Origin of the sequence: Sphingobium lactosutens DS20 (genome assembly GCF_000445105.1) — a bacterium.
Lineage (GTDB): Bacteria > Pseudomonadota > Alphaproteobacteria > Sphingomonadales > Sphingomonadaceae > Sphingobium > Sphingobium lactosutens.
Window position 1 is genome coordinate 1 of sequence record NZ_ATDP01000091.1, and the last position, 57,671, is coordinate 57,671.

General features: G+C 62.6%; 38 protein-coding genes and 3 pseudogenes (1 of these 41 running past the window's edge). 23 read left to right on the top strand and 18 right to left on the bottom strand.

Annotation, left to right across the window (positions count from 1 at the left end):
• The first annotated feature begins 112 nt into the window (after nucleotides 1-112).
• The 3 genes and pseudogenes from istA to RLDS_RS41310 all read left to right on the top strand — a co-directional run.
• On the top strand, nucleotides 113-1,636 hold the full coding sequence (gene istA / locus RLDS_RS41300; RefSeq protein WP_009823850.1) for an IS21 family transposase: 1,524 nt from the start codon (nucleotides 113-115) through the stop codon (nucleotides 1,634-1,636).
• Nucleotides 1,626-2,432: an IS21-like element helper ATPase IstB gene (istB, locus tag RLDS_RS41305; protein ID WP_009821099.1), complete on the top strand. Its 807-nt coding sequence runs from the start codon at nucleotides 1,626-1,628 to the stop codon at nucleotides 2,430-2,432. Before istA ends, istB begins: the two co-directional genes overlap by 11 nt.
• Before the next feature lie 62 nt (nucleotides 2,433-2,494).
• Nucleotides 2,495-2,773: pseudogene (locus RLDS_RS41310) on the top strand (CorA family divalent cation transporter); the annotation flags it as partial.
• Between the two features lie 62 nt (nucleotides 2,774-2,835).
• Here RLDS_RS41310 and RLDS_RS41315 read toward each other — a convergent pair.
• The 3 genes and pseudogenes from RLDS_RS41315 to RLDS_RS55980 form a co-directional block, all read right to left on the bottom strand.
• Entirely contained in the window at nucleotides 2,836-3,243 is a 408-nt protein-coding gene (locus tag RLDS_RS41315; protein WP_007683354.1) for a response regulator, read from the bottom strand.
• A gap of 81 nt (nucleotides 3,244-3,324) precedes the next feature.
• The gene (locus RLDS_RS41320; RefSeq protein WP_007683357.1) at nucleotides 3,325-3,948 is read right to left on the bottom strand and encodes a response regulator transcription factor; all 624 of its coding nucleotides are present in this window, start codon (nucleotides 3,946-3,948) and stop codon (nucleotides 3,325-3,327) included.
• A pseudogene (locus RLDS_RS55980) lies at nucleotides 3,938-4,609 on the bottom strand (sensor histidine kinase); the annotation flags it as partial. The gene RLDS_RS41320 and the pseudogene RLDS_RS55980, both read right to left, overlap by 11 nt.
• 56 nt (nucleotides 4,610-4,665) lie before the next feature.
• Between RLDS_RS55980 and RLDS_RS55990 the strand changes: the two are divergent.
• The 5 genes from RLDS_RS55990 (at nucleotide 4,666) to RLDS_RS41350 (ending at nucleotide 8,665) form a co-directional block, all read left to right on the top strand.
• The gene (locus tag RLDS_RS55990) at nucleotides 4,666-5,430 is read left to right on the top strand and encodes an IS6-like element IS6100 family transposase (protein ID WP_001389365.1); all 765 of its coding nucleotides are present in this window, start codon (nucleotides 4,666-4,668) and stop codon (nucleotides 5,428-5,430) included.
• 213 nt (nucleotides 5,431-5,643) lie between these two features.
• Entirely contained in the window at nucleotides 5,644-6,303 is a 660-nt protein-coding gene (locus RLDS_RS41335; protein WP_031298234.1) for a PepSY-associated TM helix domain-containing protein, read from the top strand.
• A gap of 17 nt (nucleotides 6,304-6,320) precedes the next feature.
• Nucleotides 6,321-6,851 carry a DUF2271 domain-containing protein gene (locus tag RLDS_RS41340; protein ID WP_021226292.1) on the top strand — a complete coding sequence of 177 codons (531 nt, stop codon included), beginning with the start codon at nucleotides 6,321-6,323 and terminating at the stop codon, nucleotides 6,849-6,851.
• A gap of 6 nt (nucleotides 6,852-6,857) precedes the next feature.
• Nucleotides 6,858-7,691: a DUF4198 domain-containing protein gene (locus RLDS_RS41345; RefSeq protein ID WP_031298236.1), complete on the top strand. Its 834-nt coding sequence runs from the start codon at nucleotides 6,858-6,860 to the stop codon at nucleotides 7,689-7,691.
• A gap of 110 nt (nucleotides 7,692-7,801) precedes the next feature.
• On the top strand, nucleotides 7,802-8,665 hold the full coding sequence (locus RLDS_RS41350; protein WP_031298238.1) for an FAD:protein FMN transferase: 864 nt from the start codon (nucleotides 7,802-7,804) through the stop codon (nucleotides 8,663-8,665).
• Between the two features lie 11 nt (nucleotides 8,666-8,676).
• Here the strand turns inward: RLDS_RS41350 and RLDS_RS41355 are convergent.
• Nucleotides 8,677-10,656: pseudogene (locus RLDS_RS41355) on the bottom strand (alpha/beta hydrolase family protein).
• Nucleotides 10,657-10,789: 133 nt separating this feature from the next.
• Between RLDS_RS41355 and RLDS_RS41360 the strand changes: the two are divergent.
• Entirely contained in the window at nucleotides 10,790-12,472 is a 1,683-nt protein-coding gene (locus RLDS_RS41360; RefSeq protein ID WP_021226297.1) for a M28 family metallopeptidase, read from the top strand.
• A 15-nt stretch (nucleotides 12,473-12,487) separates the two neighbouring features.
• Here RLDS_RS41360 and RLDS_RS41365 read toward each other — a convergent pair whose 3' ends face one another.
• The gene (locus RLDS_RS41365) at nucleotides 12,488-12,949 is read right to left on the bottom strand and encodes a DUF6265 family protein (protein WP_021226298.1); all 462 of its coding nucleotides are present in this window, start codon (nucleotides 12,947-12,949) and stop codon (nucleotides 12,488-12,490) included.
• A 100-nt stretch (nucleotides 12,950-13,049) separates the two neighbouring features.
• On the opposite strand from RLDS_RS41365, the gene RLDS_RS41370 reads away from it, so the two are divergent.
• Both RLDS_RS41370 and aguB read left to right on the top strand, forming a co-directional pair.
• Nucleotides 13,050-14,036: an agmatine deiminase family protein gene (locus RLDS_RS41370; protein ID WP_021226299.1), complete on the top strand. Its 987-nt coding sequence runs from the start codon at nucleotides 13,050-13,052 to the stop codon at nucleotides 14,034-14,036.
• Between the two features lie 106 nt (nucleotides 14,037-14,142).
• The gene (aguB, locus tag RLDS_RS41375) at nucleotides 14,143-14,991 is read left to right on the top strand and encodes an N-carbamoylputrescine amidase (protein ID WP_021226300.1); all 849 of its coding nucleotides are present in this window, start codon (nucleotides 14,143-14,145) and stop codon (nucleotides 14,989-14,991) included.
• 13 nt (nucleotides 14,992-15,004) lie between these two features.
• On the opposite strand, the gene RLDS_RS41380 is transcribed toward aguB, so the two are convergent.
• The 8 genes from RLDS_RS41380 to RLDS_RS41415 form a co-directional block, all read right to left on the bottom strand.
• Complete coding sequence (locus RLDS_RS41380) at nucleotides 15,005-15,688, bottom strand: Fe2+-dependent dioxygenase (RefSeq protein ID WP_021226301.1); 684 nt, start codon at nucleotides 15,686-15,688, stop codon at nucleotides 15,005-15,007.
• Nucleotides 15,689-15,750: 62 nt separating this feature from the next.
• On the bottom strand, nucleotides 15,751-18,120 hold the full coding sequence (locus RLDS_RS41385; protein WP_021226302.1) for a TonB-dependent receptor: 2,370 nt from the start codon (nucleotides 18,118-18,120) through the stop codon (nucleotides 15,751-15,753).
• A 61-nt stretch (nucleotides 18,121-18,181) separates the two neighbouring features.
• Nucleotides 18,182-18,466: a ribbon-helix-helix domain-containing protein gene (locus RLDS_RS41390; protein WP_021226303.1), complete on the bottom strand. Its 285-nt coding sequence runs from the start codon at nucleotides 18,464-18,466 to the stop codon at nucleotides 18,182-18,184.
• Nucleotides 18,466-19,188 (bottom strand): acetoacetyl-CoA reductase, encoded by a 723-nt coding sequence (gene phbB / locus RLDS_RS41395; protein ID WP_031298240.1) that lies wholly within the window; start codon nucleotides 19,186-19,188, stop codon nucleotides 18,466-18,468. The genes RLDS_RS41390 and phbB overlap by 1 nt, the downstream gene beginning before the upstream one ends.
• Before the next feature lie 25 nt (nucleotides 19,189-19,213).
• A complete protein-coding gene (hemH, locus tag RLDS_RS41400; RefSeq protein ID WP_021226305.1) occupies nucleotides 19,214-20,215 on the bottom strand; it encodes a ferrochelatase in 1,002 nt (333 codons plus the stop codon).
• On the bottom strand, nucleotides 20,212-22,479 hold the full coding sequence (locus RLDS_RS41405; RefSeq protein ID WP_021226306.1) for a molybdopterin cofactor-binding domain-containing protein: 2,268 nt from the start codon (nucleotides 22,477-22,479) through the stop codon (nucleotides 20,212-20,214). Before RLDS_RS41405 ends, hemH begins: the two co-directional genes overlap by 4 nt.
• A 38-nt stretch (nucleotides 22,480-22,517) precedes the next feature.
• Entirely contained in the window at nucleotides 22,518-22,952 is a 435-nt protein-coding gene (locus tag RLDS_RS41410; protein ID WP_021226307.1) for a CoA-binding protein, read from the bottom strand.
• A gap of 68 nt (nucleotides 22,953-23,020) precedes the next feature.
• A complete protein-coding gene (locus tag RLDS_RS41415; protein ID WP_408021113.1) occupies nucleotides 23,021-23,794 on the bottom strand; it encodes an Mrp/NBP35 family ATP-binding protein in 774 nt (257 codons plus the stop codon).
• Between the two features lie 271 nt (nucleotides 23,795-24,065).
• On the opposite strand from RLDS_RS41415, the gene hflK reads away from it, so the two are divergent.
• From hflK to RLDS_RS41435, 4 genes are all read left to right on the top strand, one after another.
• Nucleotides 24,066-25,193 (top strand): FtsH protease activity modulator HflK, encoded by a 1,128-nt coding sequence (gene hflK, locus RLDS_RS41420; RefSeq protein ID WP_201767492.1) that lies wholly within the window; start codon nucleotides 24,066-24,068, stop codon nucleotides 25,191-25,193.
• On the top strand, nucleotides 25,193-26,041 hold the full coding sequence (gene hflC / locus RLDS_RS41425; RefSeq protein WP_021226310.1) for a protease modulator HflC: 849 nt from the start codon (nucleotides 25,193-25,195) through the stop codon (nucleotides 26,039-26,041). The genes hflK and hflC overlap by 1 nt, the downstream gene beginning before the upstream one ends.
• A 136-nt stretch (nucleotides 26,042-26,177) precedes the next feature.
• Nucleotides 26,178-27,677, top strand: coding sequence for a Do family serine endopeptidase (locus RLDS_RS41430; RefSeq protein WP_021226311.1), 1,500 nt, complete (start codon nucleotides 26,178-26,180; stop codon nucleotides 27,675-27,677).
• 99 nt (nucleotides 27,678-27,776) lie between these two features.
• Nucleotides 27,777-29,387, top strand: coding sequence for a helicase HerA-like domain-containing protein (locus tag RLDS_RS41435; RefSeq protein WP_021226312.1), 1,611 nt, complete (start codon nucleotides 27,777-27,779; stop codon nucleotides 29,385-29,387).
• Nucleotides 29,388-29,536: 149 nt separating this feature from the next.
• On the opposite strand, the gene RLDS_RS41440 is transcribed toward RLDS_RS41435, so the two are convergent.
• Nucleotides 29,537-31,672 (bottom strand): TonB-dependent siderophore receptor, encoded by a 2,136-nt coding sequence (locus RLDS_RS41440; protein ID WP_031298243.1) that lies wholly within the window; start codon nucleotides 31,670-31,672, stop codon nucleotides 29,537-29,539.
• A gap of 212 nt (nucleotides 31,673-31,884) precedes the next feature.
• Here RLDS_RS41440 and RLDS_RS41445 point away from each other — a divergent pair, with 212 nt between their 5' ends.
• The 7 genes from RLDS_RS41445 to rpoC all read left to right on the top strand — a co-directional run bounded on the left by RLDS_RS41445 (nucleotide 31,885) and on the right by rpoC (nucleotide 47,318).
• On the top strand, nucleotides 31,885-33,249 hold the full coding sequence (locus RLDS_RS41445; RefSeq protein WP_013039168.1) for a transposase: 1,365 nt from the start codon (nucleotides 31,885-31,887) through the stop codon (nucleotides 33,247-33,249).
• 119 nt (nucleotides 33,250-33,368) lie between these two features.
• Complete coding sequence (locus RLDS_RS41450) at nucleotides 33,369-34,676, top strand: MFS transporter (RefSeq protein ID WP_021226315.1); 1,308 nt, start codon at nucleotides 33,369-33,371, stop codon at nucleotides 34,674-34,676.
• Entirely contained in the window at nucleotides 34,673-35,590 is a 918-nt protein-coding gene (gene cysK / locus RLDS_RS41455; protein WP_021226316.1) for a cysteine synthase A, read from the top strand. The genes RLDS_RS41450 and cysK overlap by 4 nt, the downstream gene beginning before the upstream one ends.
• Before the next feature lie 10 nt (nucleotides 35,591-35,600).
• Complete coding sequence (locus RLDS_RS41460) at nucleotides 35,601-36,941, top strand: cell wall hydrolase (protein WP_021226317.1); 1,341 nt, start codon at nucleotides 35,601-35,603, stop codon at nucleotides 36,939-36,941.
• A gap of 71 nt (nucleotides 36,942-37,012) precedes the next feature.
• The gene (locus RLDS_RS41465; protein ID WP_021226318.1) at nucleotides 37,013-38,341 is read left to right on the top strand and encodes an aminotransferase class V-fold PLP-dependent enzyme; all 1,329 of its coding nucleotides are present in this window, start codon (nucleotides 37,013-37,015) and stop codon (nucleotides 38,339-38,341) included.
• 342 nt (nucleotides 38,342-38,683) lie between these two features.
• Complete coding sequence (gene rpoB / locus RLDS_RS41470; protein ID WP_021226319.1) at nucleotides 38,684-42,847, top strand: DNA-directed RNA polymerase subunit beta; 4,164 nt, start codon at nucleotides 38,684-38,686, stop codon at nucleotides 42,845-42,847.
• A 184-nt stretch (nucleotides 42,848-43,031) separates the two neighbouring features.
• On the top strand, nucleotides 43,032-47,318 hold the full coding sequence (gene rpoC / locus RLDS_RS41475; RefSeq protein ID WP_021226320.1) for a DNA-directed RNA polymerase subunit beta': 4,287 nt from the start codon (nucleotides 43,032-43,034) through the stop codon (nucleotides 47,316-47,318).
• Nucleotides 47,319-47,502: 184 nt separating this feature from the next.
• On the opposite strand, the gene RLDS_RS56295 is transcribed toward rpoC, so the two are convergent.
• Nucleotides 47,503-48,405, bottom strand: coding sequence for a hypothetical protein (locus RLDS_RS56295; RefSeq protein WP_161626731.1), 903 nt, complete (start codon nucleotides 48,403-48,405; stop codon nucleotides 47,503-47,505).
• A gap of 104 nt (nucleotides 48,406-48,509) precedes the next feature.
• Between RLDS_RS56295 and RLDS_RS55355 the strand changes: the two genes are divergently transcribed.
• On the top strand, nucleotides 48,510-49,601 hold the full coding sequence (locus tag RLDS_RS55355; RefSeq protein ID WP_161626732.1) for a glycosyltransferase 61 family protein: 1,092 nt from the start codon (nucleotides 48,510-48,512) through the stop codon (nucleotides 49,599-49,601).
• Here RLDS_RS55355 and RLDS_RS56000 read toward each other — a convergent pair whose 3' ends face one another.
• From RLDS_RS56000 to RLDS_RS54570, 3 genes are all read right to left on the bottom strand, one after another.
• Nucleotides 49,602-50,525, bottom strand: a complete 924-nt coding sequence (locus RLDS_RS56000) for a hypothetical protein (RefSeq protein WP_152528053.1) — start codon at nucleotides 50,523-50,525, stop codon at nucleotides 49,602-49,604.
• 36 nt (nucleotides 50,526-50,561) lie between these two features.
• A complete protein-coding gene (locus RLDS_RS0128275; RefSeq protein WP_031298245.1) occupies nucleotides 50,562-53,882 on the bottom strand; it encodes a glycosyltransferase in 3,321 nt (1,106 codons plus the stop codon).
• A 444-nt stretch (nucleotides 53,883-54,326) separates the two neighbouring features.
• Nucleotides 54,327-57,671, bottom strand: partial view of a glycoside hydrolase family 99-like domain-containing protein gene (locus RLDS_RS54570; RefSeq protein ID WP_021226322.1) — the 3' portion only. Its footprint extends 933 nt past the window's final position; the window shows 3,345 of its 4,278 coding nt (coding positions 934-4,278); its start codon lies off the right edge, out of view; the stop codon is at nucleotides 54,327-54,329.

Here is a 57,671-nt window from a genome sequence, read left to right on the forward strand (position 1 = left end):
TGTTGATTTCCACTGAGAAGTGACCCGGGTAGGGCGTAAATTTCCACTGAGAATTGACCCATGTTGAACTCGTCCCTGGCTTTGACAAGCGAGGGTATATGGAGTGTTGGACATGGCGTTATTGAGCGTTATCCGGCGCTGGCATTTTCGCGATCATCTACCGATCCGGGAGATAGCGCGGCGCACCGGACTATCACGCAACACGATCCGCAAATATTTGCGGTCCGAGACGATCGATCCGCGGTTCAAGGTGCCTGATCGACCAAGCAAACTGGACCCATTTGCTGAGCATCTGGCGGCCTGGCTGCGGCGCGATATGGGCCGATCGCGCAAGCAGAAGCGCACGATCAAGCAGTTTCACGCCGATTTGGTGAGCCTGGGTTATGAAGGATCCTACAACCGGGTTGCCGCTTTTGCTCGGGACTGGCGCGAAGATTATCGGCGCCAGCAACAGATTGGCGGGCGTGGGACATTCGTGCCCCTGTCGTTCGCGCCGGGGGAAGCTTTCCAGTTTGATTGGAGTGAGGACTGGGCAATCATCGCCGGGGTTCGGACCAAGCTGCAGGTCGCGCATTTCAAGCTCAGTTACAGCCGGGCATTCATCGTGCGCGCCTACCTGCTGCAAACCCATGAGATGCTGTTCGACGCCCATAATCACGCCTTCCGCGTGCTGGGCGGCGTGCCGCGCCGGGGTATCTATGACAATATGCGCACGGCCGTCGACAAGGTCGGGCGTGGCAAGGAACGCACCGTCAACGCACGCTTCCTGACGATGGTCAGCCACTATCTGTTCGAAGCTGAGTTCTGTAACCCGGCTGCGGGATGGGAAAAGGGGCAGGTCGAGAAGAATGTCCAGGATGCGCGGCACCGTCTGTGGCAACCCACGCCGCAGGTCGAAAGCCTTGATGCGCTGAACCTGTGGCTGGAGGAGCGCTGCAAGGCGTTATGGGAGGACATCCCTCACGGGATCGAACCCGGATCGGTTGCCAATGCCTGGGCCGATGAATCTGAGTGTCTGATGGTTGCGGGCAGGCCCTTCGATGGTTTTGTGGAATATCGCAAACGGGTATCGCCGACGTGCCTCATCCACTTTGAGCGCAATCGCTACAGCGTACCGGCCTCTTTCGCCAATCGCACTGTCAGCCTGCGCGTCTATCCTGATCGCTTCCAGGTCGTCGCCGAGGGGCAGCCAATCTGCGCACATCAGCGCATCATCAACCGCTCTCACGACGGTCCAGGTCATACGGTTTATGACTGGCGCCATTATCTGGCGGTCGTGCAGCGCAAGCCCGGCGCCCTGCGCAACGGTGCGCCCTTCCTTGAGCTACCCGATGCGTTCCAGCGTCTGCAGCGACATCTGTTGCGCAATCCCGGCGGCGACAGGGAAATGGTCGAAATACTGGCGCTGGTTCTTCATCATGATGAGCAACTGGTGCTGACGGCGGTCACCATGGCGCTGGAGGCTGGCGTTCCGACCAAGACCCATATCCTCAATCTGCTCTATAGGCTGGTCGACGGAAAACCGATCTCCACGCCGCCGGTGACGGCGCCCCAGGCGCTCAAGCTGGTCAGCGAACCGATGGCCAATGTCGAACGCTATGATGATCTGCGCAAGGAGAAGCGTCATGCGTCATGACCCTGCCAGCGGCGCCATCGTCGTCATGCTCCGCAGCCTCAAGATGCATGGCATGGCGCAGGCCGTCACCGATCTCATGGAACAGGGATCTCCAGCGTTCGAAGCCGCCATCCCGATCCTCTCCCAGTTACTCAAAGCCGAGACAGCAGAACGGGAGGTTCGGTCTGTGGCCTATCAGCTCAAGATCGCGCGCTTCCCTGTCTATCGCGATCTGGCCGGCTTCGACTTTACCAGTAGCGAGGTCAATGAAGCTCTGGTGCGTCAGTTGCATCGCTGCGACTTCATCGACATCGCCGACAATATCGTGCTGGTCGGCGGTCCTGGCACCGGCAAGAGCCATGTGGCAACGGCGCTGGGCATCCAGGCCATCGAACATCATCGAAAGCGCGTCCGCTTCTTCTCGACGGTCGAACTGGTCAATGCGCTCGAGCAGGAAAAAGCACAGGGCAAGGCCGGTCAGATCGCCAATCGCCTCCTGCACTCCGATCTCGTTATCCTGGATGAGCTTGGATATCTGCCGTTCAGTGCTTCAGGTGGCGCGCTGCTCTTCCACCTGCTGAGCAAACTCTACGAGCGCACCAGCGTCATCATCACCACAAACCTGAGCTTCAGCGAATGGGCCACCGTGTTCGGCGACGCCAAAATGACCACGGCGCTCCTCGATCGGCTTACCCATCACTGCCACATCCTGGAGACCGGCAACGATAGCTTCCGCTTCAAAAACAGCTCTGCCAAGCAGGCCAGAACCCAAAAGAGAAAACCACGGGTTGACCCACCCGTGACACCCGAAACATAATCCGCAGACGGGTCACTTCTCGATGGAAAACCCGGGTCACTTCTCAGTGGAAATCAACACTCAGGGTTGAGAGCGCCATCACCGGCATCCGCGACATCCTGATCTCGGTGTTCGAGGCGAGTCACCTGCTCGAACAGCAGCGCCAGGGTGCGATCACGCGTCAGCTTGCCGCCTGGGCCGCGATCCTCGCGGTGCCTACCGCGATTGCCGGAATCTACGGCATGAATTTCGAGAATATGCCCGAACTGAAGACGCAATGGGGATATTTCGTCATCCTCGGCGTCATCGCTGCGGTCTGCATTGGGCTCTACATCCGGTTCAAACGTAGCCACTGGCTTTGACGGCGCAGATCGGCTTTCCACATCGCGCCGGGCTGAGGCTGCCGGGGGCCGGCCGCCATAACTCAATGCTTTCGCAGAACCTCGGCGCGGTGCCGGTCCAACGCATCGAGCAAAGCCCTGCCGATCAAAGGCTTTGCGAGAACGTGATCGAAGCCCGCCTCGGCGGCCCGCCAGGCCAGCAGCGTGTCGTGAAAGCCTGAGATCATGATGGCGCGTCCCGACCATCCGATCTCGCGAAGGTGACGCAGCATCGCGAATCCGTCGATGTCGGGCATGCGATAGTCGAGGATGACGCAGTCTGCCTCCTTCGCGCGGGGGTCGGCCAACAGCGCGTGGCCGGTCGTATATCCCCACACGGCATAGCCGCGCGATCTCAGCAGCAGCTGGAGGCCACGCCGCACGCCGGGATCGTCGTCGGAGACGAGGATGGTGTATCTGCCATCATGCTGAGTGGAACGGACCGATGGCATTGCGAGAAGCGGACACCCGTGTGACGATTGCACCATCGATCGCATATCGCGCCTCGTCCCGTCGCTACGTAGAGGTCGCAGTCACTTCGGCTTGCGGCCCATGCCCGCGGCAAAGGCGATCCGCAGGGCTTCGGACAAATTGCGGACCTCGAGCTTGGCCATCAGGCTCGCGCGATGGACCTCGACCGTTCGCGATGAACAGCCCAGGTCATAGGCGATCGTCTTATTGGGCAGGCCGTTCGCCAGCCCTTCCAGCACTTCACGCTCCCGGGGCGTCAGTGCAGCGACCCGCACGCCGGCTTCAGAGGTTTCCAGAGTGCGAAAGTCGACATCGTCGAGACGCGCGAACGCGCGGCTGACGGCGCCGAGCAGGGCCGCTTTCTCGAAGGGCTTCTCGAGAAAGTCGACCGCGCCGCCTTTCATGGCCTGCACCGCAACCGACACGTCGCCATGGCCGGTCAGGACGATGACCGGCATGTTGACCCCGCGTGCTGCCATGGCGGCCTGAACCTCGAGACCGTCCATCTCGGGCATGCGCACGTCAAGGATGACGCAGCCGACGGCCGCCGACTTCGCCTCCTTGAGAAACTCCACGCCCGAGGCATAGGTCACGACGTCGTAGCCCGCGGTCTTGAGCGCAAAGCTCGCCGCCTTGCGGATGCTCTCCTCGTCGTCGACCAGATGGATGACGCGTCTATCCCCCATGTTCCTCCTCCGCCCGCGCATGGATCAAGGTAAAATGAAAGCGGGTGCCGCCGCGGTCGGGGCGCTCCATCCAGATACGGCCGCCATGCGCTTCGATGATGGTCCGGCAGATCGAGAGGCCGAGGCCCATGCCGTCGGCCTTTGTCGAGTTGAACGCCGTGAAGAGCTGCTCGCGGATTCCGTCCGCGATGCCGGGACCGGTATCCTCCACGGTCACCTCGATCAGCCCGTCAGGGCGCAACCTGGTCGCCACCTTGAGGTCGCGAACCGGACACTCCGCCATCGCCTCGATGGCATTGCGCATCAGGTTGACCAGCACCTGCTGGATCTGCACCCTGTCGACGAGGACCAGCGTCGCGGCGGGATCGACCGCAAAGAAGCTGCGGATGCCGCGCTCGCGTGCACCGACCAGCGCGAGCAGGCTCGCCTCGGCGATGACCTGCGGCAGCTCGTGGAGGCTCTTGTCGACCTCGCCGCGGGCGACGAAATCGCGCAGGCGCCGGACGATATGGCCGGCCCGCAGCGTTTCCTGTGCCGCATCATCCATCACCGACCGTAGCGACACGAAGGGTTCGTCGTCCCGCTCGTCGAGCATGTCGCGGATCGTCTCGAGATAGAGCGCGACCGCGGCAAGCGGCTGGTTGAGCTCATGCGCGGGCTCTGTTGCAAAAATCGTGAAGCTTGAGCATGCTTGGCGGAGATTGGACGGACGGAACGATGACGGATTTCAAGTGGCGCCATTTCCAGGGTGATGTGATCCTGTGGGCGGTGCGCTGGTATTGTCGCTATCCGATCAGCTATCGCGACCTTGAGGAAATGCTGGCGGAACGCGGCATTTCGGTCGACCATACGACGATCTATCGCTGGGTCCAGTGCTACGCCCCGGAGATGGAGAAGCGGCTGCGCTGGTTCTGGCGGCGTGGCTTTGATCCGAGCTGGCGCCTGGATGAAACCTACGTCAAGGTGCGGGGCAAGTGGACCTACCTGTACCGGGCAGTCGACAAGCGGGGCGACACGATCGATTTCTACCTGTCGCCGACCCGCAGCGCCAAGGCAGCGAAGCGGTTCCTGGGCAAGGCCCTGCGAGGCCTGAAGCACTGGGAAAAGCCTGCCACGCTCAATACCGACAAAGCGCCGAGCTATGGTGCAGCGATCACCGAATTGAAGCGCGAAGGAAAGCTGGACCGGGAGACGGCCCACCGGCAGGTGAAGTATCTCAATAACGTGATCGAGGCCGATCACGGAAAGCTCAAGATACTGATCAAGCCGGTGCGCGGTTTCAAATCGATCCCCACGGCCTATGCCACGATCAAGGGATTCGAAGTCATGCGAGCCCTGCGCAAAGGACAGGCTCGCCCCTGGTGCCTGCAGCCCGGCATCAGGGGCGAGGTGCGCCTTGTGGAGAGAGCTTTTGGCATTGGGCCCTCGGCGCTGACGGAGGCCATGGGCATGCTCAACCACCATTTCGCAGCAGCCGCCTGATCGGCGCAGAGCGACAGCCTACCTCTGACTGCCGCCAATCTTTGCAACAGAGCCCGTCAAGAAAACGACCTCAGGCAAATCGCCCAACCTCTCGCATCGTGCGACGTAAAGAATGGCGTGGCGCAAATTGACGCCGCCAATGACCAGATTCCGTTGCAACTGCGAGTCGTTCGCGTTACTGCGATGGCGTTGAGCCGGGGACGATCTATTGCAATGCACGCTACCGCACACACGCCTGGCATAGGCAAGTCGAAAACACCCAGACGGGGTGCCAAGGCTTTCTGGATGAAGCAGCTGCATAGCTGGCACTGGATGAGTTCCGCGATCAGCCTCATTGGCCTCCTGCTGTTCGCCTTTACCGGCATCACGCTCAACCATGCCGCCGATGTCGAAGGCGCATCCACGACGGTGGAACAAAGCGGTACGCTCCCCGCGCCGCTGCTGGCACAGATTGCCGCCGATGACGCGCCCGACGCCAAAAAGCCGCTCCCCAAAGCCATCCGCCGCTGGCTGGACGATCAATTCGGCCAGACCAGCGCGCAAGCGGCCGAATGGTCAGCGGACGAGATTTACCTCGCTTTGCCCCGCCCCGGAGGCGACGGCTGGATCGCCATCGACCGCCACAGCGGCAAGGTGACGGGCGAAAGCACCAGCCGCGGCTGGATCAGCTACCTCAATGATTTGCACAAGGGCCGCAATGCCGGTGCCGCATGGAAATATTTTATCGACGTCTTCGCTGTCGCCTGTTTCCTGTTCGCGCTCACCGGCCTGCTGCTGCTGCACCTTCACGCCCGCCGACGCCCCAGCACCTGGCCGCTGGTAGCCGCCGGCCTCGCCATCCCGGCCATCGTCGCCGTCATTTTCATCCATTGAGAGGGGGATCATCACCCATGCAGCTTCGTCATTCGCTGATGATGACAGGGGCCGCGGCCGGCGCTGCCAGTGCCGCCACCGCGCCAGCCAGCGCCCAGACCCTGGCCTTGTCCATCACCATTCCGCGTCTGAGTGTCGCTGAATATCACCGGCCTTATGTCGCGGTCTGGATCGAGAAGGAAGGCGCAACGCCCCGCACCCTGTCGGTCTGGTATGATTATGACATGCGCAATGGCGAAGGGACCAAGTGGCTGCGCGACGTGCGGCAATGGTGGCGCACGTCGGGTCGAACCATGACATTCCCCGCCGATGGCGTCACCGGCGCCACCCGCGCGCCGGGTGAGCAGAAGCTGACCTTCACTCCAGGCAAGGGGCCGCTCGGGTCCTTGACGGCGGGCAACTACACGATCGTCATCGAGGCTGCGCGCGAAGTGGGCGGACGCGAGGTGCTGCGACTGCCCTTTGCCTGGCCACCCAAGCCCGGCGCGACCGTGCGGGCAAAGGGCGCGAGCGAACTGGGCGCTGTGACACTGACATTCGGCAGATAAGGGGACATGAGGATGAAAAGGACATTTTTGGCTGTTGCCACCGCCGCGCTGCTGCTGACGCCGAGCCTGGCCCAGGCGCATCGCCAATGGATGCTGCCGTCAGCCACGTCCCTGTCCGGCGCGGAAAGCTGGGTCACGGTCGACGCTGCTATCTCCAACGACCTCTTCTATTTCGAGCATTTCCCGATGCCGACGGACGGCATCGTCGTCACCGAACCGGATGGCGCGACCGGAACGATCGAAAACGCCGCCAAGGGCCGCTATCGCTCGACTTTCGACGTTCATCTGACCAAGCCCGGCACCTACCGTATCGCTTCGGTCACGAAAGGCCTGATGGGCAGCTACATGCTGAACGGGAAGCGGGAGCGTTTGCCGCGCGGCACCACCAGGGACAAGCTCGCCAGCGTCCTCCCGGCAGGCGCGACCGATGTGCAGGCCAGCGAAGCCAGCAACCGCAACGAAATCTTTGTGACATTGGGGGCGCCCACCACCAATCTCTTTACACCAACCGGCGACGGCATCGAAATGGTCCCCGTCACCCATCCCAATGACCTCGTCGCGGGCGAAGCGGCGACACTCCAGTTCCTGCTGGATGGCAAGCCCGCATCTGGCCTCAAGGTCACGCTGATCCCGGGCGGGATTCGCTATCGCGACACTCTGGGGCAGATGGATCTCGCCGCCGATCAGGACGGCAAGATCGCCGTCACCTGGCCCGAACCGGGCATGTACTGGCTGAATGCCACGGTGGGCGGCCGGCGCGAGGGCGCGGGCGAAGCCGATGCGCCGGCAGGCCAGCGACGGGCCTCCTACGTCACGACGCTTGAGGTGCAGGCGCCCTGACCGTCACTGGCACCATAGCCCCTCGCATAGCGATCGCGCCCGGCCTGTCGCCGGAGATGTTCCTGGGCCGACACCGCCGTGGCGCGATCAGGCGCTTTAGCGGCCCGACGATGGGAACGACATGGTCTGCATCGGTTGTGGACCCGCCCGCCGACATGGGCAAGATCGTCCAAGCCGTGCTGGACATGGTCGTCGCGCAGATGAGCAACTGGGAGGCGGGCTCGGTCATCAGCCGCTTCAACAGGCATCCGATCGGCGGATGGATGACCCTGCCAGCCGAAATGGGGACGGTGCTGCGCGCCGGACTGGACGTCGCGCGCTTGTCGGACGGTGCATTCGATCCCGCCCTTGGTCGGCTGGTCGACCATTGGGGCTTTGGCCCGCACGTGGCGGACGCCGTTCCGGCCTGCGCCAGCCCGTGGACTTCCATTGAAGTCGACGATGATCGCGCCCGCCGCCTTGCCGATGTGGCGCTGGACTTTTCGGGCATCGCCAAGGGTTTTGCCGTCGATGCGGTTGCCGAAGCCCTGTGGGCATCAGGCGTGGCCAATTTCCTCATCGAAATTGGCGGCGAATTGCGGGGTGTGGGCGTCAAACCGGACATCCAGCCATGGTGGGTGGATATGGAAACGCCGCCCGGCATGAGCTTCCCGCCGTTGCGCGTGGCGTTGAGCGGGCTGGCGACTGCGACATCGGGGGACTATCGCCGCTTTCGCATGGAAGCGGGCCGTCACCTGTCCCACAACATCGACCCGGCCATCCGGGCGCCGATCCGCAATGGCGTCGCCAGCGTCACGCTCTTGCATGACAGCGCCATGATGGCGGACGCCTGGGCGACCGCCATCACCGTCGCCGGACCGGAAAAAGGCTCGGCGCTCGCCCGCGAAAATAACCTTGCGGCCCGGATGATCGTTCGGACCGATGCTGGCCCGCGCGAATATCTCACCCCGGCGCTCGAAGCCATGCTGGGGTAGCGCAACCGGCGCTATTTCCCCGCTGCCAGAAGGAAATCCGCGCTTTTTTGCAGCATGTCTGCGCGGGCGTCGCTGTCCAGCAGGCTGTGGGTCAGCCCATCATAGATGACCAGCTGGCTGCGCTTGCCGGCCCCCTGCAATTTGGCCTGCATGATCTTTGCCTGGCTTATGTCGACATTATTGTCGTCGGTGCCGTGGAACATCAGCACCGGCGCGCGGAATTCGGCGGCATGATTGGATGGCGACGCCTCCGCCGCCTCCGGTCCTGTGCCCATGCGCTGCTGTTGCAGCAGATAATTGGAAAAATACTGGCTGCGCCGCATCCGATCTGCAAAATCCGTCACCGGCGCGATCGCCACGACTGCCTTGAACAGCGCGGGATCGACCGCCTGCGCCTGAAGCGCCGCATAGCCGCCATAGGACCAGCCCGCGATCGTCAGCTTGTCGGGATTGGCGATGCCCTGCGCAACCAGCCAGCGTCCGGCATCGATCACGTCGCCGATCGCCGTCCGCCAGGAACGATAGCCATTGCGCATCAGCCACGCCTCGCCAAAGCCAGCAGAGCCGCGGAACTGCGGTTGCAGCACGGCGAACCCGCGCGCTGCATAATATTGGACCATCCAGTCGAATCCCCATTCGTTCCGCGCTTCCGGGCCGCCATGGGGCAGGACGATGGCTGGCAGCCCCTTCGCTGTCTCCTTGCCCGGCGGAAGGGTGAGATAGGCAGGGATCATCGTGCCGTCGCCCGCCTTATACTGAACCGACTGCATGGTGGCGAGCACCCGACCCGCAAGCTCGGGTCGGTCAGGCATGATCGGCGACAATTTGCGCGCGGCGCGGTCGAACAGATAATATTGGCCGGGATCGACATCGCTGCCGGCCCAGATCAGGACACGATTGCCATCGCGGCTCATGTCGCTGATGTTGACTGCCTTGCCGCCCAGCGCCTTGCCGAGCGAAGAGATGAGCGCCTGCGCCTGTTCGTCGAAATAGACCGCCTGACGATGGTCGGTGACATAACTGGCACCGACCACGCGCCGGTCGCGACCGACGCGGATAAGCCCGCTTACATCCACGTCCGGGTGTGAGAATATGACCGTCCTGGCACGACCAGGGTCCAGCGCGACCGTGACCAGCGCATCGCGACCATCCATCTTTTCAAACCCGTAAGCGACGTTCTATGTCGGATCGACGGCAACCGGGTAGAAACCGCTGTTGTCGCGGGTGTCGTATAGGGACAGATCGCTCCAACCCGACTTTCCAATTGGCCGATAGAGGAATTTGTACGTGCCCTTGGCATAACCGGATGTACGATTTTCCTGCAGGGCCATGATGCGCACATGCCCCTGCCCATCGGAAATATAGCCGACCGCAAGCTTGTCGGGATTTTCGATCCTCTTGGCCGAACCACTGCGCGTATCGATCCGGTCGACGCCCAATCCTTCCAGCTTCTTTTCGATGAGGCTGCCGATCTTGGCTTCGGGCACATAGGATCGTGTCATGAGAACGGCGTCCTCATCGCCAGGCAGCAGGTCGATCACATCGCCGCCCCTGAAATCATAGCCCAGCGCATTCGCACCGCGCCGCTGGCTCAGCAACTTTGTGTCTGCGCCATTGGCGCTGACGGCAAAGACATTGGAAAAGCCATAGACGTCATCGCCATAGCGTTGCTCGCCAAATATCTGGCAGGCAAGACGGTCGGCCGATACCCAGTCGCAACGCTGGAGATATTCGGGCCGACCGCTGGTCGAGGCTACGACCTTTATGTCGGCGCCTTCGCGCGCTTCAAGAACATAGGCGCGGCTGGTGCGCCCCGGCCCCGCTGCGATCAGCGCGATCGTCTGGCCATCGGGCGACAGGCTGGCCGAAGAAATGGCTTCCCGCGCGCCAAAGGCCTTTGCCAGGGCGTCGGCTTGTCCCTGTGCCAACGCGGCCGGCGTCGACCCCGCCAGCCAGAGCGCGATGCATGCCGATTTCATGGTTCCGCTCATGCCCTGTGATCCCCATATATTCCCCTGAATTGCAGTGGCTAAGCCAAGGCGGACATTATGGTAACGGGCTTGCTTGCCCTGGCCGCTGCCCGGTGGCATCACGCCCCTATCGATAAGAAAAAGGGACAAAATCATGCGCAGCTCCATACTGGCGATCGCCGCCATATTGGCCCTTCCGGCCTGCACCACCATGTCAGATACGCCGCCTGAAAGTGCGTCGGCCCAGCCTGCGGCATCGGGCGTGACGCCATCCATCGATACGATGAAGCGGCTGGTGCAAGAATTGTCCTCGGACGCCTATGAAGGCCGCGCTCCCGGATCGGCCGGGGAAGAAAAGACGCTGGCGCTGCTGTCGTCGGAATTTGCCAGGCTGGGGCTGAAGCCCGGCAATAATGGCAGCTGGTTCCAGGACGTCCCGCTGGTCGAAATCACTGCCAGAAATGTGTCTCCGCTGCGCTTTACCGGCGGCGCGTCGCCCGTCACCGCCGCCTATGGCCCTGAAATGGTGATCGGCACCTATCGCACGACGCAGCCGCATATCGCGGTGAAGGACAGCCCGGTCGTCTTCGTCGGCTATGGCATCAATGCGCCCGAAAAGGGCTGGAACGACTATGCCGGCGTCGATGTGAAAGGGAAGACGGTCATCATCCTGGTCAATGACCCCGACTATGAGACGTCGGGCCTCGATGGCACCTTCAACGGGCGGGCGATGACCTATTATGGCCGCTGGACCTATAAATATGAGGAAGCCGCGCGGCAGGGCGCGGCGGCTGCGATCATCGTGCATGACACCGTGCCCGCCGCCTATGGCTGGAACGTTGTGCAATCCAGCTGGACCGGCGCGCAGCATGTTGCCGACAGCGCCAATGGCAACGCCGATCAGTCCGCCGCGATCGGCTGGATTCAGAAGGACAAGGCGCAGGCACTCTTCGCCAGCGCGGGCCTGGATCTGGACGCACAGATGCGCGCCGCCAAGCAGCCGGGTTTCAAGCCAGTGCCTCTGGCGGGCGTCAAGGCGAACGTCTCCTTCGACAATGACCTGCGCAAGCATAGCTCGAAAAATGTCGTGGCCCTGCTGCCGGGCAAGACGCGCCCGGACGAATATGTGCTCTACAGCGCCCATTGGGACCATCTGGGGCGGTGTCAGGCGGCACTCGATGGTGACGACATCTGCAATGGCGCGGTCGACAATGCCACCGGCACCGCTGCGCTCGTCGCTCTGGCGGAAGCGAATGTGAAGGCGGGTCCGACCGACCGGAGCCAGGTCTTTCTGGCGGTGACGGCCGAGGAATCGGGGCTGCTGGGGTCGGCCTATTATGGCGAAAACCCCGTCTTCCCCTTTTCGAAGACCGTTGGCGGCGTGAACATGGACGCGCTCAGTGTCGCGGGCCGGGCGAAGAATGTCGTGGTGATCGGCAAGGGCAAGTCGCAGCTTGACGCCTATCTGGACCGCGCTCTGGCCGCGCAGGGCCGGGTCGCGACGGTCGAACCGACGCCGGAGAAAGGCTACTACTACCGCTCGGACCATTTCAGCTTCGCCAAGCACGGCCTGCCGATGCTGTATTTCGAAGGCGGCGAGGATCTGGTGAATGGCGGCACGGCGGCCGGCATGGCGGCAGCGGAGGACTATACCAAGAACCGCTATCATGGCCCGAAGGACGAATATGATCCCAATTGGGACTGGAGCGGCGTCGCGGCAGACCTCAAACTTTACTATGACGTCGGTCGCGCGCTTGCCGAAACCACCGACTGGCCCAATTGGGTCGAGGGCGATGAGTTCCGCGCCATCCGCGACAAGGATCGCGCCGGTCAGTAAGCCAGGGGCGAGGACCTATTTCCCGGCCGGGGAATAGGTCCAGCTCTGGGTCTGCGATCCATCCATTCGCGACGTTTCCGCCATCAACAGCCGCCCTTCGCGCCAATAGCGGATACGTTGCGGATAATCATGGTCGGGGTTGGCGAAGCTGATGTCACGCACGCCCTGCTCGACCAGCTTGAATGGCGTCTCCGGTCCACCGTCGGGCGCGGCATGGAGCATCACTTGGCCCGCGCCATCGCGGACGATGCGAATGACCTCCCAGCCCAGCAGGCTTTCGCCGCGCCCGTTGCGGCCAACGCCAATCATCGTGCCGCCGCGCGGCAGCGTCCACACTTCCTCCGCCCAGCGATCGCCGCGCTGCTGGACCCATTCGCCCGTCAGCCATTCCGGCAATTCGTCCGCCCATGCCTTCTCCGACGGCAAAAGCGACAGCAGCAAGGCCATCGCCACGGTCGGGATACCCGCCTTCCTCATCGCAACCCTCTGTCCAGACCGGTGATCGCGCGTTATGGAGCGCGCACCTTTTCCTGACTCATCATGATCCGGCACGCCAGGCCGGGCAAGGATATTGCACATGACCTTCCGCATGCCCGCCGAATGGGCGCCGCACGACTGGACCTGGATCGGCTTTCCGACCAACCCTGCCGAATGGCCCGGCGCATTCGATGGCGCTCGCGAGCAGATCGCGGCTTTCGCCAATGCCCTGCACGCCGGCGGCAAGGGCGAGGAGGTGCGCCTGGTCGTCGCGCATGACGAGGACGCAAGGGCCGCCCGCGATCTGGTCGATGCAGCTGTCATCATCGTTGTCGCGAACCTCGGCGACGTATGGCTGCGGGACACCGCGCCGATCGCCGTGCTGAACGGCACGGGCGGGCGCGCGCTGGTCGATTTCGGCTTCAACGGCTGGGGCGGTAAATATCGGATGCCGGGTGACGAGGATATCGGCGCGCGGCTGGCGGCCACCACCGGCCTTCCCACGTCGACGCAAAACTGGGTGTTCGAAGGCGGGGCGATCGACACCGACGGCACCGGCCTGTTCGTCACGACCGAACAATGCCTGCTCAACCCCAATCGCAATCCCGACCTTGATCGCGGGAAGATCGAAACCTTGCTGGCGGGGAGCCTGGGCCTATCGGACATGCTGTGGCTGGGGGAAGGCCTGCTCAACGATCATACCGACGGGCATGTCGACAATCTGGCGCGCTTCGTCGGGCCTGGCGTGCTGGCGCTTCCCGTCGCCACGACCCCGGACGATCCGAACGCCGCCATCTACGCCGACGCGCGCGCCCGCGCCAAGGCGCATGGGCTGGCGGTGGCGGACGTCCCCTCCCCCGGCCTGGTGCTGGTCGATGGCGAACCGATCCCGGCCAGCTACATGAATTTCTATGTCGGCAACGCTGCCGTCATCGTGCCCATCTATGGCCAGCCCAACGACCAGGCGGCGCTCGATGCCTTCCGCCCCTTCTTTCCCGGACGAGAGATTGTAGGATTGCGCAGCGACGCCATATTGTCGGGCGGCGGCAGCTTCCATTGCTGCAGCCAGCAAATGCCCAGTCTCTGATGTTCAGCCCCGTTCGTCCTGAGTAGCCATTGAGCGAAGTCGAAATGGCGTATCGAAGGATACTTCGATACGAGGCACGAACGGTATGACATAAGCAGGAATTAGAATGACCAAGGTTACCGTCGCCGCACTTCAGCTCGCCTTTTCCGACGACAGGGCGGACAATATCGCGCTGGTCGCCGACCATGTGCGCAAGGCGGCGATGCGCGGCGCCAAGATCATCCTGCCACCCGAACTGTTCGAAGGCCCCTATTTCTGCCGGGTCGAGGACGAAGCCCTGTTCGCCAACGCGCTGCCGACGGACGAGCATCCCGCCGTGCAGGAAATGCGCAAGCTAGCCAAGGATCTGGGCGTCTACATTCCGACCAGCTATTTCGAGCGCGACGGCCAGCATCATTATAATTCACTCGCCATGATCGACGATCAGGGCGAAATCATGGGGGTCTATCGCAAGAGCCATATTCCCGATGGGCCAGGCTATGAGGAAAAATATTATTTCCGGCCCGGCAATAGCGGCTTCAAGGTGTGGAAGACGCGACATGGCACCATCGGCGTCGGTATATGCTGGGACCAATGGTATCCCGAAACCGCGCGTTGCATGGCGCTGATGGGAGCGGAGATGCTGTTCTACCCCACCGCCATCGGCTCTGAACCCTATGATGCGGAACTTGACACCAGCCGCATGTGGCGGCGGGCGATGATCGGCCATGCCGTGTCCAATTGCATGCCCGTGATCGCCGCAAATCGCATTGGCGAGGAAGAGGGCCAGAGCTTCTACGGCCACAGCTTCATCAGCGACGAATGGGGCGATTATGTCTCCGAAGCCGATGCGAAGGACCATGGTGCGCTCGTCGCGACCCTCGACCTCGACCGCGCGCGCATGCACCGCGCGGGCATGGGTTTCTTCCGCGATCGTCGGCCCGACCTTTATGGTCGCATCGCGCAGGACATCTGACCTGCGGAGGGCCTTAGACGTCGGCCCAGCGGCGCAAGAGATTATGATAGACGCCGGTCAGGCGGATGACCTCAGCATGATCCTGTCCCAGCTGCGCGGCAACACCTTGCACACTGCGATCGAGGTCGAACAGCATCTGCCGCGCGGCGTCATCGCGAATCATTGACTGAAGCCAGAAGAAGCTGGCGACCCGCCGTCCGCTTGCAACCGGCTCGACGCGATGGAGCGACGACGAGGGGTAGAGGACGGCATGTCCGGCAGGCAGCTTCACCTGCTGCACGCCAAACTGGGTTTCGATCGTCAGCTCGCCGCCCTCATAGGCTTCGGGCGGCTCCAGAAACACCGTGACGGACAGGTCGGACCGCACGCGAAAGCCAGTGCCGGCCTGGATACGCACGGCATTGTCGACATGCACGCCAAAGGATTGCCCACCGGCATAGCTGTTAAACAGCGGCGGAAAGATGCGCAGCGGCAGCGCGGCCGCGATGAACAGCGGCGATCGCCCGAGCGCGTCAAGGATCATCTGCCCCGCCTTTTTGGCGGCAACGCCGTCCTCTGGCAGTTGCAGGTTATTCTTGGCCAACGCGGATTGATGGCCCGACGTAATGTTGCCATCGACCCAATCGGCCGCATCGATGATCGCGCGGATGGCTGCAACGCCCGGCATGTCGAGAAGGTCGGGGATGGCGATCAGCATGGCAAGATCGTTAGGGTAAAGCGGGGCGACGAACAAGCAGCCCGCCGCCCTCCCCTAACCAGTCAGAAACTGTAGAACAGGCTGAACCGCGCGGATCGCGCTTCGCCCGGCGTCGCCCAGCCGCCCGACACCACGCCCGTGCTGGAACTGACATTGTTGCGAATGCCGGTATAGTAGCGCTTGTCGAAGAGGTTCTGGACGTTGAGCTGCGCCGTCAGGCCATTGTTGAAATTCCATGACAGGAAAGCACGGTGGACCCAATAATCATCCGCGCGATACTGGGTGCGGTTGAGAAGATTGGTCTGGTTGAGCGCGAAGCTGCCCTGATAGGTGACGCCATAGCCGACCTCCAGCCCGATGGGCGTGCGGTAGCTGGTGTAAAGGCTGCCCGAATGTTTGGGCGTCTGAATCAGATCATCGCCCTTTGACGGGTCCGGCAGGGCCGCGCTGTTGTTGCAAGCCGGCCGGGGATTGGCGAGGCAATCGTTGGAGATGCCCTGGATGATCTTGCTGTCCAGATAGGTGTAATTGGCGAAGACCAGCCAGTTTTTGGTGATATTGCCCGTCAGGCCCAGCGCCACGCCATCAACGCGCGAATGGCCGTCCAGCACCTGGAAGGTGGCATTGGTCGCCGGGTCATTGGTCGACACGCGATAATTGGTACGCTCGTTGCGGAACAGCGCCGCCGTCGCCAGCAGTTTGCCACCCATCAGGTTCGCCTTGGCCCCGATTTCGTAGCTGCGCGCGGTTTCGGGCGCGACATCGCAATAGTCGACCAGCGAGGCTCCCGAACCGCTGGTGCAACCCGCGCGCACCGTGGCGGAAGACGGCGTCTTGCTGTTGGCGAAGGCGGCATAGAGGCTGGTGTCGGCCGTCGGCTTGAAGACCGCGCCGATGCGATAGGAAAAGAGCGTATCCTGGCTGCGCTGCCGCATACCGGTGGTTGTGGCGCCGCCGGCCGCCGGCGTCGCGATGCTGTCAGCGCGGAAGATGTTGCGCACATCTTCATAGCGCAGGCCACCATTCAGCTCGAACTGGCCGAACTCGACCGTGTCGAAGGCGTAGACCGCGATGTTGCGGCTGTCGCCATAGCTGCGGCCCGATGGGATATAGTTTGTCGGCCCGGTCCAGTCCGTATCGGGGTTGGCAAGGTCGATGTCCGCCTGAGCCAGCACGCCCCCGCTTGCGTCGCGCAGCAGATTGCCGGTTTCGATGCGGTAATCCTCCTGCGTGGCCGACGCGCCGATGACCAGCGTGTTGCGCAGACCACCAGCGTCGCCGCTGACGATCCGCAGGTCGGTCTGGGTATAGAGAAGATCGTTGAGCTGGTTGCGGACCAGTCCGCGCGGCCCGGACGGGCGATAGGTGCCATTTGCCAATCCCGTCGGGCAGACCAGCGGTGTCACCAGGTCAACGTTCGTGATCGGCTGAACCCCGGTGGACAGACAATAGGTGCCCTGCGGCGCGCTGGTGACGCTGTCCTGCCGGACCCGCTGCCAGCGCCCCAATGTGCGCAGCGAGACGGCATCGCTGAACTGATGCGCAAAGATCGCGGTGAACCGATCAATATCGATATCCTGGCGATCGAGATTGGCGATCCCGAAATAATCGCTGGGGTCGACATCGGCCAGAGGGCCGTCGTTGATGGCGTTGTTGAAATAGGGCACGCCATAGACAGGCTTGTTACGATCTTCCTGATGGAGATAGGCGAGCGTCAGGCTGGTCGGGCCGTCCATGCCGAGCGTCACCGATGGCGCGACGCCCCAGCGTTCGAACCGCTCGACATCGCGACCCGGCACATCATTGCGATGGACCATGGCATTAAGCCGCACCCCGATGAAATCCGACACCCGCTGATTGCTGTCGATCGTCGCGCGATAATAATCGTCCGTGCCGATGCCGGCTTCAACGATGGTCAGGTCGCTTGGCTGCGGCGTCTTTGACACAAGGTTGATGGTGCCCCCGACCGAGCCGGACCCGTTATAGACGGAATTTGCGCCGTTATAGACTTCCACCTGCTGCGTGTTGAAGGGATCGGTACGGCTATATTGCGCGCTGTCGCGCACGCCATCCTGGGTGATGTCGTTATTGGCGGAATAGCCGCGCAGGTTGATGCTGTCGCCATAGCCGCCCCCGCCCTCGCCAGCGCCGAAGGTGATGCCCGGAACCGTGGACAGGACGTCGCGCAGGGTCAGCAGGTTCTGCTTCTTGATGGTCTGATCGGAAATGATCGTGACCGTCTGCGGCGTGTCGATGATCGGCGCGATATTCTTGGGATTGACGAGTTCGTCGGCATAGGTCGCACCGGTGACGACGATGGAATCCTGCGATATGGCTGCCGGCGCGGCTTCGGCGGCCAGTGACGGCCCCGCCGACAAGATCCCCACACAGCCCATCGCCAGATACGACATGCCCTTGGCGTCTGAAAACATCGATACCCCCCAACATCATGCGTTGCGCAGCTGCTATTGCGAATCGTTCTGACTGTCAACGCTATTGAGAATAATTCTTATCAGCGTTTTGGATATGTTCGGCAAAGAGCCAGCAGCGGATCGCGCTGGCCAGATTGGGCGCAGGGTCGGCAGTCATGCGCGCAAGGTCGATCCGCGCGATGAGGGCATTTACGGGGATGGATTGATCCGCTGCCGCTACGCGCAGCGCGTCCCAGAATATCGGCTCCAGGCTGATGGCGGTCTGGTGGCCGGCAATGGTAACGCTCCGCTTTACCGGCGGAGCGAAGGGCGACCCGTCGGACTCGTCAAGGTCGCCCCTGTCCATCAATACATATGCTGGCCGCCGTTGATCGACAGCGTGCTGCCGGTCACGAAGCCGCCATCCTCGCTGCAGAAAAAGGCGACGCCGCGCGCGATTTCGTGGGCCTGGCCCAGCCGGCCGACCGGGATCTTGGCAACGATCTTTTCCAGCACCGGGGCAGGCACGGCGGCGACCATGTCGGTGTCGATATAGCCGGGCGCGATCGCGTTGACGGTCACGCCATATTTCGCGCCTTCCTGCGCCAGCGCCTTGGTGAAACCATGGATGCCCGACTTGGCAGCGGCATAATTGACCTGGCCATATTGGCCGGCCTGGCCGTTGATCGAGCCGATATTGACGATGCGGCCCCAGCCGCGCTCACGCATGCCGCCGAAACAGGCTTTCGCCATGTTGAAGCAGCCGCCAAGGTTGATACGCATGACTTCGTTCCAGTCATCAAAGCTCATCTTCGCCAAAACGCCGTCGCGGGTGATGCCGGCATTGTTGACGACGATATCGACAGGCCCGATTGCTTCGGCAACCTGCGCGCACCCGTCGAGGCAGGCTTGATGGTCGCCCACGTCCCATTTGAAAGCGGCAATGCCGGTCTTGTCCGTGAACGCCTTGGCCTTTTCGTCGTTGCCGGCATAGTTGGCGGCGACGGCATAGCCCATTTCCTTGAGCGCGAGACTGATTGCCTCGCCGATGCCCCGCGTTCCGCCGGTTATGATCGCCACTCTCGACATATCAGCGTCCTCTTCCAAACAGGGGTCAGTCCATCCAACCCGAAAGTTCGCGGCCTATAAGCCTCTGATAGAGGGTGATAGCCTCCGCGGACGCGTTTAGACAGGGCAAATAGGCGAAATTTTCCCCGCCAGCGGCCAAAAAGGCGTCTTTTGCGCGCAGCGCGATTTCTTCCAGCGTCTCAAGACAGTCTGCCGAGAAGCCGGGTGTTGCCACGGCAATATTGCGGACACCGTCGCGCACCAATCCGGCCAGAGTCGCTTCCGTTTCCGGCTCCAGCCATTTGGCGCGGCCGAAGCGTGACTGGAAACTCATATGGACCGGCAGCGCCAATGCCTCCCCCAACAGGCGGGCGGTCTTGACCGACTGGCAGTGATAGGGGTCGCCCAGCTTCAGCGTCCGTTCGGGCATGCCGTGAAAGCTGGCGAGCAGCGCATCGGGGCGGAACGGCAAGGCGGCGATGGCCCCTTCGATCGAATGGCGAAGCGCTTCGATGTACGCGGGGTCGTCGTGATAGGGCGGCAGCGTGCGCACCGCTGGCTGCCAGCGCATCTTTGCGAGGGCCGCAAAGGCTGCGTCATTGGCGGTGGCGGTCGTCGCGCCGCTATATTGCGGATAGAGTGGCGCCAACAGGATGCGGTCGCACCCGGCCGCCTTCATCGCCTTCAATCGATCGCCGATCGCGGGATTGCCATAGCGCATCGCCCATTCGACCAGCACCCCGTCGCCCAAAGCCTGCCCAAGCGCCTGAGCGGTGGCGCGGGTATGGACGGCGAGCGGCGACCCCTCGGCCGTCCATACCTGCTGATAGGCGTGCGCCGATTTCTTCGGCCGCGTCGTCAAAATCGCGCCGCGCAGGATCGGCTGCCACAGCAAGGGCGGAATTTCGACGACGCGCCGGTCGGACAGGAATTCGGCAAGATAGCGGCGAACCGAAGCGGCGTCCGGCGCGTCCGGCGTGCCCAGATTGATGAGCAGCACGCCAATCTTTGGCGCGGGGATGACGGGGTGTTCGGCGGGAAGGGTCATGGCGTTCCTACAAGGGGCAGGCTGCGGATGCGCTGGCCCGTCCAAGTGTAAAGCGCGTTGGCGATGGCGGCGGCGACCAAGGGCGCGACGAGGTCGTTAACGCCCGTCGGCGCGGCGGTGCTGCGGATCATCTCTACCGATATCTCGCCAATATCCGCCAGACGCGGCAGGTTCATGCGGCCCAGTATCGCCCGCGTTGGCAGGCCGCGCGCATAAGGGACCGAGGCGCCGGTCGCGAAGGCAAGGCCGAAGACCAGGCCGCTTTCGATCTGCTGGCGCATAATGTCCGGATGCACGGGATCACCGGCGTCCACCGCCGCGATGATCCGGCCGACCGCGATCCGATCGCCCGCCATGGATGCTTCGACCATGACGGCGGCATAGGCGCCGTCGATCATATGCGCCGCCATCCCCTGCCCGCTGCCGGCAACGCCGCCCTGCCAGCCCCCCATCGCCGCTGCCGTGGTCAGGCAATGGGCGAGCCGCGGATTGCCGCCGAGCATCTGGATGCGAAAGGACATGGGCTCGATATTGGCGAGATGCGCCAGTTCGTCGATGAAACTTTCGGAGAAGAAGACGCTGTTCAGATGCGCATTAGCGCGCACGAAGCCAAGCGGCAGGCCGACGTCGGCGGGGTAATGATCCACCGCCCAATTGGGGATGGCATAGGGCGGCGCCATGCCCGCGACGGCGAGCCGGTTCGCGCTGTCCGCCACATCCTGCGCAGCGTCATGGGGCAGCTTGCCATCGGCGATGCGCGCCCATGTCTGCGCCATCGCGCAGGGCGCGGCGACCTTTGCCAGCCACCCCTCGATCGCGCCATTGCGCCCGACCCTGGCGGCCATGCGCGCGCGCGCCGGTGCGCTCGGCCTGTCCTGGATGACATCTTCCAGCCGCGACCATAGAAGTTGCACGGGCCGTGCCATCTCCCGGGCGATCAAGGCGGCCTGCACACCCACGTCCCAGTCCATCGCCCGCCCAAAAGAGCCACCGGCATGCAGCGGATAAAGCGTTACGGCATCGCGGGTCATGCCAAGCGCATCGGCGATGGCGTCACGCGCCAGGCCCGGCGCCTGGGTCGCCATCCAGATTTCCGCGCCGTCCGAAGTGACGCGCGCGGTCGCGCAGGGCGGCTCGATCGCGAGATGGAGGGAGGCATCGACCTGATATTCGCTGGCAAGGATGGTCGCGCCGTCAAACACCGGCTCCAGATCGCCCTGCGCATAAAGGCGCCGGCCCGATGATTTGGAAAATGCCGCCTCCAGAGCAGCGTCGATGACGTCGCTGCCGACCGGCGTTCCGCGCAGCGTGAAGACGGGATCGGCGAGGTCCAGCGCCTTGTTCGCCGCCCACCAGTTGCTTGCCACTGCGGCGACCCAGCGATCCTGCTTCACCAGCTTCAAAAAGCCCGTGACGCCGCTCGCAGCGCGGTCGTCCAGCCCGGCAAGGACGGCGTCGCCGATCGGTCCCTGGCGGACCGATGCGAACACCATGTCGGGCAGGCGGATATCAGCGGCAAAATTATGGGTGCCGTCAATCTTGGACGGGGTATCAAGGCGCGGCAGATCCTGCCCGGCCAGACGCCCATCCTGTCCTTGGCGATAGGGCAGGATCGGCGGCAGATCGAAGGCGACCGCCTCCCCCGCCACCTCGCCGATCTTCATGCGGCGCTGCGCGCCGTCGGAGATCAGGCCTTCCTGTATGTCGGAGCTTTCCCAAGGAATGCCCCAGCGCGAGGCCGCCGCCTTGCACAGCAGGACGCGGGCCGCCGCCCCGGCGTCGCGATAGGCGTCATGGAACATCGGGATCGACGTTCCTGCGCCCGTCAGCATCAGCGCGCTGCGTGTGGCATATTGATCGATCGCCCAGCGACCGGCATCGCCCAGCAATCGGGTCCAGTCGCTGGCCAGCCACTGCCGCGCGAGCAAGTCATTGGCGTATAGCGGACTGATCGGCGCGCTCTGCACCGCCACCGTGCGCCAGTCCGCGCCCAGTTCGTCCGCCAGTATCTGCGGCAGGACCGTCGTCACCCCCTGCCCCATTTCGGTTTGGGGGACGACGACGATGATCTGGCCCGACCGGTCGATCTTCAAAAAGGCGTTGACGATAGTTTCCGTGGGTCCGGCAGCCAAATTGGGCGCATAGGTGCGCGGCCACGCCCCCCAGGCGAGCAAAAGTCCTGCCGCCGCGCCGCCGCCGATCAGCAGCGTGCGCCTGTCGAGGCCTTTTTCTCTGACCGATTGCTTCCGCGGTGCGCGCCCCATGATCGCCTGATACTGGCGCGCGATGCCGCTGCCTAGAGCTATTCGGCGCGAATGGGCGCGACGCCAAGACGCGGAATTTCGATGGCGGGGCAGCGGTCCATCACCACGTCCAGCCCAGCCGCTTCGGCGCGCGCGGCCGCTGCCTCGTTCACGACACCGATCTGCATCCAGACCGCCTTCGCGCCAGCAGCTATGGCGTCGTCCACAGCCTCGCCCGCTGCTTCGCTGCGACGGAAAATATCCACCATGTCGATCGGCACGCCAATGTCGGACAGGCGACCCCAGACAAATTCGCCATGGACATGCTCGCCAGCCAGCAGCGGATTGACCGGTAGCACGCGATAGCCATGGTCCTGCAGAAAGGCCATCACGCCATAGCTCGGCCGATCCGGGCGATCCGATATGCCGACCAGCGCGATGGTGCGAGTGCGGTCCAGCAGCGCGGCGATATCCTGCGGGTTGGTAAGCGGCATGGCGTCCTCCTTATCTTGGCACGACAGAAGATGCACGAGGCGGCCGGACGTTCCCCGTCAGCCCCGGATCAGGCGGAGGCGGGCTGCTCAAGCCATGCCGCCACCTTTTCGGCAATGGCGCGGAAGGCGTCGGCATGGGGACCTTCACCCGCCGCCGGCGGATCGCCGGCATCGGACTGGCGGCGAATGTCGATGGCGAGCGGCACGCGGCCCAGGAAAGGCATGGACAGCGTCGCCGCTTCCCGTTCCGCGCCCCCTTCGCCGAACGGATCGGAAATTTCGCCGCAATGGGGGCAGGCATAGCCTGCCATATTTTCCACCAGCCCCACCATCGGCACGTCCGCTTGCGCGAACAGGCTGACGGCGCGCGTGGTGTCGATGAGGGCAAGGTCCTGCGGCGTCGACACGATCACCGCGCCGGCGGGCTTGTGCTTTTGCACCATCGACAGCTGAATGTCGCCGGTGCCCGGCGGCAGGTCTACGATCAGCAGGTCCGTATCGCCCCAGTCGGCGTCAATCAGCTGGCCGAGCGCCCCGCTCACCATCGGCCCGCGCCAGGCGAGCGCCTTGCCCGGCTCCACCAGATGCGCCATCGACAGCATCGGCACGCCCATCGCGCCGGTGACGGGAATCAGCTTCTTGTCGCGGGCGACGGGCTTTTGATCCTCGCTGCCCATGAGCCGCGCCTGCGAGGGCCCGTAAATGTCGGCATCAACCAGCCCGACTTTGTGGCCCAGGCGGTGCAACGCAATGGCCAGATTGGCCGACAGCGTCGATTTGCCGACGCCGCCCTTGCCTGACGCGACCGCAAGAATGCGCGTCGAACGACGCTCGGCAGTCATGGCGATCCGCACATCGCTGACCCCCGGCACGGTCAGGCCGCCTTCGCGGATGGCCGCGACCAGTCCATCGCGCTGATCGGGACCAAGGCCACCCACATCGAGCGCGAGCGTCATCACCCCGTCGCGCACGCGCGGCGTGCTGGCGCGGCCATCGGTCAGGGTCTTTAAGCGGGCGGCGAAATCGTCAAGATCGGTCATGGCGATGCGCTGTAGGCAAGTTTCGCGGCCATTGGCACTGTTTTTCAGGCGAGAGCCTTCCTATAGAGGGGGCATGAGAAGAATTTTCGGGTGGATGCCCGCGATCACAGCGATGGTCCAAGGCCCCTGGGGGGGCAAGAATGACGGACCCGGCGGGGACGGACCAAAGGATGGCGACGGCGGCCCGCGCAACCCCTGGACTCAGCCCGGCAAGCCGACCGGCGGCGGGCAGAAGGGGCCTTCCGCGATCGAGGAACTGCTGCGGCGTGGCCGCGACAGTTTCGGTCAGGGCGGCGGGGGACGCAATGGCGGCTTTGGCGGCATGCCGCCCTCGGCCGCGGGCAAGGCACTGTGGCCCATCGCCATCGGGATCATTCTGATTTTGTGGCTGCTGCTCACCAGCATCCATCGCATCGGCCCGCAGGAACGGGGCGTCGTGACCATCGTCGGCAAATATAGCCGCACCCTGTCGCCGGGCATCAGCCTGACCCTGCCCGCCCCGTTCGAAGCGGTGACGACGGTCGATGTCGAGGAAATCCGCACCATCGATATCGGCTCGGTCAGCGCGGAGAGCGAAAATCTGGTGCTGACCGGCGACCAGAATATCATCGACCTCGCCTATTCGGTGCGCTGGAACATCCGCAATCCCGAACTCTACCTGTTCCAGCTGTCGGACCCCGATGACACGGTGCGCGAAGTCGCGGAAAGCGCGATGCGCGCAGTGCTGGCGAGCGTCAGCCTGGACGACGCGCTGGGCGCGGGTCGCACCACCATCGAGCAGCAGGTCGAACAGCGGATGCAGGAGATACTGGACGGCTATAAATCCGGCATCCGCATCCAAGGCGTCGCGATCAAACAGGCCGATCCGCCGACCGCCGTCAACGACGCGTTCAAGGAAGTGTCGGCCGCGCAGCAGACCGCGCAGACCTACCTCAACGAAGCGCGCGCCGCCGCGCAGCAGGTGACGGCCAAGGCGCAGGGCGAAGCCGCCGCCTTCGACAAGGTCTATGAACAATATCGGCTGGCGCCCGAAGTGACGCGCCGGCGCATGTATTATGAAACCATGGAGAGCGTCCTGTCGGATGTCGATAAGACCATCGTCGAAGGGAGCAATGTGACCCCCTATCTGCCGCTGCCCGAACTCAAGCGGCGCGCGCAGGCGACCCCGACGCCCGAAGCGTCCAGCACGGAGGGCCAGTGATGCCCGGATTCCTGCGTCATCCCGTCGCGCTGGCCATCATCGCGCTAGTGCTGCTGATCATCGTCGGCAGCACGGTCGCGATCGTGCCCGAAACCAGACAGGGCGTGGTCGTTCGCTTTGGCGACCCCAAATATATCATCAACAGCTATCGGGCGAACGAAGCCTTTGGAAAGACGGGCGCGGGCATCATCCTGCGCGTGCCGTTCGTTGACCAGATCGTCTGGATCGACAAGCGCGTCCTGTCGGTCGAGATGGAGCGGCAACAGGTGCTGTCGACCGATCAGCTGCGCCTGCAGGTCGACGCCTTCGCTCGATACCGCATCGTCGACCCGCTGCGCATGTATATTGCCGCTGGCAATGAGGAGCGGGTTAGCGATGCGCTGCGCCCGATCCTGGGGTCTGCCCTGCGCAACGAACTGGGCAAGCGACCCTTCGCCGCGCTGCTCAGCCCCGAACGCGGCCAGGTGATGGACAATATCGAGGCCGGCCTCAACCGGGTCGCCCGCCAATATGGCGCGCAGATCGTCGACGTGCGGATCAAGCGTGCCGACCTGCCCGATGGCGCGCCGCTGGAAAGCGCGTTCAACCGGATGCGCACTGCCCGCTCTCAGGAAGCGCTGACCATCCGCGCGCAGGGCGCGAAGCAGGCGCAGATCATCCGCGCCGAAGCGGACGCGAACGCCGCGCGCATCTACGCCGAAAGCTATGGCAAGGACCCGCAATTCTACGATTTCTATCGGGCCATGCAGAGCTATCGCTACACCTTCGCGCCTGAACGCAGCGGCGACACCAACATCATCCTGTCGCCGGACAATGAATTCCTGCGACAGTTCCAAGGAGGGCGTTGACAGTCGGTGGCCCAAGCGGCTGTTTTGTTACGGAACCAGTGTCATTCAATGAGGGTTAAGGCAAGGCGGCGCATTTCTTGACTCCCCCCAGAGTCCCGCCTTCCATTTCCTGAAGACCAGAAGAGGACCTTCACGAGTGCGTTACGCTTATGCCATCACCGGCGCCCTGCTGCTCGGCGGCACCGCCATTGCCGTCACCACCAGTTCCAACGTCGGCGCGCAGGTCGCGCAGAATGAAGGCTTGCAGGCCGCAGCGCCCGCCGGTGCTCCCGCAAGCCTCGCCGACATGGTCGAAAAGCTGCAACCGGCCGTCGTCAATATTTCGACCAAGCAGCGCGTGCAGGTGCAGAACCCCTTTGCCGGCACGCCGTTCGGCCAGCTGTTCGGCCAGGGTCAGCCGCAGACGCGGCAGGCGCAATCGCTCGGTTCCGGCTTCATCATTTCGGCTGACGGCTATATCGTCACCAACAATCATGTGGTGTCGGCCGGCACGGAAGGCGCGAGTGTCGAGCAGATCACGGTCACGATGACCAATCGTGAGGAATATACTGCCAAGCTGGTCGGGCGTGACGCGGCCACCGACATCGCCGTGCTCAAGATCGAGCCGAAAAAGCCCCTGCCCTTCGTCAAGTTCGGTGACAGTTCGAAGGCGCGCGTGGGCGACTGGGTCGTCGCGATCGGCAATCCCTTCGCGCTGTCGGGCACCGTCACCGCCGGCATCATCTCCGCCCTGCATCGCGGCACCGGCGGCACCTATGACAAGTTCATCCAGACCGACGCGTCGATCAACCAGGGCAATAGCGGTGGCCCGATGTTCGACATGCGCGGCAATGTGATCGGCATCAACAGCCAGATCCTCTCCCCGTCGGGCGGCAATGTCGGCATCGGCTTTGCGATCCCGTCCGAACAGGCCGAACCGATCGTCAGGACGCTGATGAAGGGGCAGACGGTCAAGCGCGGCTATCTGGGCGTACAGATCAGCCCGCTGGGCGAAGACCTGGCCGAATCGCTGGGGCTGGCCAAGAATAGCGGCGAGTTCATCCAGGGCGTCGAACCCGGCAAGGGCGCGGACAAGGCCGGGATCAAGGCTGGCGACGTGATCGTCAGCGTCAACGGCCAGGAAGTGAACCCCGACCAGAATCTCTCGTCCATCGTCGCCAACCAGCCGATCGGGGCCAAGGTGCCGATCGTCCTCATCCGCAACGGCCAGCGCATGACGGTGACCGCCGTCGTGGGTGAACGCCCGCCCGAGGACGAACTGAACAGCTTTGCCCAGAGCCAGGATGACGAGGATTTCAGCGATCAGCAGCAGCAGACGCCCGGCAAGGCCGCCGAGCAGTCGCTGGGCATCGCCGCCATCCCGCTGACGCCCAGCATCATTCGCCAGCTTGGCATCCCGACCGACACGCGCGGCATCGTTATTACAGGCGTTGACGGGTCGACCGACGCGGGGGCCAAGGGCCTGCGCCGCGGCGACGTCATCATGAGCGCCAATAACCGCCCGGTCACCACCCAGGCGGAACTCGACGCGCAGGTGAAGGCGGTCGCGGGCCAGGGGCGCAACGCCATCCTGCTTCAGGTGCTGCGTCGCGGCCAGCCACCCATCTTCCTGCCGGTGCGCCTGCGCGACAAATAAGGCTCCCATCTCCTCGCCCCTTGTGGGCGGGGCAGATATGCGGCTAATTCCGTCATCCCCGCTTATGCGGGGGTGGCGGTTTTTTATTGGGGGATCGCGATGAGCGACGGACTTTTCATCGGCCTTGGTTCACCGGAAAAGGACGGCGGCGTTCCCCAGACGTTGAACCTGCGCCGCGCCAACCGGCATGGCCTGATCGCGGGCGCGACCGGGACTGGCAAGACGGTAACGCTCCAGACGCTGGCCGAGAGTTTTTCCGCGCGCGGCGTTCCCGTATTCCTCGCCGATGTGAAGGGCGACCTGTCCGGCGTCGCGATGGCCGGATCCCCGACCGCGAAGAATGCCGACAAGCTGGTGGCGCGTGCGCGGGAAGTCGGCGTCAGCGATTACAGCTATGCCGACAATCCGGCGATCTTCTGGGACCTGTACGGGCAGCAGGGCCATCCCGTGCGCACGACCGTCAGCGAGATGGGGCCGCTGCTTCTGGCGCGGCTCATGGGCCTCAACGATACGCAGGAAGGCGTGCTGTCGATCGCCTTTCGCTATGCCGATGACGAAGGGCTGCTGCTGCTGGACCTGGGCGACCTGCAAGCGATGCTGGCCTATTGCGCCGACCATGCCGGCGACCTGTCGGCGCGCTATGGCAATGTGAGCAAGGCCAGCGTCGGCGCGATCCAGCGGCAAGTGTTGCAGCTGGACGCCCAGGGCGGCGACCATTTCTTCGGCGAGCCCGCGCTCGACATCCACGACATGCTGAAAGTGGATGAGAAGGGGCGCGGCTATATCAACGTGCTGGCGGCCGACAGGCTGATGCAAAGCCCCAAGCTCTACGCCACGTTCCTGCTATGGCTGTTGTCCGAACTGTTCGAGACGCTCCCCGAGGTCGGGGACCCGGACAAGCCCAAGCTGGTCTTCTTCTTCGACGAAGCGCATCTGCTGTTCGAGGATGCGCCCAAGGCGCTGACCGACAAGATCGAGCAGGTTGTGCGGCTGATCCGATCCAAGGGCGTCGGCGTCTATTTCGTGACGCAGAACCCGATCGATATACCCGAAGATGTGGCGGGGCAGCTGGGCAACCGGGTCCAGCACGCGCTGCGCGCCTTCACGCCGCGCGACCAGAAGGCGATCAGGGCGGCGGCCGACACCTTCCGCATCAACCCGGACCTGGATGTCGCAACCGCGATCACGGAACTCAAGGTCGGGGAGGCGCTGGTCTCGCTGTTGCAGGAGGACGGATCGCCGGGCGTCGTGCAGCGCACGCTGATCGCCCCGCCCCGATCGCGGCTGGGGCCGATCGAGCCAAAGGAGCGCGCGATCATCCAGTCCATCTCGCCGGTCGCCGGCAAATATGACGAGGCGGTCGACCGGGAGTCGGCCGAGGAGATATTGGCCGCGCGGGCGGACGCCGCAGCGGCGGCGGCCGCAGCGCAGAAGGCCGAAGCGGAGGCCGAAAAAGCGGCGGCGGCGCAGGCCAGGCTGGAAGCGAAGCAGCGCGAGGCCGAATTGAAGCGGCAGGCGCGTGAGGCGGCGCGGCCCAGCAATCTGGATCGGGCGGTGCAATCGGCGACGCGGTCGGCGGCCTCGTCGGTCGGGCGGCAGGTTGCCAACGAACTGGGACGCGCGGTGTTCGGCGGATCGTCGCGGCGCAAATCGTCGGGTGGCATCGCTGGTCAACTGGTGCGCGGAATCCTGGGCAGCCTGTTCAAATAAGACGGAAAAATCGGTAAGGCCGACAATGAAAGCGACATAAGTAACGCCATTGAAAAGTCGTTAGGTTGCTAATTGATAATCAGATGGTTATGGCTTTTCCGTCGTGCTGAGGGGCCGGCCATCCGAAGACGGACCGGCCCCGTCTGCGGTCAAAAGCGATAGGTCGCCCCAATGGTGAAATTGCGCGGCGCGCCGTAGCGATATTGGCTGAACGAGCCCATATTGCTGTAGAATTTTTCATCGAACAGATTGTCGACATTGGCCTGTAGCTGCAATTGCGGCGTCACCGCATAGCGCGCCATCAGCGCGACCAGCGTATAGCCGTCCTGCTGGAAGCGGAAGGCGGCACCGGTGACGGGGTTTGTGCCATCCGAATAGGCCTTGCTCCGATAATTGACGCCGCCGCCGATGGTGAGGCCGGTGAGCGGCCCGCCCAGATCATAGGTGGTGAAAATCTTGAGCAGCTTGCGGGGCTGGTCGGTATTGGCGGGGACATTGTCCGCATCTTCGGCCTTGAACTGGCTGTAGCTGGCATTGACGTTCCAGCCGGGCATGGGCTGGCCAGTGGCTTCCAGCTCGAACCCCTTGCTGACGACGCCCGCAGCCGCGCGATAGGGCTGGAACAACAGCCCGTCGACGATGACCTGCGGCCCGTCCACCTGACCCAGATTATCCTGTTCGATGCGGAACAGCGCGATGGAGGTTTGCAGCGCGTCGCCGAAGAAGCTGCTCTTGAGGCCGATTTCATAGGCGTTGCCGTCCAGCGGATCGAGCAACCGGCGTTCCCGGTCATAGAGATTTTGCGGCTGAAAAATCTTGGTATAGCTGGCGTAGACGCGGTGGTTGGGCGTTACATCATAGAGCGCGCCGACATAGGGGATGAAGATATTGTCATCGCCATAGTCGCTGGTGGTGCCCCAGGCATAGCCGGTCTGTTTCCAGCTGGCGATGCGGCCGCCCAGGATGAGCTTGAACGGATCGGCGATGTTGAGGCGCATGGCGCCATAATAGCCGGTCTGCTTGATCCGTTCCTGTTCGTTGCGCACCGGCGTCGTGCCCCAGACGGGCTCGGGATAGGGCACCCCTTCCTCACCGATGACGGGCAGGTCGGTTAGCCAGGGCAAGGGCGCTTCGAAATTGTCGGTGTGACGTTTGAGGACGCTGTGCAGCGCGCCGATCACCACTTCATGATCGCGCCCGAACAAGGGCACCAGCCCCTTCAATTGCGCGTCAAAGCTGTTCTGGATGCTCTGCCCTGACGATTTGTAGGGGTTGGTGCCATCCATCGTGCCCGTGTCCTTGTCGACCGCGCCGTAGAGATAGAGCAGCTGGGTATCGGCGGTGTTTTTCAAGCGGTTGTAATTGACGCTGAGGGTCCAGCGATCGCCAAATTCCTGGCGCACCGTCGCAAAGATATTCTGGTTGGTGGTGTTCCAATAAGTCCAGTCCGCCGAGGTGGTCTGCGATCGCGGCAGGTCCGTCAGCGTGCCGTCGCTGTAAAAGGTGGGCAAAGACCCCCACAGGATGCCGCGCGGCCGGGTATCCTGATGACTGATGCCCGCGCGCACCAGCGTGCTGTCCGTCAGGTCCGCGTCCACCACGCCATAGAGCACCCACTTTTTGCGATGCTGAATGTCGATATAGCTGTCCCCTTCTTCGTAGCGCCCGACAACGCGCGCGCGCACGCGGCCATCGGCGGTCAGCGGACCGGCAACATCGGCGGAGAGGCGCCAGGTATTCCAGCTGCCGATGCTGGCGCTGGCATAGCCTGTGAGTTCGGTCGCGTCGGCATGTTTGCGAACCAGGTTGACCGAGGCCGAGGGGTCGCCTGCGCCCGACAGCAGGCCGGTCGCGCCCCGGACGATTTCCACCCGTTCGTAAATGGAGACGTCGATGCTGGTTTCGCCATTGCCGCCCGCCAGCGTCCAGGCCGCCGGGACGCCGTCGACCTGCGTGTTACGGATTTCGAAGCCGCGTGCGAAGAAGGTGTTGCGCACATCATCAAATTCATTGGCGGCGACGCCCACCGCATTTGTGATGACATCCTTCACCGTGATGAGATTCTGGTCGAGGATGCGCTGCGCGGTCATGATGCTGACCGACTGCGGCGTCTCAAGCGTGGTGAGCCCAAGGCCGGTCGCGGTGTCGATCTTGTTCGGCAGCGTGTAGGTGCCGGTCACGACGATGGTGTCCTCGTCAGGCGCCGCGTCTGGCGTCTGCGCGAAACCCGGCGCGCACAGCGCGCACAGTGCGGCGGTCGACGCCCAGGCGATTGTCCGTATCATGATGAGATGGTCCCCCATTTCTGTTCGCGGCCGTCCGCTAAAAGGAATGCGAGTGATTTGCAATAGCTTTTGTCAGCAAGGATGGCGGCGTTCAACCTCTCGCACTCGGTAAGGTATGACGGGCCGCTCATGGCCGGCCTTATCAGGCCGTTGACGAAGTCGGCGGTGGCTGATTCAGTGCGGCAGTGGGATTGTCTGGCGGGTTAGCGGCGATGGCGATGGGGCGTGATAGCGAGGTCCAGTCCGATTTGATCGTGACGTGGGCGGAGATACCGCGTTCACCGGGGCATGTTTTCTACGACAAGCTCCAGAAGCTGCTGGCCGAGGCGGGCTTCGATGGCTTTGTCGAGAAGACGTGCAAGCCCTATTATGCGCCGCGGATGGGAGCCCCGTCGCTGCCGCCGGGCCGCTATTTCCGCATGCTGCTGATCGGCTATTTCGAGGGCATCGACAGCGAACGCGGGATTGTCTGGCGCTGTTCGGATTCGCTGTCGCTGCGGGAGTTCCTGCGACTGTCGAGCCGCGACAAGGTCCCTGATCATAGCTGGTTGTCGAAGACGCGGAGCCGCCTGCCGCACGAGGTACATGACCAGATCTTCGGCTGGGTACTGGCCCTCGTCGCCGGGCACGATCTGGTGAAAGGCGAGCGGATCGGCGTCGATGGCTCGACCATGGAGGCGAACGCCGCGCTGCGTACCATCGTGCGGCGTGACAATGGCGAGACCTACCGCGAGATGCTGGTGCGCATGGCGCAAGAGAGCGGCATCGACACGCCGACGATCGACGACCTTGTCCGGCTCGATCGCAAACGCAAGGGCAAGAAGCTGTCGAATGCGGACTGGGCGAGCAAGACCGATCCCGACGCGAAGGTCGCGCGGATGAAGAACGGCTCGACGCGTCTGGCCTACAAGCCCGAACACGCGGTCGATCTCGACACGGGTGTTATCGTGGCAGCGCCGATCCACCCGGCCGACAAGGGCGACACGACAACGCTCGACGCCACGCTGGAGACGGCAGCACGCAACCTCGCCGACATTGGCCTGGCGCCGACGTCCGGGGATCCCTGCGATCTTGTGACCGATAAAGGCTATCATTCGCGCGAGCTCCTCAAGGGTCTCGACGGCGACATCTGGAAGACGCGCATCGCCGAGCCGGCACCGCCGAATGGATATCTGCGCTGGCACGGCGACGAGGCTGCCCAGAAGGCCGTCTACGCCAATCGGTCTCGCCTGAAATCCGCCGTCGGACGCAAGGCGATGCGCAAGCGTGGTGAGATGGTCGAGCGTAGCTTTGCCCACGTCCTGGATCGCGGCGGCATGCGCCGCGCGTGGCTGCGCGGGCGCGAGAATGTTCACAAGCGTTATTTGATCCACGTCGCCGGGTTCAATCTTGGCATTCTCATGCGCGCCCTGTTCGGTTGCGGCACTCCGAGGGGCGCCAGGGGCGCATCCAAGGCATTCTTGTTCGTAGTTCAGACCGATGTTGCGCTCGTCATCGCCCTCGTCGCCGAGTTCGACGGAGAAAGGGCCATGCTCCTCATCGTTTTTACCCCTGAAGGCGCTGACAGACCCGGCTGAAAACCGACTTCGTCACCGCGCTGTTATGTAAAGAGCGCGGAACATACCGCGCAGCGGCCACAAGGCGGATGCCGTTCGCGCCCGTTGCCCGGTTCCTGTGCCCCCGCTAAGGCGCGGGCATGACCGAGCCTCATGCCCTGCCGCGCCATCCGCTGCGCTTCCCCAATTTCCGCGCCTATCTGATCGGTCGGCTGGCGGCGGTGCTGGCGCAATATGGCATGATGATCGTGCTGGGGTGGCAGGCCTATAATATCGCGCGCGAGACGATGACGACCGCCGGCGCGTCGGCGCAACTGGGGTTGATCGGGCTGGCGCAGTTCCTGCCGCTGTTTTTCCTGACGCCGGTCACGGGATGGGTGGCGGATCATTTCGACCGCCGGATCATCACGCGGATTACGCTGACGGTGCTGGCGACCGCATCGGGACTGCTGGCCTTTGCGACCTATGAGGGCTGGGTCAGCCTGCCGCTGATATTCGGCATGGCGGTGATCGTGGGCACGGCGCGTGCGTTCAATGGCCCGGCCTATGGTGCGCTGGCGCCCAATCTGGTGCCGCTGGCCGTGCTGCCCAATGCGATCGCCATTTCCTCGGTCGCCTGGCAGGCGGGGATGATCGCCGGGCCGGCATTGGGCGGCTATGCCTATGCGGCGACGCCCTGGGGCGCCTATGCCCTGGCGGCGGGCCTCTTCACCGTCGCGCTGGGCGCGATGCTGCTGATCGGCCCGGTGCCGCAGCCGCCGCGTCAGACGGGCCGGCACCCGATCCGACAGATGATCGACGGCTTTGCCTATGTGAAGGGCAACCGGCTGGTGCTGGCGACGATCACGCTGGACCTGTTCGCGGTGCTGCTGGCCGGCGCGACGGCGCTGCTGCCGGTCTATGCCCGCGACATATTGCATGTGGGATCGACGGGCCTGGGCCATCTGGCGGCGGCGCCGGGCATCGGTGCGGGTCTGACCGCTTTATGGTTTTCGTTCCGCCCGATGAAGAGCGAGGTGGGGTTGAAGATGCTGGGCGCGGTAATCCTGTTCGGCATCGCCACCATCATATTCGGCACAACCGCCTTCCTGTCGCGCGACATCGCGATGCCCGTGGGGCTGGGCGCGCTGGTCGTGCTGGGCGGCGCGGACATGGTGTCGGTGTTCGTGCGCCAGTCGCTGGTGCAGCTTCATACGCCCGACGCGATGCGCGGGCGCGTATCAAGCCTGTCGCAGCTCACCATTTCCGCGTCCAACGAACTGGGCGAGGCGGAATCGGGTTTCCTGGCCGCGCTGGTGGGGCCGGTGGCGGCGGTGATCGGTGGCGGCGTCGGCGCGATCATCATCACGCTTCTATGGTCGCGACTCTTTCCAGAATTGCGCCTTGCACGTAGCTTCGATCCACCCGACATCGGGCGCGCGGAAATCAGCCAGGAGAAGGCATCATGAAAGCAGCCACGATACTCGAAACCGTCGGCAACACGCCGCACATCCGGATGCAGCGCCTGTTCGGCGACGCGCAAGTGTGGATCAAGTCGGAACGATCAAACCCCGGCGGGTCGATCAAGGACCGGATCGCGCTCGCCATGATCGAAGCGGCCGAAGCATCGGGCGAGCTGAAACCGGGCGGTACGATCATCGAGCCGACATCGGGCAATACCGGCGTTGGCCTTGCCATGGTGGCGGCGGTCAAGGGCTATAAGCTGGTGCTTGTCATGCCTGAAAGCATGTCGATCGAGCGGCGGCGGCTGATGCTGGCCTATGGCGCGAGCTTTGACCTTACCCCGCGCGAAAAGGGGATGAAGGGCGCGATCGAGCGCGCGCTGGAGCTGGTCGGGCAGACGCCGGGCAGCTGGATGCCGCAGCAGTTCGAGAACCCCGCCAATATCGACGTGCATGTGCGCACCACCGCGCAGGAGATCCTGGCCGATTTCGCCGATGCGCCGATCGACGCACTGGTGACGGGCGTGGGCACGGGCGGCCATATCACCGGCGTGGCCGAGGTGCTGAAAAAACAATGGCCTTCGATGAAGGTCTTTGCCGTCGAACCGACGCTTTCGCCGGTCATCAGCGGCGGCCAGCCCGGCCCGCACCCGATCCAGGGCATCGGCGCGGGCTTCATTCCTGCAAACCTCCACACGCAACTGCTGGATGGCGTGGTGCAGGTCGATCCGGCCGATGCTAAGGACTATGCCCGCCGCGCCGCGCGCGAGGAAGGGATGCTGGTGGGCATATCGTCCGGCGCGACGCTGGCGGGGATCGCGCAAAAGCTGAAAGACATGGCGCCGGGCAGCCGCGTGCTGGGCTTCAACTATGATACGGGCGAGCGATATCTGTCCGTGCCGGACTTCCTGCCGGAATAAGCCGATCCGCATGGCCGCGCGCGCCGACGCCCCCTCCCCGCTCGCCTGGATTTTCTGGGCGCTGATCCTGATCGGCCTGCCCATGGCGGTGGCCGGGTGGGAGACGCGCGGTCGGGACGTGGCGCACGGGCCTGGCCCGGCGCGCGCACGCGTGGCGCGCATCGAGCAGCCGCCCAGCCCGCCGCCGCCGGTCGAGCCGGTGGAGGTCTATGCGCTGGAACGGGACGAGGCACGCCGGTTCAACGCGGCGGTGCCCTTCTCCAAACTGACCAATCCGGCGGCGCGGCCGTTCGTCTTTGCCGGATCGCCCGAAGATCTGGCGCGGGCGGTCGATTGCCTGGCAGCGGCGCAAATCTACGAAGCGGGCGACGATGCCACCGGCGAGCAGGCGGTGGCGCAGGTGGTGCTCAACCGCGTGCGCCATCCTGCCTTCCCCAAGACGGTATGCGGCGTGGTGTTTCAGGGGCAGGAGCGGCGCACCGGTTGCCAGTTCACCTTCACCTGCGACGGCGCGCTGGGGCGCACGCCGGGCGCGGCGGCCTGGGACCGGGCGCGCGCGATCGCCAGGGCCGCGCTGGCGGGCAAGGTCTTCAAGCCGGTGGGCTATGCCACCCATTATCATACCGACTGGGTCGTGCCCTATTGGAGCGGCAGCCTGGACAAGATTGCGGCCGTGGGCACGCATCTCTTCTTTCGCTGGCGCGGATGGTGGGGGACGCCGCCCGCCTTTCGCTTCGGGCGCGAGGGCGGTGAACCGCTGATCGGCAAGATCGCCCGGCTGTCGCCCGCACATGAGGGCGGCGAGGTGCCGACAATGGGGCAGGACGCGCCGATCGGCACGGCGGGCGGCCTGGAGGCGCTGGTGACGCAGCCGCGCAAGGCGATTGGCGCGGATATGCTGGGCAAGTCGGTCGCGGGCGTCAAGCTGGCGGTGCTGGGGCCGGACGGCAAGAGTTTCCTGGTCGAATTGCCGGGCGGCGGATCGCCAGACAGCTGGCCCGCGCTCGCCCGCACATTCTGCGCCGGGCGGCTGGAATGCCGGATCATGGCATGGAGGGCGGGCGCGACACCGGCGAAGCTGCCGCTGACCGATCCACAGCTCGACGCGATGAGCTTTGCCTATATCCATGACGCGGGCAGCGGATTGCAGCGCGCGCTGTGGAATTGCGAGCAGACGCCCCGGCCCAAGGACCAGTGTATGCGGCGGCGGGTGACGCCCCCTTCCTCACCGGCCCCTGCCCCGCCCGCCGATGCCGGGCTGGCCGGGGTGCGCAAGAAGGAGCGGTTCGAAACGGTCACGATCGCGCCCTTGGCCGCGCCGTCGCCCCCATCCCAGTCGCGACAGGAATAAGCTGCGATTGCCGTAGCGGATACCGCGATTGTTCTCGTTACGGTATAGCATCACGACAATATGGGGGCTTCATGGTTACGCGACGGCATTTTCTGGGGGGATCGGCCGGCGCGGTCGGGCTGGCCATGGGCGCAGCGGCCAGCGCGCAAAATGCCGGCGCGGCGGACGACTGGCCGGTCGATCCGCCCTTTCGCTTTACCGGCGACATGGACAATTTCGACGCCGCGCAGAGTGCGCTGGCGGCGCTTTATGATGTGCGGCGGGATTTTGCGACATTCGATGCAGCTTATTATGGTGCGATGACCCGGCCGGTGGAGGCGGCCTATCGCGCGCGGTCACACTGGGTGAACCGCAATCATGCATTGTTCCTGCGCGGCGGATCGCCGGGGCATCCGCGCGACGCCGAACTGGATGCGTCGCGCACGGCGGTGGCGCGGATGCTGGGCGCGGGGATGGACGAGATCGCCCTGTCGGCCGGCGGCACGGAGGCGCTCTACGCCCTCATCGCCAATTATGCGCCGTTGCAGCCCGGCGACGCGGTGATCTACGCCGATGTCGATTATGACGAAATGCAGTTCGCCTGCGACTATCTGGCGCAAAGCCGGGGCGCACGGCTGGTGCGGTTCGACCTGCCCGAGCCGCATAGCGAGGCGAATATCCTGGCGGCTTATGACAAGATATTGAAGGATACGCCGCGCGCAAAACTGCTGCTGCTGACCCATTTGTCGAACCGCAACGGGCTGGTGCCGCCGGTCAAGGCGGTCGTCGCCATGGCCAAGGCGCGCGGCGTCGACGTCATTCTGGACAGCGCGCAGGCGGTGGGGCACCTGCCCTTCACGGCCGCTGACACGGGCGCGGACTTTATCGGCTTTTCGCTGCACAAATGGCTGGCCGCGCCCTTGGGTACGGGCGGCATCTATATCGCGAAGGATCGGTTGCAGGACATAAAGCCATGGCTGGGCAATCGCATCCATGATGCCGATGACATTCGCGCGCGCATCCCGACCGGGACGGTCGATTTCGCCGCGCGTCTGACCGTGCCTGCGGCCATCGCGATGCAGGATGCGATCGGGCTGGAGGCCAAGCATCGCCATCTGCTGCGCCTGCGCGATTATTGGGTGGAGCGCGTGCGCGACGTTCCGGGGCTGGAGATGCTGCTGCCCGACGAGCCGGGGCGCTATGGCGCAGTGAGCGCATTTCGGCTGCCGGGGATGAGCGGGCCGGACGACGCGAAGAAGGCGGCCGGACTGTTCCTCGACAAATATCGCCTGCTGGTGGTGGCGAAGGCGGGGCTGGCGAGCGGACCGGTGCTGCGGGTGACGCCTGCCCTGTTCAACAGCCGCGCCGAACTGGACCGGCTGGTGGCGGCGATCATTGCCGAGCGCGGCCTGTTTGCCTGACTACGCCCATGAAACCGACTGAGACTTTGCGCGTTCCCCCTCTTCACAAGTCCCCTGCCCCGGACTATATGGGCGGTTCGCAAGTCGGCGAATGATGGCCCATGGCCTTTGTACGCCGCGCCCGGATCGCTCGGGAGCCTTGGCCGCGTTGCGCACGGTCAATGGCAGGAATAGGGCGATTCCCCCGGGTTACTCAGACGCTGCAGTGCGGATCGGACAGTCCCGGCCCGCACTTTTTTGCGTGGGCTGAACGGGGCGAATCGCCCTTTTCCCGCTCACGGATCGGCTGAATTTTCGCTGCGATGCGAAAATATGCGACGAATTACTCAAGGCAGGATACGCATGGCGACCAAGGCTCTTCCCCCCATCAGCAACACCGGCGCGAAAAAGCGCATCCGCAAGGTGTTCGGCGACATCCACGAAGTGGTGCAGATGCCGAACCTGATCGAGGTTCAGAGGGAGAGCTACGAACAGTTCCTGCGGTCCGACCCCAAGATCGGCTATGTTTCGGGCCTGGAAAAGACGCTGCGCAGCGTCTTCCCGATCCGCGATTTTGCCGGCACGGCGGAAATGGACTTCGTCCATTACGAGCTGGAAGACCCGAAATATGACGTCGAGGAATGCCGTCAGCGCGGCATCACCTACGCCGCCCCGATGCGCGTCACGCTGCGCCTGATCGTGTTCGAAGTCGACCAGGACACCGAAACCCGCTCCGTGCTCGATATCAAGGAGCAGGACGTGTATATGGGCGACATGCCGCTGATGACGGGCAACGGCACCTTCATCGTCAACGGCACCGAGCGCGTGATCGTCAGCCAGATGCACCGTTCGCCAGGCGTCCTGTTCGACCATGACCGCGGCAAGACCCATTCGTCGGGCAAATATCTGTTCGCCGCGCGCGTCATTCCCTATCGCGGGTCGTGGCTGGACTTCGAATTCGACGCCAAGGACATCGTCAACGTCCGCATCGACCGCAAGCGCAAGCTGCCGGTGACCGCGCTGCTGTATGCGCTGGGCCTCAATGCCGAGGAAATCCTGGCGCAATTCTACAACAAGGTCGTGTTCCTGCGCGGCGAAGGCGGCTGGCAGATTCCCTATGTCGCCGAAGCCTGGCGCGGCATGAAGCCGGCGTTCGACATCGTCGACGCCAAGTCGGGCGAAGTCGTGTTCGCCGCAGGCCAGAAGATCAGCCCGCGCGCCGCCAACAAGGCGGAGAAGGATGGGCTGGAAACGCTGCTCATTCCGACCGAGGAAGTCTATGGCCGCTACAGCGCCTATGACCTCATCAACGAGAGCACCGGTGAAATCTATATCGAGGCGGGTGACGAGGTCAGCCCCGAGAACCTGGAAAAGCTGGACAAGGCGGGCATTGACCGCCTGGAGCTGCTGGATATTGACCATGTGTCGACCGGCCCCTGGATCCGCAATACGCTGAAGGCCGACAAGGCCGAGGATCGCGATCAGGCGCTGTCCGACATTTATCGCGTGATGCGCCCTGGCGAGCCGCCGACGAAGGAAACCGCCGAGGCGCTGTTCGCCGGCCTGTTCTTCGACCCGGAACGCTACGACCTGTCGGCGGTCGGCCGCGTCAAGATGAACATGCGCCTGGATCTCGACGCCGAGGACACCGTCACCACGCTGCGGACCGAGGATATCCTGGCCGTGGTCAAGGAACTGGTGAACCTCAAGGACGGCAAGGGCGAGATTGACGATATCGACAATCTGGGCAACCGCCGTGTCCGTTCGGTCGGCGAGCTGCTGGAAAACCAGTATCGCGTCGGGCTGCTGCGCATGGAGCGCGCGGTCAAGGAGCGCATGTCGAGCGTCGATGTGTCGACCGTCATGCCCAACGACCTCATCAACGCCAAGCCCGCCGTGGCCGCCGTGCGTGAGTTCTTCGGCTCATCGCAGCTGTCGCAGTTCATGGACCAGACCAACCCGCTGTCCGAAGTCACCCACAAGCGTCGCGTGTCGGCGCTTGGGCCGGGCGGTCTGACGCGCGAGCGCGCGGGCTTCGAGGTCCGCGACGTTCATCCGACCCATTATGGCCGCATCTGCCCGATCGAAACGCCCGAAGGCCCGAACATCGGTCTGATCAACAGCCTGGCGACGTTCAGCCGCGTCAACAAATATGGCTTCATCGAAACCCCCTATCGCAAGGTCGTCGATGGCAAGGTGTCGGGCGAGGTCGTCTACCTGTCCGCCATGGAAGAGGCCAAGCACACGATCGCCCAGGCGAACGCGGAACTGACCGAGGATGGCGGCTTTGCCGAAGACCTGATTTCGGCGCGTGAAGCGGGCGAATTTCTGATGGCGCCGCGCGATCACATCACCCTGATGGACGTCAGCCCCAAGCAGCTGGTGTCGGTCGCGGCCTCGCTCATTCCCTTCCTGGAAAATGACGACGCCAACCGCGCGCTGATGGGATCGAACATGCAGCGCCAGGCGGTGCCGCTGGTCCGGGCCGAAGCGCCCTTCGTGGGCACCGGCATGGAAGGCACGGTTGCGCGGGATTCGGGCGCGGCGATCACCGCCAAGCGCGCGGGCATCGTCGATCAGGTCGATGCGACCCGTATCGTCATCCGCGCCACGGGCGATGTCGAACCCGGCCAGTCGGGCGTCGACATCTACACGCTCCAGAAGTTCCAGCGTTCCAACCAGGACACCTGCATCAACCAGCGTCCGCTGGTGAATGTCGGCGACCTGATCGATGCAGGCGACGTCATCGCCGATGGTCCGTCGACCGAGTTTGGCGAGCTGGCGCTGGGCCGCAACACGCTGGTCGCGTTCATGCCCTGGAATGGCTACAATTATGAGGACTCCATCCTGATCTCCGAGCGGATCGTGAAGGATGACGTCTTCACCTCGATCCATATCGAGGAGTTCGAGGTCATGGCCCGCGACACCAAGCTGGGGCCGGAAGACATCACCCGCGACATTCCGAACGTCGGCGAGGAAGCGCTGCGCAACCTCGACGAGGCGGGCATCGTCTATATCGGCGCTGAAGTGGAGCCGGGCGACATCCTGGTCGGCAAGATCACGCCCAAGGGCGAAAGCCCGATGACGCCGGAAGAAAAGCTGCTTCGCGCGATCTTCGGTGAAAAGGCGAGCGACGTGCGCGACACGTCGCTGCGCCTGCCGCCCGGCGTCGCCGGCACGGTCGTTGAAGTGCGCGTCTTCAACCGCCACGGCATCGACAAGGACGAACGCGCCATGGCGATCGAGCGGGAGGAAATTGACCGCCTGGCCAAGGACCGCGAGGACGAACGCGGCATCCTCAACCGCGCGACCTTCAACCGGTTGCAGGAAATGCTGCTGGGCCAGACCGCTTCTGCCGCGCCCAAGGGCGTCAAGAAGGGCGTGGTCATCGACGAGGCGCTGCTGAACGAGGTCGAGCGCCACGAATGGTGGAAGTTCGCGGTCGAGGACGATCAGCGCCAGGCCGGCATCGAAGCCGTCAAGGCGCAGTATGACGAAGCGGTGAAGCTGATCGTCGAGAAGTTCGAGGATCGCGTCGACAAGCTGCAGCGCGGCGACGAGCTGCCCCCGGGGGTGCTCAAGATGGTCAAGGTGTTCGTCGCGGTGAAGCGCAAGCTGCAGCCGGGCGACAAGATGGCCGGCCGTCACGGCAACAAGGGCGTCATCAGCCGCATCCTGCCGATCGAGGACATGCCGTTCCTGGAGGATGGCACGCATGTCGACATCGTGCTCAATCCGCTGGGCGTGCCGAGCCGCATGAATGTCGGTCAGATCTTCGAGACGCATCTGGGCTGGGCCGCGCGCGGCCTGGGCCAGCAGATCAAGCATGCGCTGGAAGACTGGCGCGAGGCCAATCCGAACGCGGAAGCGGGCGCAATGCCGGACGCGGTCAAGCAGCGGCTGCTCGACGCCTATGGCGAGCAGTATGTCGACCAGATCGAGCGGCGCGACGCCGGGCAGATCATCGACCTGGCCGAACATCTGGGCCGCGGCGTGCCGATGGCGACGCCGGTGTTCGACGGCGCGCGGGAAGCCGACGTGTCGCGGATGTTGGAGATCGCCGGGCTGGATGCATCGGGTCAGTCGGACCTGTATGACGGCCGCACGGGCGACAAGTTCGACCGCAAGGTGACGGTGGGCATCATCTATATGCTGAAGCTGCACCACCTGGTCGACGACAAGATCCACGCGCGATCGATCGGCCCCTACAGCCTCGTCACCCAGCAGCCACTGGGCGGTAAGGCGCAGTTCGGCGGCCAGCGTTTCGGAGAAATGGAAGTGTGGGCGCTCCAGGCTTATGGCGCCGCCTACACGCTCCAGGAAATGCTGACGGTGAAGTCCGACGACGTGGTCGGCCGCACCAAGGTCTATGAGGCGATCGTCAAGGGCGACGACACGTTCGAGGCCGGCATTCCCGAAAGCTTCAACGTGCTCGTCAAGGAAATGCGCAGCCTGGGCCTCAACGTCGAACTCGCCGCGATGGACGAGGTCGAGGACGACGACGGCATGGCGCAGGCGGCGGAGTAAGCCGGGCCCGATGCAATTACCGTTCGTCCTGAGCAGCCATTGAGCGAAGTCGAGCCGAAGACGACCGCAAGGTCAAATGGCGTATCGAAGGACCCTTCGATACGGGACTTCGACAAGCTCAATCCCTACTCAGGGCGAACGGACGAAGATTTGAACCTCAAGCCTTTGGCTTAGGAGCTAAAAAATGAACGAACTGACCAACTTCGCCAACCCGGTCGCCAAGCCGGAAACCTTCGACCAGATCCAGATCGGCCTTGCCTCGCCCGAGCGCATCCGGTCCTGGTCCTTCGGCGAGATCAAGAAGCCGGAAACGATCAACTATCGCACGTTCAAGCCCGAGCGTGACGGCCTGTTCTGCGCCCGCATCTTCGGTCCGATCAAGGATTATGAGTGCCTGTGCGGCAAATATAAGCGCATGAAGTATAAGGGCATCGTCTGCGAAAAATGCGGTGTCGAAGTCACGGTGTCGAAGGTCCGCCGCGAGCGGATGGGCCATATCGAACTGGCCGCCCCCGTCGCTCACATCTGGTTCCTGAAGTCGCTCCCCAGCCGCATCGGCCTGCTGCTCGACATGCAGTTGAAGCAGCTGGAGCGCGTGCTCTATTTCGAAAGCTATATCGTCACCGAGCCGGGCCTCACCCCGCTGGAAAAGTTCCAGCTGCTGACCGAGGACGAACTGCTCGACGCGCAGGACGAATATGGCGAGGACGCCTTCTCCGCCGGCATCGGCGCCGAGGCCGTCAAGCAGATGCTGATGGACCTCGACCTGGAAGGCGAGAAGCAAATCCTGCTTGAGGAACTGGCGACGACCAAGTCGGAGCTGAAGCCCAAGAAGATCATCAAGCGTTTGAAGGTCGTCGAAAGCTTCCTGGAATCGGGCAACCGTCCCGAATGGATGATCCTGGACGTCGTGCCGGTCATCCCGCCGGAACTGCGCCCGCTGGTTCCGCTGGACGGCGGCCGCTTCGCGACATCGGACCTTAACGACCTCTATCGCCGCGTCATCAACCGCAACAATCGGTTGAAGCGCCTGATGGAACTGCGCGCGCCCGACATCATCGTGCGCAACGAAAAGCGCATGTTGCAGGAAGCTGTCGACGCCCTGTTCGACAATGGCCGCCGCGGCCGCGTCATCACCGGCGCGAACAAGCGTCCGCTGAAGTCACTCTCCGACATGCTGAAGGGCAAGCAGGGCCGCTTCCGCCAGAACCTGCTCGGCAAGCGCGTCGACTATTCGGGTCGTTCGGTGATCGTGACCGGTCCTGAACTCAAGCTGCACCAGTGCGGCCTCCCGAAGAAGATGGCGCTCGAACTGTTCAAGCCCTTCATCTACGCCCGCCTCGACGCCAAGGGTCTGTCGATGACCCTGAAGCAGGCGAAGAAATGGGTCGAGAAGGAGCGCAAGGAAGTCTGGGACATCCTCGACGAAGTGATCCGTGAGCACCCAGTCATGCTGAACCGCGCGCCGACGCTCCACCGCCTCGGCATCCAGGCGTTCGAGCCGGTCCTGATCGAGGGCAAGGCGATTCAGCTGCATCCGCTCGTCTGCTCGGCCTTCAACGCCGACTTCGACGGCGACCAGATGGCCGTCCACGTTCCGCTGAGCCTGGAGGCCCAGCTGGAAGCGCGCGTGCTGATGATGTCGACCAACAACATCCTTTCGCCCGCCAACGGCAAGCCGATCATCGTGCCGTCGCAGGACATGGTGCTGGGCATCTATTATCTGTCGATGGAGCGCGAAGGCGAGCCGGGCGAAGGCATGCTGCTCGCTGACATGCAGGAAGTCCACCAGGCGCTCTATGCCAAGGCGGTGACGCTGCATTCCAAGATCGTCAGCCGCGTTCCGCAGACGGACGAGGATGGCAATCAATATATGAAGCGGTATGAGACCACCCCCGGTCGCATGCTGCTGGGCGAATGCCTGCCCAAGTCGCATCGCGTGCCCTTCGACGTCGTCAACCGCCTTCTCACCAAGAAGGAAATCGGGGACGTCATCGACCAGGTCTATCGCCACACCGGCCAGAAGGACACGGTGCTGTTCGCCGACGCCATCATGGCGCTGGGCTTCCGCCACGCGTTCCAGGCCGGCATCAGCTTCGGCAAGGACGACATGGTCATCCCCGACAGCAAGGTGACGATGGTCGACGAGACCAAGGCGCTGGTGGCCGATTATGAACAGCAATATCAGGACGGCCTGATCACCCAGCAGGAAAAGTACAACAAGGTGATCGACGCCTGGTCGCGTTGCGGCGATCAGGTCGCCAACGCCATGATGGACGAGATCAAGGCCCAGCCCAAGGACCCCAAGACGGGCCGTATGGCGCCGATCAACTCGATCTACATGATGGCGCATTCGGGTGCGCGTGGTAGCCAGGCGCAGATGAAGCAGCTGGCGGGCATGCGCGGCCTGATGGCCAAGCCGTCGGGCGAGATCATCGAAACGCCGATCATCTCCAACTTCAAGGAGGGCCTGACCGTCCTTGAATATTTCAACTCCACCCACGGCGCCCGCAAGGGCCTGGCCGACACCGCGCTCAAGACGGCGAATTCGGGCTATCTGACCCGCCGTCTGGTCGACGTCAGCCAGGACTGCACCGTCGTCGAGGAAGATTGCGGCACCGAAAAAGCGCTGGAGATGAAGGCGATCGTCCAGGGCGGCAGCGTCATCGCATCGCTGGGTGAGCGCATCCTGGGCCGCACCACGGCCGAGGATATCGTCGACACCAAGGACAATAGCGTGGTGATCCCCATCGGCACGCTGCTGGACGAAGCCATGATCGCGCAGATCGAGGCGATCGGCACGCAGGCGGTGAAGATCCGCTCGCCCCTTATCTGCGAAAGCAAGATGGGCGTGTGCGCCAAATGCTACGGCCGTGACCTGGCCCGTGGTACGCCGGTCAATATCGGTGAAGCGGTCGGCGTCATCGCGGCGCAGTCCATCGGTGAACCGGGCACGCAGCTTACCATGCGGACCTTCCACATCGGCGGCGCGGCGAACTTCAACGAAACGTCGAACCTGGAAAGCGTGGCGGACGGCACGATCGAGCTGCGCGACATGCCCACCATCACCGACAAGAATGGCCGTCGCCTGAGCCTCGCCCGCAACGGCGAGATCGCGATCATCGACAGCGAGGGCCGCGAGCGCGCGACCCATCGCCTGCCCTATGGCGCGACGATCCTGTTCGAAAATGGCGCCGCGGTGGCCAAGGGCGACCGGATCGCCGAATGGGATCCGTTCACCATGCCGGTCATCACCGAAAAGCCGGGCATCGTGAAGTATCAGGACCTGATCGACGGCAAGACGCTGACCGAACAGACCGACGAAGCGACCGGCATCGCCCAGCGCGTCGTCACCGAACATCGCGGTTCGGCCCGGTCGAAGGAGGATCTGCGTCCGCGCCTGACCCTGCTCGACGATCAGTCCGGCGAAGCTGCTCGCTACATGCTGGCGATCGGCGCGACCCTGTCGGTCGACGATGGGGCGCAGGTGCAGGCCGGTGACGTGCTGGCGCGTGTCAGCCGCGAAGCGGCCAAGACCCGCGACATCACGGGCGGTCTGCCGCGCGTGGCGGAGCTGTTCGAAGCGCGCAAGCCCAAGGACAACGCCATCATCGCCAAGGTGTCGGGCCGCGTCCAGTTCCTCAAGGATTACAAGGCGAAGCGCAAGATCGCCATCAATCCCGAGGATGGCGGCGAGCCGGTCGAATATCTGATCCCCAAGAGCAAGGTGATCGACGTTCAGGAAGGCGACTATGTGAAGCGCGGCGACAACCTGATCGGTGGTTCGCCCGACCCGCACGACATTCTGGAAGTGCTCGGCATCGAGCCGCTGGCCGAATATCTGGTCGCGGAAATCCAGGAAGTCTATCGCTTGCAGGGCGTGAAGATCAACGACAAGCATATCGAGACGATCGTTCGTCAGATGCTGCAAAAGGTCGAGATCACCGTGTCGGGCGACACCACCTTGCTGGTGGGCGAGCAGGTCGATCGCGAGGAAATGGACGAAGTGAACGCCAAGCTGGGCGCTGGCATGCAGCCGGCCGAAGGCAAGCCGGTGCTGCTGGGCATCACCAAGGCGTCGCTGCAGACCCGGTCCTTCATCTCGGCCGCGTCCTTCCAGGAAACCACTCGCGTCCTCACCGAAGCGGCGGTTCAGGGGAAGAAGGACACGCTCGTGGGCCTCAAGGAAAACGTCATCGTCGGCCGCCTGATCCCGGCGGGTACGGGCGCTGGCATGAACCGCATGCGGGTTGCCGCCTCGTCGCGTGACGCGGCGCTGCGGGCCGCGCTGCGGGCGTCGAACGAAGCGCATCTGATCGCGCCCAAGACCGCTGCCGAGGAACATGCCGCCGAACTGGCGCAGGGTCCCGAAGCGGCGATCGGAAACGATCCTTTGGCGATGGTCGAAGGGGAAACCCACGGCACCGACGCGGACGCGGGCGATTATCTGCAGCAGAGCGACGAGGGCTAAGCCCCTTTGAAAAGGACGGAGCCGCACCCTATCTAGAGTGCGGCTCCCAAGCCCCCCGCGCCGTCACAGGCGCAAAAAGAGCCCGCCGATGCAGCAATGCGCCGGCGGGCTTTTGTTATATGCTGTAGTCGGCTGTCAGCGGTCGAGCCGCGTATCGTTTAGCTATCACTACCGGAAATTTTAATTATCGGGGTCGGACTACTTTAACATCGTCAAAGTAAACTGACTGTCGGCCACTCTTATCTGGGGTTCGATAAATCCCAAGATCAATTCCAACCGTGTCCGAAGAGCCATATTTTTTTGGAGAGAAGCCGATAGGACCATTGTAGTTGACCTTTTGGTCTCCATTAACCCGAAACCTGATATTTCCCTGTGGCTGATCGTTTCCACCCTTCAACGCAAACGACAGATCAAACCTATACCACTCTCCTATTTTCATTTTTCCTCGATATAGGACAGTCTTATCTCGACGATCATAATATCTAAATTTGTTGGCGCCGGGATATCTTACGGATAATACAAATTCCTGATACTGAGAACTTTTGTCGGCTCTTCTGCTCTTTGGAACCATGTTGAGAGATATAATCGGTCCGGCTGGGACATAGTCCATCTTTGCCGATCGAGATTTATCTGGGAGGGTCTGAGACACTTGAAAATGCAGCAAGTTATGAATTGGCGTGGAATAACCTGCACCTAACTTCATGGCGAAACTCACATTGGTTACGCGACCGTCGTTAATCCGGATAATGCCATTCTGCCCTCCAGGCACCTTTTTGTGATGCGACCAAATATTGAATAGGATTTTGTTTTTCTTCGAGTTTGGAGCTGAAGGCGCCATCGAAAGCCGAAGACACTTTGGGGGCGAATAGCACCTCGATGAGGATATTTGCGGAGCGCCGTCCAGTCTCGTCCCGGGATCGATAGTAGCATCAATAGACCCTCCAGGAGTAATCACCTTCGGAAGTTTCCGCCCCTCGACTTTTGCGCCATCATCGAAATTCAGCAGCCTCTCAGCGGATGGTTGCTGGGCTAGAGCCAAAGTCTGACATGAACCAGCGGCGAGGCCAATTGCAAACATGCGCAACATTCAACGTCTCCTTCGCAAGCAGAACGCGGAAATGTGAGAGATTATCCGTTGCTGCGCTCGCAAGCAGATTATATGTCAAAAAAATGCAGGCATCACCGCGTCCATTGTCGATCCAAACAGCCAAGAACAGCAGTGTTCATCCATATCACTTTGAAAAGGGCAAATTTATTGGCGGATTTGCCTCTGAGGACGTACTTGAAAATGCGCGAATGCCTGGAATCCCCAGCCCCAGGGACATTCCACTAACAGATTCGCCCCGACCCAACCGTCGCTATGAAGGGCGCTATCTTTTCGCCGGCCCGCTATGGAACCACTTTGGTCACGTTTTGGTCGATTGCATACACCGCCTATGGGCGCTGTTGGAAAAACCAGACCGATATGAAGCCATCGTGTTCGCCAATGTCCAAAACTTGCGGGCTCGCAGCGTCCCCCAAATCCCTTCTTTTGTCCCTCCTCTGCTAGACCTTATGGGGCTCCCCGCAATACCCATAATCTTCGTCGATGAGGCTACTGAATTTGAAATACTGGATATCCCAGAGCTTGGGAGCATTTATAAAATAGGCTTATCTCCAGCGTATCGACCCTACTTAAAGCGCTATCAAGAGGCCATAACTAAGAGGACCGCGCTCTTTCGTGAAAAGACGCCCACCAGAATTTTTTATGGCCGCGGACACGCGCTGCGCGATGGGGGCGTCATCGGCTCCTCATATTTCGAAAAATCACTAAAACATGCGGGATTTTTATCTTGCGTGCCAGAAGACCTAAGTCTCCGTCTACAATTTGCTTATCTTCTTCAAGCTGAAGAAATTATTTTTGAAGAAGGAAGTTCAATCCATCTAACTGAGTTACTACATGAAGTTAAATCGAATGTCCGGATACTTCCTCGACGTCCTAATCCTCACGTTTTTCAGACAGCTTTAACTCCGAGATGTTCAGTCTATCAGGTATTGGCAAAGCCAAACAATATCATCCAACTTCCCGACCGTAATGGGAATATGTCTCCTGCATCACTGACATTTTATAAAGATCATGAGGCAGTGTATAATGAACTTTCCAAGATTTTTGATTTACCAGATTTCGACAAATCGCTCTATGAGACTTTAGAACTTCGGGATTTAAAAGCCGCCCCAGTAAAAAGCCCGAGCATATTGAAACAAAGATTAAATATGATCCGAAATTATCGGGAAGAGACTTAATTAAATTCTCATCAATTTTGGCAGCATAGATTGCGCAATAATCCTTAACTGATCGACATTGAGTGAAAGCTGAGGTTCGCATCCTATTGGTAACTCGTACTCCAGTCGGAGCGCTTGGCTATTTGGGATAAGACTATTGATCTCATCGACAGTTTTTTGCGTGCGGTTTACAAAATCTGCCCAACACTGTTGTGATGGCTTAATTGCATCCGCTTTCAAATCGGGCAATTGCTCACAAACGATGTCCGAAAACAAATCCCCAGATTTGCCAAAAACTTTATTTACTTCCTGCTGGAAAACAAGCTCTGCGTACGTGAGAGATCTGTTAACTACAGGGTAGGGAACCGAATACACTTCATCTGAATTGAGCCACCGTGCTAAGACGCGCGACACCTCTTTCTTACAATTGGAATAATTATATACGGACAGAGTAATCTCAGGATGTTGAAGTATCTTCTTTATAAAGACTTCGACACTCCTGAAAAAATTAAAATGCTCGATATATTCATCCATCGCACCAGCATAGCCACTGCGTTTAACAGCCTGTTGATACGAAGATGAAAGCATCTCATCCGGGTTACGGACAAACAAAAGCACATTGATGCCTTCGTAATGCTCCGACAATGCCGTGATATTTTTACGATTCAGCCAATTCTTTTCCAAAGCAAATAAAAATTCGGAGCTGTACAGCGTAGACGATGTATAGTCTCCACGCGTTACATGCGACACGTCTCCAGGATTTTTTAAAAAAATCGAGCCATTGCCGGAGGATATTTTTCCTTCAGACGACCGGTCGCTATCTAATACCGGATACAGAATAGAGAGATCTTGTTTCAGCTTGTCGCGATGAGTGGACAATATGGACTGAATATAGCTGCTGCCAGTTTTTCCGTGCCCAACATGCAGAAACAATTCTCTTTTCATTGACCCCCGACCTTGAAAATATAAACGCTGTTCGGGCTAGTCAGTGCCTACCCCGTCCGCCTTCGCCTCGATCCGCGCCCGCCAGCAGGCGATGCCTTCGGTTTCCAGTTCTGGACGATCAATCATATATTCCGCAACCATAAATCCGTCGCGGGTGTAAAAATCGACGTCGTCGCCGGGGAAGGCCTCGCCCCAGCGGGCGGTGTAGCTGTAGCGGTTGTGGATGATGAAGCGGCCCCTGCCCTTGGTACGGCCTTCATGATGGATGACGGTGGAGCCGGCGGCATATTCGAAGACATGACGGCCATGGCCCAGGCGATAGCACAGGTCGATATCTTCCTGCCCATTGATGAAGATCGGGTCGAACCCGCCGACCGCGGCGAAATCCACAGCGCGCATCGCGAAACAGGCTCCCGTGATCGCGCGGAAACGGCGATTGTCGGCGACCAGCGGTGAATTAGCGTCCTCATCGACATAAATGGGGTAGCCGAGCGGCGTCTTGCCCGAGAAGACCACGCCGACACACTGCACCTTGCCATCGGGGTAGAGCAGCTTGGGCTGGCTGCCCATGACTTGCGGGTCGGCGAGCGGCGCCAGCAGCGGCTCCAGCCAGCCGGGCTGCACTTCGGTGTCGTTGTTGAGGAAGATGATGCGTCCGCCCTGCGACGCGGCAAAGCCGACATTATTGCCGAGCGAGAAGTTCAGATTGTCGAAATTGTGGATGACGCTGATGCGCCCGTCCCGCTCCGCCCATTGATCGAGCAGGCCTGACGTTTCCTCATCGCTGCCGTTGTTGACCATGATGATCTCGACCTTGGCGCGGCCGCACTGGCGCACCAGCGCATTGAGGCATTTGTTGGTCAGCGAATATTGATTGTAGACGCACACGATGATCGACACGAGGTCGGGATCGCGCTGGGGCGCGTTGCTGCGCAGGCTGTGCCAGTCGATCATCGTCTGGTTGAGCGACAGGAAGCGGCGCTCCGGCCCGACGCGATACACGCTGGCGTTCACAGGCTCGCCCACCGGCGCGTCGCGCCAGGCCGGACGGGTGGCGACGGCATCCTCCTCATAGGCCCTGGCGGCGAGCGCGCGCAGCTGCTTCATCTTGCCCGATCCAAACGCCGCCTTCACCTTGCGCGCATAATCGGGATGGCGTTGATGGACGATTTCCATCGCCGTCTTGATGAGGCCATCCTTTTCCGCGCCGAAACTGGCGGTGCGCTGGTGGAAGACATAGGCGTGGGGCGAAATGAAATTCTTCCACCCCGCCTTGATCGTGCGCATGCAAAAGTCGTTTTCCTCGCCATAACCGCGCGGAAACGCCTCTTCATCGAACAGGCCGATATGATCCATCAGGTCGCGGCGGATATACATGCAAAAACCGTTGCCGGTCGGCACGTCGATGGGGTCGGACTCCTGCGTAAAGCTGATGATCCGGTGCGCCCATTCGTCATGCGACAGGCCTTCGGGCCGGGGATTGACGATATTGGGCGTGGGGAAGGAAAAGCTGCCCGAATTGTCCCCCATGGCGGTGACAGTGCCAGCCTTGGGCGTGCCCAGCGCCACCTTGCGCATGCCCTCGATCCAGCCGTCATGGACGATGGTGTCGCTGTTGAGCAGCAATATGTCGTCATCCCCGGCCCAGGCGATGCCGCGATTGATGGTGCGGGTATAACCCATATTCTGCGGGTTCACGAGCAGGTTGAAACCGGGGTTGAGCGCGAAACGCTCCAGCAGGGGCTGCACCCGCTCGTCGCTGCTGCCATCGTTGATCATCAGCACCCGGTGGCGGGTAAGGTCGGTGCGAGTCAGCACCGATTGCAGGCAACGCTCGACCGCTTCGGGCGCGTTATAGACGGGCACGATGATGGTCAGGCGGCGGGTTTCGTCGATGCGCAGCGGAACCGGCTCGTGCAGCATGACGGAAAGCGCATGGCGCAGATTGTTGCGCAGCACGACGGGCGCGAACTGGCGCAGAATCTTTTCGCGGCCAGCCTCCCCCATGGTCGCGATGCGATCAGGGTCCTGGCAGAGCGTTGCCACCCGCGCGACGACGGCGTCGACATCCTTGTGGTCCACCAGGAACCCGGTCTGGTTGTCGTCGATCAGTTCGGGCACCGCGCCCCAGCGATAGGCGATGACCGGCCGGCGCGCTGCCTGCGCTTCGGCGACGGTGCAGCCGAAGGATTCGGCGAAATGCGACAGAGCGAGCACCACGTTAAGCTGCGCCATCGCCTCGGCCGGCGTGTCGGCATAGCCGGCAAATTCCAGATTGCCCGGCAGGCCGGCGGCCTTGAGCTCGGCGACATAGTCGTTTTCCGGGCCGATGACGCGGAAGAAGGCGTTGGGCGCCACCGCTTCCGCGCGGCGCGCGACCTCGACGAAATCGGCGATGCCCTTTTTGGGGATGTTCGAACTGACGATGCCGAAGACGATCCGGTCCTGCACGACATTGGCCATGTCGAGCGCGTCGACCTTCGCCACATTGGGCGCGTGGAAGCTGCGCTTGCTGCGCTCGAACAGCTTTTGCGTGGCGGCGGAATTGGCGATCACATAGTCGGTCTGGTGCAGGATGCGGTCGATGATGCCCTTCGCATCCATGCCCATGCGGTTGCACAGATGTTCGTCATGGTCGATCAGCTCGCGGGCATGGATCGCCGTCACTCGCCCCGTCCGACGCGCGGCGATCAGCGGATCGACCAGCACGATCGTATTGCAATAGACCAGGCTGATATTGCACTGTTCGATGATGTGCGTGAAATCCTCGATCGAGGTTTCGTCCGGCCCGCGATTCTTGGTCCACTGGCCATAGGGAAAGGCGAACAGGCCGCAGGACTTGGACCGCAGCAATTCGATATAGTCGGGATTGCCTTCCTTGGGCACGGCGACATAGATGTTGAGGCGCAACTGGCCCAGCGCATCAAGCATGTCGATGAAGCTGCGTTCGCCACCGAACATATGCGCGTTGACTTCATGCGCGCACAGCAGGACCGAGGGCGCGTCGGCAATGACGGCAACATCGCCCTGCTTCCAGGACGCCGGGTCAAGCGCGCGACGCCGGGGGCCAAGCCGGCGGTTTTCGCGATGCCCGTTCTTCACATAATGGAGCAGCGGGTTCATCCCCGCCGCGCCCACATCCGGGTTCATTTCCAGATAGCCGCTGGTGCTGAACTCGCTCGACGGATCGCGCCGGAGCAGCGACCCCAGCCACAGATAATGCGCCGCGGCATCCACGCCCAGGATCTGGACGTCGGGGTAGGTGCGCAGATACCAATCCTCATTGAACAAGGGAGACTGCTTGATCAGCGCCACATGCTCAGCCGGAGCGGCTTCCGCCGGGATCAATTTATGCACGTTGCCCCTCAATTCATACAAGATTGCGATCGTCTGCGTCGCCCGCAGCGACGGCGCCCTTCATCCCCAAGGCCCGTTCAAATTCATTGCTTATGAATTTCGTATTCGGGAATAATGTGTCCTCGCAGGTGCAGCAAAGCAAGCGAAAAGCAATTCTTAACCATGTTTAGTGGGCCGAACGGTTCGGAAAGCGCGGCAGGACAGCGGATATATGCTGGCCTGACATGGCCTTTACCGGCAAAAAATCTAGCAGGTGCAACATGATAGGCAGGAGTCGTCGAAACCCCGGCGCCTGCCTAAATGGAAAGGGGTCAGGCCTCGGATCATGCGTGAAGAACGCGATCACGGGCGATCCCGGCAAAGGCATGCCGAGTCGCCGAAAACGTAGCGTCAGAAGGCATGCATTGCGCAAAGGGGACCAGCCTTAAGCTAGTCCCCCTTTCCTCATTTCGTCACGCGGGTGGTCGCCTGGCGGAGGGCGGTCATGTCCGGTCCGGAAAAGGCAGCCTTCACGAGGTGGGCATAGTCGGGATAGCGTTTCATCACGACATCGACGCCTTCCTTGACCAGCTTGTCCTTCTCGCCCTTGAAGCTGGCGGTGCGGATATGGAAGACGAAGGCCCAGGGCGAAATGAGATTGACCCAGCCCGCCTTCATCGCCCGCATGCAAAAGTCATTTTCCTCGCCATAGCCGCGCGGAAAACCATCTTCATCGAACGTGCCGCATGCGTCCATCATCGCACGGCGGATATACATGCAGAAGCCCGAACCGGTCGGCACTTCGGGCGCCGGGCAGTCGACCGCGGCCTGCACCATCATCAGCGCATATTCCTCATGCGTCAGATGATCGGGCTTGTCGCATTTCTGGTTGTGACGCGGGAAGGAGAAGGCGCCGGCATTATCGCCCATGGCCGTTACCGTGCCGACATTGGCGCGGCTATAGGCCGTGGCGCGCAGCCCCTCCAGCCAGCGCGGCGTGACGACCGTGTCGCTGTTGAGCAGCACGACATCGCGCCCGGCGGCCTGACCGATGCCAAGGTTGATCGTCTTTGTATATCCCAGATTGCGGGGCGACCGCATGATGGTGAGGCCCGGCGTCCCGGCAAAACTGTCGAGCACAGGTCCAACCGCTGGATCCGGGCTGCCATCGTCGATGACGAGCAGCTGGTTGTCCTTCAAATTGGTGTGCTTGATGACGGAGGCGATGCAGGCCCGCACTTCCTCCGGCGCGTTGTAGACAGGGATGACGATCGTGCAGGGCAAGGCAGCGCCGATGATCTGGGCGGCAGGCTCCATCGGGCTGGCCGAACCGACATCGGCGTCGGGGGTCATCGGCCGGCCCGTGATCCGGCCATAGGCCTGGCCCACATGATCGCGCAGACGCTGCTGCGAGAAATTCTGGCGGATGAAGGTAGCGCCCTTCTCCCCCATCGTGCCGATCTTGGCGTCATTTTCGCACAGGTCGACCACCGCATCGACCACCGCGCCGACATTCTTGAACGGCACCAGATAGCCGGTTTCGCCATGCTGGACCAGTTCAGGCAGCGCCCCCCAGCGATAGGCGATGACGGGCCGGTTGGCCGCCATGGCTTCGGCGACGGTGCGGCCGAAGGATTCGGCGAAGGTCGACAGGTTCAGAAGGACATTGAGTTCCGACATGGCGGACCGCGCGCTGTCCTTGTAGCCAGCGAAGATCAGATTGTCGGGGCGCTCGCCCTTCGCAACTTCGTCCATCCATGCCTCGATCTGCGGCGTGCGCGGGCCGATGATGACGAATTTGGCGCGGCTGGTGCGGGCGGCCGACAGGCGGGCGACCTCGACGAAATCGGCGATCCCCTTCTTGGGAATGTTCGAACTGACGATGCCGAACTTGATCGTGTTGCCGAACAGGTTGCGCATCTCGAAATCCTCGACCGTGACCGCATTGGGCACGTAGAGGGTCCGGTCGTCCCGCGCGAACAGCTCGCAGGTGGCGCGCGAATTGCCGATCAACCAATCGGTGCGGTCCAGCACCGTGCTGATGATCTCCCCGGTGGTGAGCGCCATGCGCTCCTGAAGGCCATTGTCGAGCGAGATGAGTTCCCGAACATGGCTGAGCGCCGTGCGGCCCATCCGCCGCGCTGCCGCGATCGGTTCCAGCAGGACGATGGTGTTGGCGTGGACGATATCGACGGCATGGCGCGCGATGATGTCGGCGAAGTCCAGCATCAGCCACGCATAATTGTCGCGATTGTCCATCCACTGCGGATAGCGGAAGGCGTAGGCGCCCGCGCACAGCTTCTGGATTGCCTCGATATAGGCGCGATTATTGTCGCTGGGCAGCGTCATGATGACATTGACCGGCATCGTCGCAAGCGCTTCGAGCACGTCGAGCAGACTGCGTTCGCCGCCGAACAATTGATGCCCGGAAATATGGGCGCACAGCAGGATCGTCGGCTTGGTAGGGTCTACCTCCCTGTAACCGCGATACCAGACCGGGCCGCGCGGCATGGTGCCGTCCGGCGCCAGCGGGCTGCCCAGATGCGCGAGCCGGCCTTCCTGCTTGGGGGCGGCGGCAATGCCGGCGGGCAGCGTCACCGCCTTCATGCCCGGCGTGGCGTCGACTGCGGAGCGGAATGCGGCGAGGTTCGTCCGGCCCCAGCGCTGGTCGGGCTCCAGATAGGTGCCCTCCGCCCATTCATTCCAGGCGTTGATGAACATCAGCGTTTCAGGCGCGCCATTGTGGCGGCTTTCCTGATCCAATATGCCCTTGATCCAGCGGCGGAACCCCTGCGGCGTTGCGCCGTGGAAGACACGCGCATCGGTCAGGCGGCGCGCCATATTGTCCCAGCCCAGCATCGCGCCGCGATGCACGGGCCATTCATAGCCATCGGCATAGCGTTCGACATCGCCGTCGACGACCGCGCCATAGTCGAAAATCTCGCCGCCAAAATCCTTGTGCAGGTCGTGCACCTTGGCACGCAAATCGACCCGCGCGCCTTCATGCGGCGGGAACAGGACATAGCTGTCGATCCCGTGATCGTGCGGTTGCCCCGCCAGCGATTCAAGGCCGAAGCGCACGGCGCACAGGTGAATTTCGCCAAGCCCGGCCTTGCGGCATTCCTCGCGCCAGATGCGCGCGGTTTCGAGCCAGTTGGGAATGATCGAGATGCGATAGACGAGCAGGACGGGCTTGCCGCAATGCCGGATCCAGCGCGGATCCTTCATCATCGGGATCATTTCGTGAATGAAGGCGATATTGCTTTCGAGCGAATAATCCTGCTGCATCAGGACGTGGCGGTTCTGCCCATCCCAGTTGCGCGACCAGTTTTCGTTCGCCCAGCACACGCAAAAGCCGGTGTCGATACGCGATGACCTGGCGAATTGCTCGATCGGCTGGTTGAGCAGCTTCTTGCCGTTGAACCAGTAATAATAGAAGCAGAAGCCATGAATGCCGAATTCGCTCGCCAGTTCGGCCTGTCGCACCTGCGTTTCTTCCAGCCGCAAGTCATAATAACCCAGATCCGCAGGCACGCGGGGCTGATAATGGTGACGAAATAGCTGCTTGCCGCGCACGACATTCTGCCATTCGGTAAAGCCCTTGCCCCACCATTTGTCATTTTCGGGGATGGGGTGAAATTGCGGCAGGTAGAAGGCCACGGCTTTAAGGGGACGATCAGGCGTAGAAGGCTGCGCCGGGGGCCGGGCGGCGGTGCGAACATCCATGCCGCCTTCGCGTGCCATAGCAGACAAAAGTCCCAGCACCGTATCGCGGCCGGGGAATTTCGTATAGTCGCCAGCGCCGGCCAG

Bases quoted from the DNA above. Each gene is read 5' to 3' on its own strand.
- RLDS_RS41380 (WP_021226301.1), bottom strand. From the start codon at position 15,688: ATGCTGATCGCCATCCCCGACCTTCTCGACATGCCGGGCGTTGCAGCC.
- RLDS_RS41385 (WP_021226302.1), bottom strand. From the start codon at position 18,120: ATGTTTTCAGACGCCAAGGGCATGTCGTATCTGGCGATGGGCTGTGTG.
- RLDS_RS41350 (WP_031298238.1), top strand. From the start codon at position 7,802: ATGGGAACGACATGGTCTGCATCGGTTGTGGACCCGCCCGCCGACATG.
- hflC (WP_021226310.1), top strand. From the start codon at position 25,193: ATGCCCGGATTCCTGCGTCATCCCGTCGCGCTGGCCATCATCGCGCTA.
- RLDS_RS41360 (WP_021226297.1), top strand. From the start codon at position 10,790: ATGCGCAGCTCCATACTGGCGATCGCCGCCATATTGGCCCTTCCGGCC.
- RLDS_RS41405 (WP_021226306.1), bottom strand. From the start codon at position 22,479: ATGGGGCGCGCACCGCGGAAGCAATCGGTCAGAGAAAAAGGCCTCGAC.
- istA (WP_009823850.1), top strand. From the start codon at position 113: ATGGCGTTATTGAGCGTTATCCGGCGCTGGCATTTTCGCGATCATCTA.
- RLDS_RS41465 (WP_021226318.1), top strand. From the start codon at position 37,013: ATGGTTACGCGACGGCATTTTCTGGGGGGATCGGCCGGCGCGGTCGGG.
- RLDS_RS41445 (WP_013039168.1), top strand. From the start codon at position 31,885: ATGGCGATGGGGCGTGATAGCGAGGTCCAGTCCGATTTGATCGTGACG.
- RLDS_RS41450 (WP_021226315.1), top strand. From the start codon at position 33,369: ATGACCGAGCCTCATGCCCTGCCGCGCCATCCGCTGCGCTTCCCCAAT.
- hemH (WP_021226305.1), bottom strand. From the start codon at position 20,215: ATGACCCTTCCCGCCGAACACCCCGTCATCCCCGCGCCAAAGATTGGC.
- RLDS_RS41390 (WP_021226303.1), bottom strand. From the start codon at position 18,466: ATGGACAGGGGCGACCTTGACGAGTCCGACGGGTCGCCCTTCGCTCCG.
- RLDS_RS41315 (WP_007683354.1), bottom strand. From the start codon at position 3,243: ATGCCATCGGTCCGTTCCACTCAGCATGATGGCAGATACACCATCCTC.
- RLDS_RS56000 (WP_152528053.1), bottom strand. From the start codon at position 50,525: ATGAAAAGAGAATTGTTTCTGCATGTTGGGCACGGAAAAACTGGCAGC.
- istB (WP_009821099.1), top strand. From the start codon at position 1,626: ATGCGTCATGACCCTGCCAGCGGCGCCATCGTCGTCATGCTCCGCAGC.
- aguB (WP_021226300.1), top strand. From the start codon at position 14,143: ATGACCAAGGTTACCGTCGCCGCACTTCAGCTCGCCTTTTCCGACGAC.
- RLDS_RS41365 (WP_021226298.1), bottom strand. From the start codon at position 12,949: ATGAGGAAGGCGGGTATCCCGACCGTGGCGATGGCCTTGCTGCTGTCG.
- hflK (WP_201767492.1), top strand. From the start codon at position 24,066: ATGAGAAGAATTTTCGGGTGGATGCCCGCGATCACAGCGATGGTCCAA.
- RLDS_RS41410 (WP_021226307.1), bottom strand. From the start codon at position 22,952: ATGCCGCTTACCAACCCGCAGGATATCGCCGCGCTGCTGGACCGCACT.
- RLDS_RS41370 (WP_021226299.1), top strand. From the start codon at position 13,050: ATGACCTTCCGCATGCCCGCCGAATGGGCGCCGCACGACTGGACCTGG.
- rpoC (WP_021226320.1), top strand. From the start codon at position 43,032: ATGAACGAACTGACCAACTTCGCCAACCCGGTCGCCAAGCCGGAAACC.
- RLDS_RS41415 (WP_408021113.1), bottom strand. From the start codon at position 23,794: ATGACTGCCGAGCGTCGTTCGACGCGCATTCTTGCGGTCGCGTCAGGC.
- RLDS_RS41335 (WP_031298234.1), top strand. From the start codon at position 5,644: ATGCACGCTACCGCACACACGCCTGGCATAGGCAAGTCGAAAACACCC.
- RLDS_RS41440 (WP_031298243.1), bottom strand. From the start codon at position 31,672: ATGATACGGACAATCGCCTGGGCGTCGACCGCCGCACTGTGCGCGCTG.
- RLDS_RS55990 (WP_001389365.1), top strand. From the start codon at position 4,666: ATGACGGATTTCAAGTGGCGCCATTTCCAGGGTGATGTGATCCTGTGG.
- RLDS_RS41345 (WP_031298236.1), top strand. From the start codon at position 6,858: ATGAGGATGAAAAGGACATTTTTGGCTGTTGCCACCGCCGCGCTGCTG.
- RLDS_RS41435 (WP_021226312.1), top strand. From the start codon at position 27,777: ATGAGCGACGGACTTTTCATCGGCCTTGGTTCACCGGAAAAGGACGGC.
- rpoB (WP_021226319.1), top strand. From the start codon at position 38,684: ATGGCGACCAAGGCTCTTCCCCCCATCAGCAACACCGGCGCGAAAAAG.
- RLDS_RS41320 (WP_007683357.1), bottom strand. From the start codon at position 3,948: ATGGGGGATAGACGCGTCATCCATCTGGTCGACGACGAGGAGAGCATC.
- phbB (WP_031298240.1), bottom strand. From the start codon at position 19,188: ATGTCGAGAGTGGCGATCATAACCGGCGGAACGCGGGGCATCGGCGAG.
- RLDS_RS41340 (WP_021226292.1), top strand. From the start codon at position 6,321: ATGCAGCTTCGTCATTCGCTGATGATGACAGGGGCCGCGGCCGGCGCT.
- RLDS_RS56295 (WP_161626731.1), bottom strand. From the start codon at position 48,405: ATGTTGCGCATGTTTGCAATTGGCCTCGCCGCTGGTTCATGTCAGACT.
- RLDS_RS41460 (WP_021226317.1), top strand. From the start codon at position 35,601: ATGGCCGCGCGCGCCGACGCCCCCTCCCCGCTCGCCTGGATTTTCTGG.
- cysK (WP_021226316.1), top strand. From the start codon at position 34,673: ATGAAAGCAGCCACGATACTCGAAACCGTCGGCAACACGCCGCACATC.